This window comes from Mesorhizobium sp. P2_C7, assembly GCF_056404515.1.
The window spans coordinates 400,121-457,791 of record NZ_JBFUDW010000002.1 but is presented as its reverse complement, the minus strand read 5'-3'; the positions used below and the strand labels follow the sequence as shown (position 1 = coordinate 457,791).

Sequence of the window (57,671 nt, the reverse complement as noted above, 5' to 3'; positions counted from 1 at the left end):
GCATTGCGCCAGGAATTTGTGATGCATGAAATTCCACTGGAACATGCGCGGATGCGGCACGACCTCGAAGACGACATCGGTCTCCTGATGCTGCGGCTGCAGGCCGAACACCGCGGCAAAGGTGAAATCGGCCTTGATGCCAGCCGTCTCGATGCGCGAGCGTGCATCGCGCATGGCGTTGCCGCCGGCGACGCTGTCGTCGATCACCAGCACCTTGCGCATTTCGGAGACCTTGCGGTCGAGTGCCGCCCGGCGCTTTGTGATGCCCGACGTGTAGATCCGCCCGGCCAGGAAGCTGTCCAGATCGGTCATCGGAATGTTCGCCGCCAGGCTCACCAGCGTTGCCGCGAGAACACCGCTTCTGGGAACGCCGACGACCAGGTCGATGTCGCGCGGCAGCCGGTGCAGGCCCCTGACAATGGCGTCGTTCATGTCGGAAATCGATCGGTAGTGCATAGGGTCAGACCTGGTCCTGGAGTGAATGTCCGTACCTGTCGAGGTCGAGGTCGCGCAAACTATTGCGCCTCGCGTGGTGCTGCTGCGGGCAGCCTTGCCGGCAGCATCTTCAAGGCCTCGCGCAGGGCTTCGCGGCCGGATGCGAATGCCAACGCGACGACGATGGTGATCAGATAGGCGAGAACGGCGCCGCTGGCCAAGCCAATGACATGCTGCTGCGGCAGCACCGGCTTCATGAACCAGATGGCGGCCAGCGCCAGATGGGCGCCAAGCACGAACGGCATTGCCGCACGCAGCACGTGGTGCGCCTGCAGCGGACCGCTCTTGCCGACATACAGCCACAGGAACGGCGTCCTCAGATACTCGCTGATCGCATAGGCAATCGCCACGCCCAGCGCGCCATAGGGCAGGCCGAGCGCGAAGGCCAGCACCGACGTCACGGCCGTTATGATGCCCCAGCGCATGAAATCGCCCGAGCGGCCCTGGCTGACGAAAAGCCATCCCGCCGGATTGTTGAGCGGCTGCAGCAGCCCGGCAAAGCCGAGCGCCAGGAAAATGTCGGCGCTCGCGCGCCATTGCTCGCCGAGCACGAAGGGGATCAGCACGTCCGACATCGCGGTGGCGAAGGCGACGCCGGGAAGCGCCACCAGCAGGATCAGCGGCATGACGCGCAGATAGGCGCTGCGGTAGCGGTCCGGCTCGTCCTTCAGCCTGGACAGCGCCGGAACCATCACCTTCGACAACGGATTGGTGATCTGGCTCAGCGGAAACAAAAGTAGCTTGTAGGCGCGGTCATAAAGGCCGAGCTGGCCTTCGCCCCAGTATTTGCCGATCAGCACATTGTCGAGGTTGCGGGCAAAGAAATTGGCGAAGTTGAAGCCGGTGATGCCGGCGCCGAAATGGATCAATTCGCTGATTCCGGCGACCTTGCGCGGCAGGCCGGGACGCCAGCGCGAGCTTGCCCAGTAGCAGAGCGTCGGCAGCACGGCACCGGTCAGCGTACCGGCAAAAAGTGCCCAATAGGAGCGGTCGATGAAAGTCCAGGCGATCGATACGGCGAGCCCCACGACGGCGCTGGCGACGTCGATGACGGCCAGCCGGCCGAACTGCATGCGCCGCGTCAAAAGCGCCAGGTGCTGCGCGCCCAGCCCATAGGCCATGATCTGCAGCCCGAACGCCGCTACCAGGCCGGCCACGCGCGGCTCGCCGTAGAAAGCGGCGACCAGAGGGGCGGCACCTGCGAGCACGCAGGCCAGAATCGCGCTGACGGCCACATTGATCCAGAAGAGGTAGTTCACTTCCTCATGCCGGATGCCGCTCTTCTGGATTGTCGCCTGGGTCAGGCCGAAATCCTGGAACAGCGCGATGAAGGCCAGCACCGGCGCGCACATCGCCACGACGCCGAAATCCTGCGGCGACAAAAGCCGCGACAGCACGATGACGGATATGATCTGTGTCGCGACGCGCACCGATTGCGCCATGGCCGTGACAACCGCGCCGCGCCCAACGGACTTGCGCAGGGAGCCTTCCGGCGGATCGAATGCATTGGCTTCCAAATTCAGGATTCCTGACTTTTGTGCGGATTTCCGACCCCGAAAAATCCACCACCGCCGCCAACGACAAACTACGGCAATAATTTTGCAGTGCAACAGAAAAGGTGGATCGTCGCGCCAAAAATGTTGCGATGCAGCAAGAGCTGTACTAGGTTCTCCTTGGGTGGGCCAACAGCGGTCGAGTTTTCATGCTGCATGTCTTGTACCTTGTGCACGACGTCTCCGATCCGGCCGTGCGCCGGAGGATCATAATGCTCAGGGCAGGTGGGGCCGAGGTCACGTTGGCCGGCTTCCGTCGCACCACAAATCCGATTGCGGATATCGAGGGATTGCGGCCGATCGACCTTGGCGCGACGCGTGACGGGCGATTCGGCCAGCGGCTCGCGGCGGTCGCAAAGGCGGCGTTCTCGATTGGCTCCAGGCTTGGCGACACGCCCAGGCCCAATCTCATCATCGCGCGCAATCTGGAAATGCTGGCGCTTGCCCGTCGCGCCAGATCCGCCTTCGGTGCATCGGTTCCGATCGTATACGAGTGCCTCGACATTCATCGCCTTGTGCTTCGCAAAGATGTCCTGGGCAAGGCGTTGCGCGCCGTCGAACGCTTCCTGGCCAGGGACGTGAAGCTGCTGGTGACCAGTTCGCCTGCCTTCATCGCCAATTATTTCAAGCCGTTCGGCCAGGTCGCGGCGCCGATCGAACTGGTCGAGAACAAGTATTTCGAGGCAGCCGCGATTTTGCCCGGCAGCCCTGAAGCGCCCGTTAGCCCTGAGGCGGTTGAGAGTCCCGTCGGACCGCCATGGCGAATCGGCTGGTTCGGCGCGCTGCGCTGCCGCCGCTCGCTCGAACTGCTGGCCGATTTCTCCCGCCGGATGGAGGGACGCGTCGAGATCGTGCTGCGCGGCCGTCCGGCTCTGTCCGAATTCCCGGATTTCCATGCCTTCGTCGAATCAGAGCCGTGGCTCTCGTTTGGCGGGCCCTATCGCAACCCGGAGGACATGGCGTCGATCTATGGCGATGTCCATTTTTCCTGGGCGATCGATTTCTTCGAAGCGGGACAGAACTCCGAATGGCTCCTGCCCAACCGCCTCTACGAAGGCTGCCGCTTCGGCGCGGTGCCGATCTCGATGGGGGACACCGAAACCGGGCGGTTCCTCAGCAAACAGGATATCGGCATTCTCTTGCCGGAGGCTTCGCCCGAGGCGCTCGAAGCGACGCTTGGCAAGATGGATGAGCATCGTTTCGCCGGGTTGAAGGCGCATGTTCTTGCCCGCAACCCGAGGACCTGGAGCTACGACCGCAGCGATTGCCGGGCGCTTGTCGAGCGGCTGCGCGGCCTGACCGCCGTATCGGGTTCGTTTGCAGCCGAGGCGTTGGCATAGGATGGCTGAACATGGACAGAGGCTGATGACGCAGACTAAAAAAACTTCATCCAGCCTGATCGTTATTCCGTGCCTGAACGAAGCGGCCCATATTGGTGTACTGCTCGATCAACTGCGCCCCGCCGCGGCAAGGCTTGGCGCCAGGATCATCGTCGCCGACGGCGGCAGCACCGACGGCACGCTGGCTATCGTCAAGGACATCGCAAGCAAGGATCCGCGCGTTATCCTGCTTCACAACGAACGGCGCATCCAGAGCGCGGCGATAAACCTCGCCGTCGGTACCTTCGGCGAAGGAGCCGACTATCTCATCCGCATCGATGCGCATGGCGGCTATCCCGACGACTATTGCGACCGGCTGGTCGAGGAGGCATTGGCCACCGGAGCGGATTCGGTTGTCGTTTCGATGCTGACCAGCGGCAGCAGCACCGTGCAGAAGGCCGCCGCGGCTGCACAGAATTCCAAGCTCGGCACCGGCGGCTCCAAGCACCGGCACCGTTCCGCGGGAGAGTGGGTCGACCACGGCCATCACGCGCTGATCAGGATATCGGCGTTCGGTTCTGTCGGCGGCTATGACGAGACGTTCAGCCACAACGAGGATGCCGAGCTCGACTACAGGCTGAGGCAAGCCGGCTACAAGATCTGGATGAGCGGCAAGACGCACATGATCTACTACCCGCGTACCTCGCTCAGCGGCCTCTATTTCCAGTATCTCGGCTATGGTCGCGGCCGCGCCAAGAATGTGCTGAAGCACCGCGTCATCCCGAAGGTCCGGCAGATGGTGCCGCTCCTGGTGTTTCCGGTCGTGCTGCTGGCGGCGCTCTCATTCGTGCACTGGCTGGCGGCGGTGCCGCTGCTCCTGTGGGCCTCGGTGTGCCAGGGTTACGGCCTGTGGACGGCCATTCGCCAGCGCAATGCCGACATCGCGCTGGCCGGCGTCTCGGCGATGGTCATGCACCTTGGCTGGTCGATCGGCTTCTGGCTGCAGCTTCTTGGCCTCGGGTCGCGGCGCGGGGTGGCGTGATGGCCAAGCAGCTCAGCATCGACATCGGCGTCTGCACGTTCCGGCGGCCGGAACTGGCCGACACGCTGCGCTCGCTCGACGCCATGCAGATGCCGGCCGGGTTCGATATCAGCATCATCGTCGCCGACAACGACGACACGCCGACCGCCCGCGACCTGGTGACGGCGCTGTCGCGGGAATTGACGGTGCCGGTCCGCTATCAGCATTGCCCGGCGCGCAACATTTCGATCGCCCGCAACGCTTGCCTCGACGCCAGCACAGCCGATTTCGTCGCTTTCATCGACGATGACGAGACGGCCACGCCGCGCTGGCTCGCCGAACTGGCCGCGGTGGCGCAAGCGAGCGGAGCTGCCGCCGTGCTCGGCCCGGTCCGGGCGCGTTATCGCGCGGATGCGCCGGACTGGATGCAGCGCGGCGATTTCCATTCGACCTTGCCCGTCTGGGTTCGCGGCGAGATCCAGACCGGCTACACCTGCAACGTTCTGCTCCGCATGGGATCGGACAGCCTGCGTGGCCGCCGCTTCAGCTTGGCACGCGGCCAGACCGGCGGTGAGGACACCGAGTTCTTCGACCAGATGCACAAAGCGGGCGGCCGCATCGCCTTTTCGCCCGACGCCTGGGTCGACGAGGTGGTGCCGCGCTCGAGGGCGGCGTTCGACTGGCTCGGCCGCCGCCGCTTCCGCGTCGGACAGACGCACGGGCATCTTCTGGGACGCAACGCGCGCGGCATCGGCCTGGTCAAGCAGGTCGGCTTGGCGTCGGCAAAGGCCATCTATTGCTTCGCCTCTGCGCTTCCGGTCGTCATTAGCCCGGTTCGAAGGAACCGCAGCGTGCTGCGCGGCATTATGCATGTCGGTGTCGTCAGCGGCCTTGTCGGCATCCGCGAAATCCGCCTCTACGGCCAGCCTTCGCCGCAGGAAGGGGGCAAGCGTGCAGCCTGACGTCAGCTTTGTCATCGCCGCCTACAACGCCGAGGCGACCCTCGACCGGGCGATCGCGAGCGCTATCGCGCAGAAAAACGTCAGCGTCGAAATCATCGTCGTCGACGACAAGTCGCGCGACGCGACGCTCGACGTGGCGCGGGCCTATCCGCAAGATATCGTTCGCGTCGTCGCCCTGGCCAGCAATCGCGGCCCCGGCGGCGCCAGGAATGCCGGCCTCGACGTCGCCCGCGGCAGATGGATCGCGGTTCTCGATTCCGACGACGCCGTTTTTCCCGACCGCATCGCGGCCATGATCGCCCGCGCCGAAAAGGCGGGCGCCGAGATCGCCGTCGACAATTTGCAGGTCATTCGCGAGGACGGTGTCGTCGAGGACGCGATGTTTCCAACGCGCTATCTGGAGGATTTGAGCGAAATCTCGCTGGCCAGCTACATCGCCGGCAACGTCGTTTTCGAATCGAAGTTCAATCTCGGCTACCTCAAGCCGATCTTCCAGCGCGCGTTCCTGAACGAAAACGAGCTTCGCTATGATGAAAAACTGAGCATCGGCGAAGATTACATCTTGCTCGCCAACGCCTTGGCCAAGGGCGGCAAATGCGTGGTCGAGCCGACGATCGGCTACGCCTATCATATTCGCAGCGGCTCCATCTCCCGTGTGCTCGAGCTTCACCACGTCGAAGCGATGCGCAAGGCAGATGCCGTGTTCGCTCAAACCCATTCGATGGACGAGGCCGCGCAAGTCGCGTTCGCCCGGCGCAGCCGCAGCCTGCGCAAGGCCGCATCGTTCCTGTCTATGGTTCAGCACATCAAGGCGCGGTCCCCGCTCAAGGCGATCCGGACTGCGCTCAGCGACCCGGCGGCGGTCAGGCATATGGGCATGCCGATCGCCGTGCGGTTGCGAAGAGTAGCGGCGCAGTTAGCCGTTGGGGTGGGGAGGTGAAGATGCAGGCACATGAAGGGATTTTTCGTGGCTTGTGAATGGACTGAAGTCGATCTCCTCAGAAGGAATTTGCGATGAAGAAAATCAGGAAGGCCGTGATACCGGTGGCAGGACTTGGAACAAGGTTCCTGCCGGCGACCAAGTCGATGCCGAAGGAAATGCTCCCCGTCGTCGACAGGCCTGTCGTGCAATATGCGGTGGACGAGGCCTTCGAGGCGGGCATCGAGCACATTGTGTTCGTCACCGGCCGCAACAAGGCGGTCATCGAGGACTATTTCGACCTGCATCCGGAATTGATCGGAACCCTGGAGCAGACAGGCAAGAAGACCCAGTTGGAGGCGCTCGAAAGCATGCTGCCGGTGGCCGGCGCCACCTCCTTCATCCGCCAGCAGTCGCCGCAAGGCCTCGGCCATGCCGTCTGGTGCGCGCGCGAAGTCATCGGCAACGAGCCCTTCGCCTTGCTGTTGCCGGACATGGTGTCGTTCGGTGGCCGCGGATGCCTGGCCGAGATCGTCGATCTCTATGCTGAAACCGGCGGCAACGTCATCGCCGTCGAGCGCTGCGATCCGACCGAGACCAACAAATACGGCATCGTCGGCCGTGGCGCCGATATCGGCGGCGGCTTCGAGGTGACGGCCATGGTCGAAAAGCCCGCGCCTGCCAACGCGCCGTCGAACTTCTACATCAACGGCCGCTACATCCTGCAGCCCGAGATTTTCGCGCTTCTGGGCAACCAACAGCGCGGCGCCGGCAACGAAATCCAGTTGACGGACGCCATGGTCCGGCTGTCGCGGGACCAGGCGTTCTTCGCCCAACCTTTCAAGGGCCGCATGTTCGACTGCGGTTCGAAGGAAGGGTTCATCCAGGCCAACATCGCCTTCGCGCTGGCGCGCGACGACATGAAGGGCCCGATTTTCGAGATGCTTCAGGAGTTCGTCCGGTCGCATGAACGCCAGGAAGAAGCCGCATAATGCCCATGTTTCGGGAGCATTTACAGATGGCTGGCGACGCGGGGCGATAGCTCCCGCGCCGCCTGGCACGAAGTTTGCGTTTTATTGCGCAATGCTCCCGATCTTCGCGGCTGTGCAAGCCACGGCATGATCCCGAAAGATGACCACCGGTTTTCGGAAAAAATCATGCTCAAACGCTGAGATAGATCCCCATCCCGATCGTCGGGATGGAACAGGCTCTGGAATTGGACCGAAGATGAATTATGCCAACTTTCCTCTCGACAAGAGGATGCCATTGCCGAATTCGGGCGCAGGAGACGGCGAAGACTTCATCGACATCGAGCGGCTGCTTGGCATGGCCGCACGGCAAGCCAAGGTGGTTGCCGTGTGCGCCGTCATCGGTCTCTTTCTGGGCCTGCTGTATCTGCAGACCACGCCGCCCCAATATCAGTCGGTCTCAAGCGTGCTGATCGACGAGGGCTTGAACAAGATCGTCGACGACATCTCAGCGGCGTCGACAACCATGCAGACCGATTCCGCCATCCTGAGCCAGATCGAAATCCTGACCTCGACGCGGCTTGCCGCCGTGGTCGTCGACAAGCTGAAGCTCGACCAGAACGATGCCTTCCTAAATCCGCCCGTATCGGCTCTGGCAAGGGGCGTCGGTCTGATCCGGGGCCTGATCCAGTATGTTCGCCCCAGCCCCGTCATGCCGGGCGTCGGTGACATCAGCAAGCTCGACCCCGCCGCCCGCGATGCGCTGATCGCCACGTCCCGTCGCGACTACGCGATCCTCAAGCTGCAGAACGAGGTGCGGGCGGAGCGCACGGGGCGAAGCTACGTCATCGCCCTCGGCTATCAGTCGACGGATCCGGCGCTCGCCCATGCGATCACCAAAGCCTATGCCGATGCCTATCTCGCCGATCAGCTCGATGCCAGCTTCGACGCCACCGAGCGGGCGGCGGTCTGGCTGCAGGGCCGGTTGACGGAATTGCGCGAGAGCTCGCAGGCGGCATCGCTCGCGGTCGAGAAATTCAGGGCCGAACATGGCCTGGCCGCCAACAGCGATGGCCAGTTGATGAGCGACAAGCAACTGTCCGATCTCAACGCCCAGCTCATCGTCGCGCAGGCTGACACCGCACGCGCCAGTGCCCGCTACCAGCAGTACAAGGCGATTGTCGAAAGCGGCTCCGACAACGCTTTCAAGGATGCCGCCATATCAAGCGACCAGCCGAGCAGCTCGGTCATCGCGGCGCTCAAGACCCGTTACCTCACAGTCTCCAAGCGGCTGCAGGACGTCGAGGCGAATTTTGGCGCCCAGCATCCGCAGGCGTTGGCGCTTGCCAAGGAGAAGGCCGACATATCGACGCAGATCTTCGGCGAACTGAAGCAGCTGACCGAAAGCTATCGCAACGAATATGAAGTGGCGCTGGCGCGCGAGACCGCGCTCAGGGCCAATGTCGCGGCTGCGCAAGGCAAGAGTTCCGTCGACAACCAGACGCAAGTCAAGCTGCGGGAACTCGATCAGCAGGCGACTGCGCTCACCACGCTTTATCAGACATTCCTCGGCCGCTACGAGGAAGCCGCGCAGCAGCAATCCTTCCCGGTCGGCAAGATCCGCATCATCTCCGACGCCTCGATGCCGCTCACTGCGTCAAGCCCACGCACGATCATCGTGATTGGACTTTCGCTGGTGCTTGGCACGCTGATGGGCGCCGGCTTCGGCGGCCTGAATGAATTCAACGAACGTTTCTTCAGGACCGGCGAGGAAGTGCGCGACCGTGTCGGGCTGAAATTCCTCGGCTATCTGCCGACGATCGGCGGCAAGCTGAGCAAGGAAGAAAAGCCGGGCGATACCCAGGTGGATGACAAGACCGCCAGATCGCTGTCGTCCGCCGAAAGGCGGGCGCGCATGCGGGTGAGCATCGATTCGCCTGCGTCGATGTTCTCCGAAACGCTGCGCAGCGCCAAGATCGCCTTCGACGTCGTGATGGAAGGGCAAGGCAGCCGCGTTATCGGCATCGTCTCGGTGCTTCCCGGCGAGGGTAAGTCGACGGTCGCGGCAAATCTCGCCGGATTGCTTGCCGCCAACGGCGCCAAGACGCTGCTCATCGACGGCGACCTGCGCAACCCCGGCCTCAGCCGTGGTCTCGGCATGGAAGCCGAGCAAGGTTTGATGGAAGCCGTGGTCAACGGCCAGGCGTGGCAGTCCGTTGGCAAGATCGACCGGCAGACGAAGCTGGCCATCATCCCGGCCGTGTCGCGCGGTCACTTCTCGCACACCAGCGAACTTCTCTCCTCGGCCGGGATGCGGCGCTTCATCGATAACGCCAAGGAGACCTTCGAATACATCGTCGTCGATCTGCCGCCGCTCGGACCGGTGGTCGATGCCAAAGCATTCGCGCCGCTGGTCGACGGGTTTGTGCTCGTCACCGAATGGGGGCGCACGCCCCGCGCGATGGTGAGGTCTATGCTGGAATCCGAACCCTATGTTGCCAACAAGATCATCGGGGCAGTGCTGAACAAGGTCGATCTGAAGAAGCTGGCCAAATACGGATCGTTCGGCGGCTCCGAGAAATTCTTCGACAAATACTCGACCTACTATCTGGAAAAGTCGGAAGTGCGCAGCAAGGCAAAGGCAACGGTCTGACGGTGTTCGAGTAGGCCCTTTCGAAAGAGCATTGCGTTGAAACAGGGCCGGTCGACGCGCCCTGAATCTTCGCTTTATGCATGCCCCAAACGCCGCGCTCTTTGGGTGATGCATTAGGAGCGGATCAGCCTCTAGAGCACATGAATCAGCCTACTTCGCGGGTCGGGCGATTCCTGTGGCAGTCGGCCGTCGGCTCTGGAAGGCCGCAGTGCCGAGCCGGGCCTAGGAGACCCGCGGATGATCAGTCGCGACTACGCGGCCTTGAGCCGATAGCGGAAAACGGTGTGGTCGAGCAGCAGCCGGATGCGTGGTTCGGCCCCGGTCGCCACCAGCCAGCTTGCCGCGATCATCGTCGCGCCGACGATCACCATCGAGAAGAGATGCGGCAGACCCGCGCGGACCAGGACGCCGAGCAGGGCCGCGCCGACGACGTCATGGAGGAGGTAGAGCGGATAGGTCATCAGGCCGATCCGGCGCCAGCCGCTCCAGGAGAGGTCGAGCCGAAGCGACCACGCCATCAGTCCGACCCCGGCAAGGAAGATGAGGATCGGCGGCGCGAACGGCATCTCTCGCCCGACCTTCAGGATGTGAACGTCGACCGAACTGGCGATCTGCAGCACGCCGCCGCCCAGAAACAGGGCGCAGAAGGCAAGGCGAGCCGTCGTCACCGCCTTGAAGCGCATCAGCCACAACATGACGCCGGTCGCGAAGAAAACGCCGTGATGCACCAGCAAAAGGTCGAGCGTTCGTGTCTCGGCAAGGTCGGCCCAGCCGAGTGGGTAATAGAGGCACCAGAAAAGCGTGCTGACCAGTCCGATGGCGACGGCCACCATTTCCATCTGATGGAAGCGGCCAAGCCGCAGCAAGGTCCAGACGATGGCATAGAAGGCGATCTCGATTCCGAGCGTCCAGTAGACGCTGTCCACCCAGGGTGCGTAGGGAACGAACAGGCCGGTGCGAACCAGCCTGTCGACGGCATCGGTTGGCCAGCTCAGGCCGACGATCAAAAGCACGACCGCGGTGACGGGTGCGCAGATCCAGACCGCCGGCGCCAGTCGTTTCACCCTTGCTTCGAAAAACCGCAGCGGCGTCGATCTCTCGGCGCTGAAGGCGATGACGAAGCCGCTGATGACGAAGAATATCTGCACGCCGACCCAGCCGGATTCGACCCAGGCGCCTATCTCCGGCTGCGCGGGAATGCCGCCCGTGGCGCGTGCCGAAACGCCGTCCGGAAACGCCCACACCCAGAAGCCGTAGTGATAGACCATGACCATGACGGCAGCGAGGAACCGCAGGATGTCGACGCCGCCAAATGTGATTTTCTTCTGCTGAGCCATACCGCCTCGCCGGATGGCCCCCCGATCAAGGGTGTAAGGTGGATTGCTGCATTGCACAACAAAAGATTGCGGCGCCGACCTCGCCGATTTTCCTAAGCCACGATCCCTCGCTCCCTCAAGGCGACGGTTATCTCATCGAGGATCAGCGGATCGTCGATGGTTGCCGGCATCGTCCATTCTTCCTTGTCGGCGATCTTCTGCATGGTGCCGCGCAAGATCTTGCCCGAACGTGTCTTGGGCAGCCGCTTGATCGTCACCACCGTCTTGAAGGCGGCGACCGGGCCGATGCGTTCGCGCACCAGGCCGACCACTTCGCTTTCGATGGCGCCGGTTTCGCGCGAAACGCCGGCATTCAGAACCACGAAGCCAAGCGGCACCTGGCCCTTCATGGTATCGGCGATGCCGATGACGGCGCATTCGGCGACGTCGGGATGGGCGGAAAGCACTTCCTCCATGGCGCCGGTCGACAACCGGTGGCCGGCGACATTGATGATATCGTCGGTGCGGGCCATGACGTAGAGATAGCCATCCCCGTCGACCATGCCGGCATCCGCCGTCTTGTAGAAGCCGGGGAACTCGTCGAGATAGGCTTGGCGGAACCGTTGATCGGCGTGCCACAACGTTGGCAGGCAGCCGGCCGGCAGCGGCAGCTTGACCACCACATTGCCCAGCGTGCCGCGCGGCACTTCGTGGCCGGCATCGTCGAGCACCCGAATGTCGTAGCCGGGCATCGGCACGCCGGGCGAGCCATACTTCACCGGCAGGAGGCCGAGGCCGGCGGGGTTGATCGTCATCGGCGAGCCGGTCTCGGTCTGCCACCAATGGTCGACCACCGGCACGTTGAGCTTCTGCTCCGCCCATTTGATGGTTTCGGGGTCGGCGCGCTCGCCGGCAAGGAACAGCGTGCGGAATTTCGACAGGTCGTATTTCGGAATGAATTCGCCCTTCGGATCCTGTCCCTTGATGGCCCGAAAAGCGGTCGGCGCGGTGAACAGCGCGACCACGCCATGCTCCGCTATCACCCGCCAGTAGGTGCCGGCATCGGGCGTGCCGATCGGCTTGCCTTCGAACAGCACGCTGGTGCAGCCATGCAGCAGCGGCCCATAGACGATATAGGAATGGCCGACCACCCAGCCGACGTCCGACGCTGCCCAGAACACCTCGCCCGGCTTGACGCCGAACTCGTTTTCCATCGTCCATTTCAGCGCGACCATGTGGCCGCCATTGTCGCGCACGATGCCCTTGGGCTGGCCGGTCGTGCCCGATGTGTAGATGATGTAGAGCGGGTCGGTGGCAAGCACCGGAACGCAGTCGACATTGGCGCCGGCTGCCCGTTCGCGGGCGACGGCATCGGCATAGTCGATGTCGAAATGCTCCTTCAATTCGCAGGGCAACTGGTCGCGCTGCAGGATCAGGCAGCCGTCCGGCTTGTGGCGGGAAATCTCGATCGCTCTGTCGAGCAGCGGCTTGTAGGCAACGACGCGGCCCGGCTCCAGCCCGCAAGAGGCCGAGATGATCAGCTTCGGCTTGGCGTCGTCGATGCGGGTGGCAAGCTCATGCGAGGCAAAGCCGCCGAAGACGACCGAATGCACGGCGCCAATGCGGGCGCAGGCCAGCATGGCGAAGGCAGCCTCCGGCACCATCGGCATGTAGATGATGACGCGGTCGCCCTTGCCGATGCCGCGGTTCTTCAGCACCGAGGTCAGCGCGACCACCTCGCGCTTCAGTTCGGCATAGGTGAATTTCTTGATCGTTCCGGTGATGGCGCTGTCATGGATCAGCGCGATCTGCTCGGCGCGTCCGCCCGCGACGTGGCGGTCGACGGCATTGTAGCAGGTGTTGCAGGTGGCGCCGGTAAACCAGCGGCCGTAGACGCCGGCCGTGGCATCGAACACCGTGTCATAGGGTGAATACCAGTCGATGGCATCGGCCGCCTCCGCCCAGAACCTTTCCGGATCGCGTTTCCAGCCGTCATAGACCTCGTGATAGCGTGAAGTCATCCGACACCTCCCCAGGAATGTTTTTCTTCACACCAGATAGCGCGCTCTAACCTTGGCCGCAAATGTGCGCCATTGTGCGGCCGGCATCGATCTGGCGCTTGGGGGCAAGCTGCGATGAAATTGCGATATCGGATTGGAGCGGCCGTGCTGGCGGCACTGTCATTGACGGTCGCGTCCGCCGCCTGGGCTGGCGATGCGGCGGCACGGCGCATCATCGGTTTTTCGCCCGACGGCAACTATTTCGCCTTCGAGCAATACGGAACGCTCGACGCCGGCGCCTCCAACTCCGGCTATTCGCAGGTCGACATCATCGACACCCGTACCGACGCCTTCGTTGGCGGCAAGCCGATCCTCGTCGTCGACGAGTCCGAGGAGGCGACACTGACCCTCGAGCAGGCAAGGGCACAGGCAGCCGCCAAGGCGGCGCCCATCCTTGCCAAATACGCCGTCGCATCGCGCGGCGAGCAGACGGCTTCCGACAAGTTCACCTTTCCCGATGAGATGGTTGCCTACAACGACATTTCCCGCCTCGAGCAGGTGTCGCAGAAATGGCTTTCGCCGCTCTATGACCAACTCGACATTTCGACCATCCAGCTCGACCAGATCCTGGCCAGCAGCACCACAGACTGTTCAGCGAATTTCGACGCCACACAGCAAGGCGACATATCGGGCAAGGCGCTCGGCTTCCGGCTGACGCTGCAAGGGCAGGACGGCAAGCCCTTCAAGGTCTTGCACGAGGACAAGACCGTGCCGGGGTCGAGGAATTGCCCGACCTCCTACAGCCTGTCGGAATCCTACGAATTCACTCCGGCCGGCAAGCCGGCCGTCATTGTGGTGCTGGTGCAGCGCTTCAGCCAGGGCTTCGAGGGCCGCGACCGCCGCTTCATTGCGGTGACCGGCCAGCCGCGCTGACAAAGTCGATTGCTCTAGATCGGCAAAGCCACAAGCATGAGGCCGATGCCACCGAAGATCAAAATGGCTGTCGCCAGGGCTTTTCTGTGACGTTCGAAGCTCGTCGGAGCCCGCTCCCAATTGTAACGCATACGCTATCTCCCGAAGGCCCGAGGAGTCTTTACCTTACTTAGGGGAAGAAAAGCAACGGTCTGGCGCGGACGGGTCGGGCGCCCCCGCATCGCGAAGAAGACTATTTCTGGGACGATACCTGCTGGAAGCCGGCGGCGGGCGTGTTCTGCCGCCGGCTGGCAGGAAGTCTACATGCCCCAGCGCAGTGCCGCCGTATGCACCGGCGCATCCCAGAACGCGGTCGTTTCCGCGTCGAGCATGGTCAGCGTGATCGAGCAGCCGGCCATGTCCAGTGAGGTGACATAGGAGCCGACCAGCGAACGGGTCACCGTCACGCCATGCTTGTCGAAAATCCGCCGCGCGCTGTTGTACATGAGGTAGAGCTCCATCAGCGGCGTGCCGCCAAAACCGTTGACGAACAGCAGCGCCGGGCCCTTGGCTCCGTCGCCGAGATCGCCAAGGATCGCGGCACAAATTTCCTCGGCAATGGCATCGGCGCTTTTCAAGGTGTCGCGTCGCCGTCCGGGCTCGCCGTGGATGCCGACGCCGAACTCCATCTCGCCGTCGCCGATGTCGAAAGTCGGCTTGCCGGCGGCCGGCACGGTGCAACTGGTCAGCGCCACGCCCATCGAGCGGGTAGCAGCATTGACGCGTTCGCCCAATGCCTTCAGCGGCGCCAGCGCCAGGCCATGCTCGGCCGCCGCGCCGACGATCTTTTCGACCACCAGCGTGCCGGCGACGCCGCGCCGGCCGGTCGTGTAGGACGAATTCTCGACGGCGACATCGTCATTGGTGACGATTTGCACGACGCCTTCCGACATTTCAGCCGCCATCTCGAAGTTCATCACATCGCCCTCATAATTCTTGACGATGAACAGGCAGCCGGCGCTGGTGTCGACGGCCTCCGCCGCCGCCAGCATCTGGTCCGGCGTCGGCGAGGTGAACACCTGGCCGGGGCAGGCGGCGTCGAGCATGCCGTGACCGACAAAGCCGCCATGCAGCGGCTCGTGGCCGGAGCCGCCGCCGGAGATCAGCGCTACTTTGCCCGGCCGCAAGGTCTTGCGGCGGACGAATTTATGTTCCTCGCCAAGCACCAGGATGTCGGCATGGGCGACAACGAAGCCGTCGAGGCTTTCGGTCAGCACCGTGTCCGGCGAATTCATAAATTTCTTCACGGCCGTCTCCTCCCGAAATGGGCCTTGTTGAACCGCTCTGGCGGATCAACCACCCTTGCCGGTGATGCTGGTGATCTTCTGGATAAAATCATTCACTGCCCGATCGAGTGCAGCGTTCTGCTTGTCGTCGCCGAAATCGGGCACAATGAGTGAAACATGCCGTGTCTTGCGCATGCCTGCCGCGACAGACATTTTTCCCGGATGTGCCTGATGGTAGGCAGCAAGAAACTGATCACGCTCGGCCGGGCTGAAATGGCAGACGGAAAAGATCGAAGGCAAATGCTTTGACGGAATCGGGATCGAATAGGCCGGGCTGGAAATCTGCGTGACGAAACTGCGGTGCTTGCCAAGCGCATCGGCAAGCCGCTGGCGCATGCCGGACGGTCGCTGGTCGATGACATGCGACAGGATCGTCTTATAGGCGCGGATCGCCTCTTCGGAACCGGCTTCAGGTATCTTGTCGATCATGCCGGCCGCGCCTGGATAGAAACGTCCGCGATCGCCGCCTTGGCCAAGGCGAGTTGCGCCGGAGCGACGGACAGATCGCGCAGGCCGGCCTCGAGCAGCGACTGGATCGCAGCGGGGTCACCGCCGGCGTCGCCGCACAGGCTGACCGGGATTTCCTCGCGCAGGCCAAACGCGGTCACCGCAGCGATCAGCCGCAGCACGGCTGGATGGCGGACCGAATTGAGGTGCGCCACCAGAGCGTTGTCGCGGGCAGCCGCCATGACATATTGGGTCAGGTCGTTGGAGCCGATCGAGAAGAAGGCGGCCTCGGTAAAGGCCTCAGGCGCGATCGCCACCGACGGCACCTCGACCATGATGCCGAGCGGTGGCATCTTTTGCGCGATGCCGCGCGCGGCGAGCTCTGCCTGCTCTTCGGCGAACATCGCCGCTGCCTGTCTGTATTCCTCCACAATGGCGATCATCGGGAACATCACTTTCAGACTGCCATGGACGGCGGCGCGCAGCAGTGCCCGGATTTGTACACGAAACACTTCCGGCCGCGCCAGCGACAGCCTGATGCCGCGCAGGCCGAGGAACGGATTGCCTTCCTCGACGGTAAAGCCGGGCACTGGCTTGTCGCCGCCGGCATCGACGGTGCGGATCGTCACCGGCTTGTCGCCGGCCCAGTCCAGCACCTTGCGATAGGCGCGATACTGCGTTTCCTCATCGGGCAACGTCTTGCCGAACAGGAATTCGGTGCGCATCAGGCCGACACCGTCGCAGGTGGCGATGTCGATGCCGTCGACGTCGGACGGGTCGGCGATGTTGACCTGCACCCGCACCGCTATCCCGGTCCTGGTCACCGCCGGCCGCGCCAGAAAAATCCCGGCCCGGTCGCGGCGCGCCGAGAACAACGACGACGATTGGCGAAAGGCGTCGATCTCGGCCTTGGAAGGCGACAGCACGATGCCGCCATGTTCGGCATCGAGCAGTGCTATGCCGGCAAGATTGGCGGGCGCGTTGCCAAGCCCCACCACCCCAAGCCCAACAACCATGGGTACGCCGCGCGAGCGCGCCAGCATGGCGACATGGCTCGCCGTGCTGCCCGCCTTCAGCGCGATGCCGCCACCGCCACTCCAGTCGGTTTCGAGAAAACGCGTCGGCGCGATGTCCTCGCCGTAGAGGATGGCGCCGGATGGTGCTTGAACCCCGCCATCCTCAGTCAGCGCGCGCAGCACCTGGTCCCTGATGTCGCGGATGTCGGCCGCACGGGCGCGGAAATAGTCTTGATCTGAGGTCTCGTAGCCGGCGATTTCCACATCTAGCGCCTCTCGCCATGCCGCATCGGCGGGGTGTCCAGAGGCAATCGCAGCAAAAGCCGGGCCGCTCAACGCGTCGTCCTCCAGCATCGCGATCTGAAATTCGAGGATGTCGGCGGCGTCACCGTCAGCGATCTTGATCAATCCAGCGAGACGGCCCGTCGCGACATCGATTGCGGTCTCGAGCGCGGCCTTTTCGTCGGCGGCATTTTCCTTGCAGGCGTAGGCAATTGCAATCTGGTCGAGGTCGAACAGCGGCCCCTCGGCATACCCGGCCGAGGCCGAAATGCCTTGCAGCCTAAGCGGTTCGGACATGGTCCGCGCCTTCGTCGAAATCGCGCCGCACCAGTTCGACCAGTGCGTCGACGGCATCATTGGCGCCATCGCCGCTGGCGCGAATGTGCAGCACCGTGCCCTTCGGCGCCTTGGTGGCCATCACCTTGACGATGCTCTTGGCGTCGAACCATGGCCCGTTGGCGGCCAGTGCTATTTCCACCTCGGCGGCGAAGGTCTTGGCCAGCTTGGTGAACTTCACCGAAGGACGCGCATGCAGACCCACCTCGTGGGTGATCAGGACGGTCGCTTCGGCGGCTGCGGACATGTCTTTTAAAGTTCCCCTTCGTTCACGACGGCGACAATTCGTGCGCCGTCGCCACCACTTCGCGCAGCGAGGCGCCGCCGGACGCCTCGGTCGCCGCCATCACCGCGCCTTCGACGATCGGCGCGTTGCAGACGATGATCTTCTGCGCACGCGGCTCGCCAATCATCTCCACCGCCATTTCGCTGTTGGTCTCGGCACCGCCGAGATCGACCAGGATGGCGACGCCGGCTTCCGACCAGGCCCTGTCGATGGCGCTCATGATCGCCTCGACATTGGTGCCGAGCCCGCCATGGCCGTTTCCGCCGCACCATGCAAGCGGCACTTCGTCGCCCACCATCTGCCGCACCATGTCGGCCGTGCCCTCGGCGACGAGCGGCGAATGCGAAACGATGACGATGCCGACATTGCTCATGCGCTTTCCCCGACGGTTTCGGCCACTGTCCGCACCAGAAGCGCGGTTGAACGCGCGCCGGCATCCATATGGCCGATCGAGCGGTCGCCAAGGAACGAGGCGCGGCCACGCAGGGCCTTCATCGGCACGGTTGCTTCGGCGGCCGCGTCGGCGCTGTCGGCGATCTCCGCCGCCGTCTTTCCCTGAAGCAGCGCCTCATGCACAGGCTGCAGCACGTCGAGCATCGTCTTCTGCCCGACCTGCGATTTGCCCCGCGCCGCCACGGCTTCGATGGCCTTGCCGAAAGCCAGGGTCAGACTGGCGCGGTCGGGCGCGGCAGAAATTTCCTTGCCGAGCGCCATGAACAAGGTGCCGAACAGCGGACCCGAAGCGCCGCCGACCGTCATCACCAGCTTGGTGCCGATCGCCTTGAGTGCCTCGGGTAGCGGTTTGGCGGCAAACGCCTCGGCCTCGCTGCGTACGGCCTCGAAACCGCGCTTCATGTTCAGCCCGTGGTCGCCGTCGCCGATCGCCTGGTCCAGCGCCGTCAACTCCTCGGCGTGAGCGGCAATCGTATCCGCGGCCGCCACGATCAGCCTGGAAAGGTTCAACGCCGCCATGTCAGCCAAATTCTTGGTTCCCACCCTGCCGGCAGTAGCGAAAGAATTTTCATTCGACAACTGTAGCATGCGTCAGGCCGCTGCAAGCAGCGCGGCCGCGGCCGCAAAGGCCTCGGCCACCGCATAGGCGCCGGGGTCGACCACGCCCTGCAGCTTGCTGCCGACATAGGCGGACCGCCCGGCTTTCGCCCGGTCCATGGCGGACGTGGCCTCGGCACCGCGTCGAGCCGCTGTTGCCGCGTCCTCCAGGCCGCGGGCGTCGAGCGCTTTCAGGGCAGGCTCGAGGGCATCGATCATGGTGCGGTCGCCGACCTCCGCGCCGCCATAGAACGTCATCCGTTCGAGACCGGCAAGCAGCGCCTTGGCCACGCTGGCGCCGCCGTCCAGGGCCTGCGCCGCCGCGGTGAAGAAGATCGACAGCAGCACCCCGCTGGAGCCGCCCATGGACGCGCTCAGAATGTCGCCCACCGCGCCAAGGGTGGCCGCAGGATCGGCAAGCGGCAGCGTATCAAGCCGCTCGAGCACGCTGCGCGCGCCTGTCGCCACCGTCGAACCGGTGTCGCCGTCTCCCGCCTTGGCGTCCAGCCCGTTCAAAGTGCCTTCGAGCGCGATCAGCTTTTCGCAGATGCTGACGACAAGGCGCCGGGTGCGGGCATCCTGGCTGGGTTTGCGCGCCGCGCCTTCAGCAGCTGGTTTCGCGATGGGCACGACAGAGGGCGATACAACAGGCTTTGCCGGCATCCAGGCGTGCGGACCAACCGGCGCCAGCAGGGCTTTCTCGCGTACGGCGTCGAGCCGGATCAGCGACAGCGAGAGGCCGTTCATGTTGAGCGCCGTCATCAACGGTCCTGGGCCGATCGTGAGCTTGATGGATTTGGCCAGCGGCGAAGCAAGCACCGCATTGGCGACCAGCGACATTTCGAGCGGCGGTACCGAACCGAGATTGTTGATCAGCAGGGCATGGCTGGCCGCAGGATCGAGCCGTGCCGCAAGCCGCTCCGCCATGATCGCGACCAGTCTGTCCGCGCTTTGCACGGCGATCCGCTCCACGCCCGGCTCGCCATGGATGCCGAGGCCGAGCTCGCCATCGTTTTCGCCAAATCTGTCTTCGTGCGGCTGGCCAGGGATCGAGCAGGACGACAGCGACATGCCGAGCGACACGATGTCCTTCGCCGCGGCTCGCGCGGCCGCCGCGATATCAGCCAGATCGTGGCCAGCTTCCGACAGATGGCCTGATATCTTGTGCACGAACAAGGTGCCGGCAACGCCGCGCGGCTGGGCGATGTCGGGGAGCGCGATATCGTCGGCGACGATCACCATCTCGACGCGAAAACCTTCGGCGCGCGCCTTCTCGGCTGCCAGGCCGAAATTGAGGCGGTCGCCGGTGTAGTTCTTGACGATCAGCAGGCAGCCGGCCGGGCCGGTGACCGCGCGAATGGCCGCCAGCACCGCCTCGACGCTTGGCGAGGCAAAGATCTCGCCCGAGACAGCGGCCGTCAGCATGCCCTTGCCGACGAAGCCGGCATGTGACGGCTCGTGCCCGGCGCCGCCGCCGGAGACGACGCTGACGTTGGTCTTGTCCCAGTCGGCGCGCAGGACGACCTTGATCTCGGGATAGCCGTCGAGCCGCGCGAGGTCGCCTGCGCCAATGGTCCGCAAGAGGCCGTCCAGCGCCTCGGTGACGATCGTTTCCCTGCGATTGAAAAAGTGCTTCATCGAATTCGTCCAGTCACTTGTCTGCAGTCATCAATCAGAAGCCGGTGTTGACCCCTTGGCAGGGAAACACCGAAAACCGTTCATATCAGCCTTTGTCCGTCGGCACCAAAATAGAGCGGCGACCGGTAGCGGATCACCACCCTGTCGCCTTGCCCCAGATCCGTTTCGGGATCGGTCAGCGTCACCAGCTTCCTGGCCCCCACCGTCACATGCAGGTGGTTCTGGTCGCCAAGATGCTCGACCCAGTCGACGACGCCGTCGGCATGGCCATTCGCGGCCTTCTCGATCGACAGATGTTCGGTGCGTGCACCGATCGTCTTGGTGCCGGCCGGTGCGCCGCCATCGGGCAGCAGCCCGGTTGGCAATAGATTGATCGCCGGCTGGCCGAGCCTGGCCGCGACATGCAGGTTTGCCGGCTCCGAATAGATCGTACGGGGCGAGCCGATCTGCACCAGCACGCCATCGGCAAGGATGCCGATGCGGTCGGCCATCGTCATCGCCTCGATCTGGTCATGCGTGACATAGAGCATGGTGGCGCCGAGTTCGGCCTGGATGCGTTTCAGTTCGAGCCTGAGATCCGCCCGCAACTTGGCATCGAGCGACGACAGCGGCTCGTCCATCAGATAGATGGAAGGCTTGCGCACCAGCGCACGGCCGATGGCGACGCGCTGCATTTCGCCGCCCGACAGCTTGGTCGAGCGATTGGCGAGCTTGTGGTGGATGCGCACCATTTTCGCCACTTCCTCGACCCGGCGGCGAATCTGCTCTTCCGGCATCCTTCGTGCCGGCGAGCGCAGCGGGAAGGCAAGGTTGTCGAACACCGACAAATGGGGATAGAGCGAGTATTGCTGGAACACGAAGGCGGTGTCGCGCTCGGCCGGCGACAGCGTCGTGGCATTGTGGCCACCGATTTCGATCGTGCCGGCATCCGGCCGCTCCAGCCCGGCGATCAGCCGCAGCGTCGTCGTCTTGCCGGCGCCGGTCGGCCCGAGCAGCACGACGAACTCACCATCGGCGATGGAGAGGTCGAGACCGTTGACGGCGACATGGTCGCCAAAACTCTTGCTCACATTCTTGATGTGCACGTCAGCCATGCTGTGCCCTCCGCTCCGAGGCGGCATCGTGGATCGCGGTTCTCACCGCGCGGCCCGATCCTTTCTCGAACAGTGACAGCCGCGCGCTGCTCAGCGTCAGGCCGACATGGTCGCCGGTCGAGAGCCGGATTTCGGCCGGCACCCGGGCCTTGATGATGCCGTCCGCCGTCTCCACCGCGACGATCTGTGTGGTGCCGAGATATTCGGTGCCGTAGATTGCGCCACGCAGCTTGGAGTTGTCGTCGAAGCGGATATGTTCCGGACGGATGCCGAGCGCCATGTCGGCCGGCGCGATATCCTCGCGCACTTCCGGCACCGCGACCTTCGCGCCCTGAACGACGATTTCCTTCACGCCCTTTGCCAGTCCACCGCCGAAGCCCAGGAAATTCATCGGCGGCGAGCCGATGAAGTCGGCGACGAACATGGTCGCTGGCCGGTCATAGATCTCGCGCGGCGTGCCGAACTGTTCGATGACGCCATGGTTCATCACCGCGATCTTGTCGGCCATCGACATCGCTTCCATCTGGTCGTGCGTGACATAGACGGTGGTGGCGTGGATGCGGTTGTGCAGTTCGCGCAACTCATGGACCATCAAATCGCGGAACTCGGTATCAAGGGTCCCGAGCGGTTCGTCCATCAGGAAGCACTTTGGCCGCCGCACGATGGCGCGGCCGAGCGCCACCCGCTGGCGGTCGCCGCCGGCGAGGCCTGAGACGGATTTGTTGAGCAGATGGTCGATGCGCAGAAGCTTGGCCGTCTCTTCGACGCGCTGGCGAATCTCGGCTGACGGCATGCCTTGCGCCAGCAGCGGGAAGCCGATGTTCTTGCGCACGTTCATGTGCGGGTAGAGCGCGAACAGCTGGAAGACGAAGGCGATGTCGCGCTCGCGCGCCCGCAGCATGGTGACGTCGTCTCCGCCAAGCAGGATCTGCCCGCCTGTCGGCAGTTCGAGCCCGGCGATCATGCGCAGCGTCGTCGTCTTGCCGCAGCCCGACGGTCCGAGCATGACGAAGAACTCGCCATCCTCGACAACGAAGTTGGAATCCTGCACGGCGACGAAATCGCCGAAGGCCTTTCTCAGGTGCTGAACGCGAATTTCGGCCATGGCTATTCCGGGAACTTCGAGACGATGATGAACATCACGGTGCCGGCGAGCATGGTGATGAAGGAATAGGTGTAGAGCGACAGCGCGAAGGGCTGGAACAGCATCAGGAAGCCGAGGGCGATCAGCACCGTGGCGATGTTTTCCATCAGCCCGCGCCTGGCCCAGACCGGCCAGCGCGATTTGCGTTTCTGAGGGCTGGTCAAGCTCATTTGCGCACCGCGCCGAAGGTGATGCCGCGCAGCAATTGCTTGCGAAGCAGGATGGTGAAGACCAGGATCGGCACCAGGAAGATCGTCGTGCCGGCCGCCACCGCCGGCCAGTCCTGGCCGCCTTCGCCGATGATGGTCGGGATGAAGGGCGGCGCGGTCTGCGCCGTGCCCGAGGTCAAAAGCGCAGCGAAGGCATATTCGTTCCAGGCGAAGATCAGGCAGAAGATGGCGGTGGCGGCAATGCCGGTGGTCGCTTGCGGCAGCACGGTGCGCCAGAAGGCCTGCAGCCGCGTGTAGCCGTCGATCATCGCCGCCTCCTCGTATTCGCGCGGGATCTCGTCGATGAAGCCCTTCAAGAGCCAGACCGCCAGCGAGACATTGACCGCTGTATAGAGCAGGATCATGCCGAGCGCGGTGTCGGACAGGCCAAGCTCGCGGTACATCAGGTAGATGGGAATGGCGACGGCGATCGGCGGCATCATGCGCGTCGACAGGATGAAGAACAGGAGGTCGTCGGCGAGCGGCACCTTGAAGCGCGAGAAACCATAGGCCGACAGCGTGCCAAGGAAGACGGCGCAGAAGGTCGAGCCAAAGGCGATGATCAGCGAATTGACGAAGCGCGGCAGGAAGTTGGACGGGCCGGCGATCACCATGTTGCGCTTGCGCGTGGTCTCGTCGCAGAAGCCCGTCGCCGGACCCAGCGAGTTGATGTATTCCGGCGTCTGCCGGGTGCGAGTCGTGAACAGGTTGCAGTAGCCCTCAAGGCTCGGCTGGAAAAGCAGTTTCGGCGGATAGGCAATCGAGTCCGGCGGCGTCTTGAAGCTGGTGGCGAAGATCCACAGCAGCGGCACGATCGAGATCAGCGCGTAGGCGATGATGATCGCGCCGGCGATGCGCTTCGAATTTGCCGAAGGTGCGACGACCGAGTGGGCAGTGGTCAGGCTCATCTCTGCTTCACCTTGTTGAGCGCCTTGACGTAGATGTTGGCGAGACCGAACACCGCGACGAACAGGATGATGGCGAAGGCCGAGGAATAGCCCGTCCGCCAGCTCTCGAAAGCCTGGCGTTTCAGCGTGATCGAGGCGACCTCGGTGGTCGAGCCCGGCCCGCCGCCGGTGAGCAGATTGACCATGTCGAACATCTTGAAGTTCTCGATGCCGCGAAACAGCACCGCAAGCATGATGAAGGGCAACGCCATCGGCAGTGTGATCGACCAGAACTGCCGCCAGTTGGAGGCGCGGTCGACCTCGGCCGCCTCATAGATGTATTCGGGGATCGAGCGCAGTCCGGCGAGGCAGATCAACATCACGTAGGGCGTCCACATCCAGGTGTCGACGATGATGATCGACCATGGCGCCAGCGACACGTTGGAGAGCATCTGGATATTTGTTGGCGGGATACCGGTGATGAAGGAAATGGCATAGGCGAACAGGCCGATCTGTGGCTCGTAGAGGAAGCGCCAGAAATTGCCGACCACCGCCGGCGACAGCATCATCGGAACCAGGATGAGGGTCGTCCAGAACGCGTGGCCACGGAACTTCCTGTCGATGAGCCAGGCCAGCGTGAAGCCGATCAGCGTCTGCAGCAGGATGGTCCAGAACACGAAATGCGCCGTCGTCTGCATGGCGATCCAGATGTCCTTGTCGGCGAGGATGCGCTGGTAGTTGGCAAAGCCGAGGTTCTTCACCACCTCGTTCGGCCGGTTGGCGCGGAAGTTGGTGAACGACAGATAGATCGCCCAGAACAGCGGGAAGATGTTGATGGCAAGCAGCAACAGGATCGTCGGCGAGATGAACAGCCAGGCGAGGCCCTTGTCGCTAATGCCCCGGACCTTGCGGGCCAACGGTTCCGGGGTCGCCCGGGCAACGTTCTCCGCAGTCCGATTGAGCATGGTCAGTCCTGCTTCGGTCACTTGGGTCGTCTCTGTCATGGAATTTATCTGAACTGCGTCCCGTGCCAAGGTGGCACGGGACGCCTGGGCCTAGCTCGGGAGGAGCCTGTTACATCTTGCCGTCGTCCTGGAAGACCTGCGTCCAGTCCTTGACCAGGCCGTCGAGGGCATCCTTGGCCGAACCCTGGCCAGCAACGACATAATCATGGAAGCGCTTTTGCGACGCCTGCAGCAGCGGCGCGTAGCTGGGCTCAGCCCAGAAGTCCTTCACGATCGCCATCGAGTCCAGGAAGGTCTGCGCATAGGGTTGGCTGGCCGGGAACTTCGGGTCCTTGACCACCGCGTTGAGGCATGAATAACCGCCGAGCGACCACCATTTGGCCTGCACATCCTTGTTGGCGAACCACTTGATGTATTTCAGTGCCGATTCCTGCTTGTCGGAATAGGACACCACGGAGATGCCCTGGCCGCCGAGCTGCGCGAACTGGTCGCCGTCAGGTCCCTTGGGGTTGACGAAGTAACCAATCTTGTCGCCACCGACATTCTCGTCCTTCTGCAGGCCCGGCCACGTGAAGGCGAAGTTCATGTGCATCGCCACCTGGCCGGATTTGAAGGCATCGACGCCTTCGCCCATGTAGCTGTTCGAGGCGCCCGGAGGGGTGCAGCAATCATAGAGCGCCTTGTAGAACTCCAGCCCCTTCACCGACTTGTCGGAATTGACGAAGCCTTCCATTTCGTAGGGCTTCTTCGGGTTCTCGTACTGGAAGCCGTAGCTGTAGAGCACGTCCATCGCGCCCATGGTGATGCCTTCCGAGCCGCGCTCGGTGTAGATCGAGGCGCCATAGACGGTCTTGCCGTCGATCTGCCGCTTCTGGAAGAACTCGGCGATCTGCTTCAGCTGGTCGAAGGTGGTCGGCGGGCCGAGATCCCAGCCGTACTTTTCCTTGAACTCCTTCTGCAGCTCCGGTTTGGAGAACCAGTCCTTGCGATAAGTCCAGCCGACGACGTCGCCCATGGCCGGCAGCGCCCAGTAGTTCGGCGTGTTCTTCGGCCATTCCGAATAGCCGACGACGGTTGCCGGCACGAAGTCGTCCATGCTGATCTTCTCCTTGTCGAAGAAGTCGTTCAGCTTGACGTAGTGGCCGTTCTCGGCAGCGCCGCCGATCCACTGGCTGTCGCCGATGATCAGGTCGCACAGCTTGCCGTGCGAGTTCAGCTCGTTGAGGAAACGGTCGGCATAGTTGGTCCACGGCACGAATTCGAATTTCATGCCGATGCCGGTTTCCTTGGTAAAATCCTTGGACAGTTCGACAAGTGCGTTCGCCGGGTCCCAGGCGGCCCAGCACAGCGTCAGGTCTTCAGCGTGCGCGACATTCGAGACGGCTGTCGACGCTGTAATCGCCGAGGCCAGTCCCAACGCCAGTTTCAAGCTCGATTTCATGCCTTCCTCCCATTTGCGAAACGCGTCCGGATGACGGTTTCAAGAGCTCCAAACCCCTCTCCTCAGGGGCCCAAACATGGCGGCGCGGCAGCGCTACAGATGTTTAGTAATTTGTTTAGTGATGCAATTTTTACTAAACAACGCAAGCGAATTCGTTGCTGCGCCGCAGCATGCTCGCGGCGATGTCTGAAAACGTTGGGAAAAGCGTGGATCGCGGGTCCGATTGTGGAAGCCGCGCGGGCCGGGCCCCGCCAGAATCGAAGGTCGTCCCGGCTCTCAGTCGACCCGTTTGGTGCTCACCATGACCGGCCGGATCGCCGGTGCCGGCGGCAGCAGCGCCCGGATGTCGGCGAACGGAAACACAGGCTCGAAGCGGAAGGCCTCGGCCAATGAACCCTTCGCGCCGTTGCACTGGCCTGAACGAAAAAGGTTCTGCGTTCGCGCGCCGTCGACGAAGCGCTCGGGATCCTGCGACTGATGCATGCGGATCGCCTTGGCCTTGACGTCGGCATGCGCGGAAATATCGACATAATGCGTCGGCGAAAAACCGGTGCCGCCGAGCGTGTCGGCGTGCAGCACCGGCACCGCGAAAGAAGCCGCGATGCGCACGCCGTCCGACAGCGCGCGGTGGTCGCCATGATAGTCGTTCGGCGCATGGGTGATCGCCAGGTCCGGGCCGATCTCGCCGATCAGCGCTTTCAGAGCCTCGATCAGCGCCGCATCGGCGACCAGCGCGCCATCCGGGAAGTCGAGAAAACGCGGCGTGGCCCCAAGCAGGCCTGCCGCTCGGCTCGCCTCCTTGCGCCGCGCCCGGGCAAGCGCGCCGGGATCGCCCTTGCCGCCTTTGGCCCCATCCGTGGCTATGGCAAAAATGAGTTCTGCGCCTTGCGCGGCATAGGCGGCCATCGTACCGAACATGAAGATCTCGATGTCGTCCGGATGCGCACCGAGCGCCAATATCTTCAAGCCACTCTCTCCCCGGAAATGAAAAAACGTGACGAACGGAATCCTGCTCGCCCTGATCGCCTATGCAAGCTATTCGGGCAGCGATGCCGTTGTCAAAAGCCTCGGCGGACAGTTCACGGTCTTCGAGATCGGATTTTTCACGACGCTGTTTGCCGGCTTCTTTCTCTTCTTCACACGGCCGGCGGGCGAGCGCTGGCGTGATTTCTGGCGCACCAGGCGGCCATGGGCGGTGCAGGCACGCGCCTGGGCGGGCATCGCGTCCGGCGTGCTCAGCGTCTACGCTTTCACCACCATTCCGCTGGCGGAAGTCTATGCGCTGGTCTTTCTGGCGCCGCTCTGCGTCACCATCCTCTCCACCATCGTCCTCAAGGAAAAGGTCGGTCCATGGCGATGGCTGGCGGTGGTCGCCGGTTTTGCCGGTGTCATGCTGGTGGTGCGACCGGGGTTTCGCGAGCTCAATCTCGGCCATCTTGCCGCCTTCGGCGTTGCCTTCCTCGCCGCCGCCAGCGTCATCCTGATGCGCTCGCTGGCACAGCAGGAAAAGCGCACGACCATGCTGGGTGTGCTGATCGGCTACGGCCTGTTGTTCAACGGCGTTGGGGCCGCCGCCACCTCGTTCACCGTTCCGGACGGCAAGCAGCTGGTGTGGCTGGTGATGGCGGGTGCCTTCACTGCTTGCGGGCAGTTGCTGCAGCTGCTGGCCGTCAAATATGCGCCCGCCAACCGGATCGCACCGACGCATTATTCGCAGATCGTCTGGGCGGTCATCCTCGGTGCGCTGTTCTTCCAGGAATACCCCGACTGGCTGTCGCTGGTCGGCCTCGCGGTCGTCGGCGGGTCCGGCCTGCTAACCATGGTGCGCGAGGAAGCGCGGCTCGGCACCGTGCGCTGGAACCCGTTTTCGCGCACCCGGCTTTGAACCTGTCCCGGTTGCACGGCGACCGCGACCGCTGATATGCGGACGCGATGACGACAAAACCCTTGCCGGAGCTTCCCGTATCCGCCGTGCTGCCGGCGCTGAGTGAAGCGCTGGCCGAACGCAACAGCGCCGTGCTGGTGGCGCCGCCCGGCGCCGGCAAGACGACGCTGGTGCCGCTGGCGCTGCTCGGTGCGCCTTGGCTGGGGGCCGGCAAGATCGTTCTGCTCGAACCGCGCCGGCTCGCGGCCCGCGCCGCCGCCCGCCGCATGGCAGAACTCGTCGGCGAGGAGCCCGGCGCCACCGTCGGCTACGCCATGCGCATGGAGAACCGCACCTCGGCCAAGACCAGGATACTGGTCGTCACCGAAGGCGTGCTGGCCCGCATGATCCTCGATGACCCCGAATTGCCCGGCGTCTCGGCTGTGATCTTCGACGAATTCCACGAGCGATCGCTCGATGGCGATTTCGGCCTTGCGCTGGCGCTCGACGTGCAAGGCGCGCTGCGGCCGGATCTGCGGGTGCTGGTGATGTCGGCGACGCTCGATGGCGCCCGTGTCGCGAAACTGCTGTCCGACGCATCGGTGATCGAGAGCGAGGGCCGCGCCTTCCCCGTCGACATCCGCTACGACGAGCGTCCGGCGGGCACCACCATCGAGGACGCCATGGCCAGGGCGATCCGCGCCGCGCTTGCCGACGAGAGCGGCAGCGTGCTCGCCTTCCTGCCCGGCCAGCGCGAGATCGAGCGCACTGCCGAGCGGCTGGCCGGCAAGGTTGGCGCCGACACCGATATCGTGCCGCTCTACGGCATGCTCGACGGCAAGGCGCAGGACGCTGCGATCAAGCCGGCGCCTGCCGGCCGCCGCAAGGTGGTGCTGGCCACCTCAATCGCCGAAACCTCCATCACCATCGACGGCGTGCGCGTGGTCATCGATTCCGGCCTGTCGCGCTTGCCGCGCTACGAACCGGCCAGCGGCCTCACCCGGCTGGAAACCGTGCGTGTCAGCAAGGCCTCCGCCGACCAGCGCGCCGGCCGTGCCGGGCGCACGCAGCCCGGCGTCGCCGTCCGGCTGTGGCGCGCCGAGCAGACGGCGGCACTCCCCGCCTTCACGCCACCGGAAATCCTCGAGGCCGACCTTTCCAGCCTGTTGCTCGACTGCGCCGCCTTCGGTGTCGCCGATCCCATCAGTCTCGCCTTCCTCGATCCGCCGCCCGCTCCGGCGCTCAACGAGGCAAGGCTGCTGCTGCGCGCGCTGGATGCCGTCGACGAGGCCGGGCGCCTGACGGACGCGGGCATGGCGATGCGCAAGCTCGCTCTGCCGGTGCGGTTGGCGCATATGGTCGCCGAGGCCGCCAGGAGCGGCCATGCCGACGAGGCGGCCATGCTTGCCGTGCTGCTGACGGAACGCGGACTTGGCGGCGACGGCGCCGATCTGGAGCGACGGCTGATGCGCTTTCGCTCCGAGCGATCGCCGCGTGCAACGGCGGCGCGCCAGCTTGCCGAGCGGCTGGCGAGACAGTCCGGCGGGGCGAAGAACGGCGGGACTGTTTCCGCCGGTACACTTCTGATCCACGCCTGGCCCGATCGCGTCGCCAAGGCGCGCGGCGAGCGCGGCCGTTTCGTGCTGGCCAACGGTTCCGGCGCCATGCTCGACGCTGCCGACCCGCTGGCCGGCGAGCCGTTTCTGGTCGTCGCCGACCTGCAGGGCAAGGCGCAGAATGCGCGCATCACGGCGGCTGCGGCAATCGGCGAGGACGATGTCCGCACAGCACTTGCCGACAGGATCGAAACGCGCAGGCAAACCAGCTTCGACCGTGACAAGCGCGCCGTGCGTGTGCGCGAGACCGTGCGCCTTGGCGCCATCACCCTTTCCGAGCGCATGCTGCCGCCGCCAACCGGCGCTGACGCCGATCGCGCCATCCTTGACGCCTTGCGCGAGCATGGGCTGTCGCTGCTGACCTGGGGCAAGGAGGCGCAAACGCTGCGCCAGCGGCTCTCCTGGCTGCACCGCGGCCTCGGCGCGCCGTGGCCTGACATGTCGGACGCCGCCCTCATCGAGCGCCTCGATGACTGGCTGCTGCCGTTCCTGTCCGGCGCGGCATCCTTTGCCGCCATCGATCCGGGCGTCGTCGCGGCGGGGCTGGCGACGCTCGTGCCGCATGACTTGCAGCGCAGGATCGACACGCTGGCGCCGACCCATTTCGACGCCCCGTCCGGCAACCATGTGCCGATCCGCTATGACGGCGAATGGCCGGTGCTGGCTGTGCGCGTGCAGGAGTTGTTCGGCCTCGACCGCCATCCTGCCATCGCCAATGGCACGGTGCCGCTGACGCTCGAGCTCCTGTCGCCGGCGCACCGGCCGATCCAGACGACGCGCGACCTGCCCGGCTTCTGGCGCGGCTCCTGGGCCGATGTGCGCGCCGACATGCGCGGCCGCTACCCCAAGCATGTCTGGCCGGAAAATCCGCTGCTCGCCGCCGCTACCGCCCGCGCCAAGCCCAGAGGCACCTAGCGCTTCCTGTCCCGCGGCTGTAATCCATGGCCATGATCAATGTTTTGCGTTCGCCCGATTTCCAGCAGAGCCAGAGACTGCGCCTCAACACGCTGATCAGGTTGCGCTGGCTTGCAATCGTCGGTCAGAGCGTGACGGTGCTCGTCGTCGCCTATGGCCTGAAGTTTCCGCTGCCGGTCAGCCTCTGCTTCGCCCTGATCGCCTGTTCGGCCTGGATGAACCTGCTTCTCGCCTTTCGCTTTCCGGCGGCGCACCGGCTCAGCCCGCTCGCGGCCTTTGGCATCCTCATCTTCGACAGCCTGCAGCTTGCCGGCCTGCTTTACATGACAGGTGGCCTCACCAACCCGTTCTCGCTGCTGATGACCGTGCCCGTCGTCATTTCGGCCACCTCGCTGCCCCTGCGCCTGACCGCAATCCTCGGCGGACTGGTGATGACGGCGGCGACCTTGCTGGTCTTCGTCCATCTGCCGCTGCCCTGGCATGAAGGCGCACCGTTGGAGATGCCGTTCATCTACGTCGCCGGCATCTGGATGGCGGTGCTGTCCTCGATCGCCTTCACCGCCATATACGCCTTCCGGGTGGCCGCCGAGGCGCGGCTTCTGGCCAATGCGCTTGCCGCCACCGAACTGGTGCTGCAGCGCGAGCAGCACCTGTCGGCGCTGGACGGGCTGGCGGCGGCCGCCGCGCACGAGCTTGGCACGCCGCTCGCCACCATCACCCTTGTCGTCAAGGAGATGGAAAAGGCGCTCGGCAACGATCCCAAATACGGCGAGGACGTCAAGCTGCTGCGCTCGCAGAGCGAGCGCTGCCGCGAGATCCTCAAGCGCCTGACCAGCCTGTCGTCCGAGGGCGAGGCGCATCTTTCCCGGCTGCCGCTGACCTCGCTGGTCGAGGAGGTCACCGCGCCGCACCGCGACTTCGGCATCTCGATCAAGCTTCGGCCTGGCGAGCGCATCGGCCCCGAACCGGTCGGGCGCCGCAATCCGGGCGTCATTTACGGCCTTGGCAACCTGGTCGAGAACGCCGTCGATTTCGCCCGCAAGAGCGTCACGGTGAGCTGGAGCTGGGACGACACCACTGTGGCCTTCTCGATCATCGATGACGGGCCGGGCTTTCCCGCCGAGATCATCGACCGTATCGGCGAGCCCTATATGTCGACGCGCCAGGGCACGGAAGCCGGCGGCGGCCTGGGGCTGGGCCTGTTCATCGCCAAGACGTTGCTCGAACGCTCGGGCGCGACGCTCGATTTCCGCAATTCGAGCGGCTTGGGCGAGGGCGCCGTGGTACAGATATCGTGGCCGCGTGGTGTGTTCCTCAATCCGGAAATCACCTCGGCCAGCATGTTCGACACCGCCTGAGAGCCTTGCAAGGGCTCGAAAAATTGGACAATGAGGCTCAGGAACTATATCTGCGTGGAATTAAGGCAGCAGGAATTTTGAGACCATGACAGGCGACGAAAACATTGGCGCAATGGTTGAAGGCGAGGACACCTCGCTGCTCATCGTCGATGACGACAAGCCGTTCCTCACGCGCCTGGCTCGCGCCATGGAAACCAGGGGCTTCGTTGTCGAGACGGCCGAGAGCGTCGAGGAGGCGGTCGGCAAGGCGCGCGCCAACCCGCCCGCCTATGCCGTGGTCGACATGCGGCTCGGCGACGGCAACGGTCTCGACGTGGTTGCCGCCATCCGTGAGAAGCGGGATGATTCCCGCACCATCATCCTGACCGGCTACGGCAACATCGCCACCGCGGTGACGGCAGTGAAGCTCGGCGCCGTCGATTACCTCTCCAAGCCGGCCGACGCCGACGACATCTTCGCTGCACTCACCCGCACGGCCGGCGAGCGTGCGGCACCTCCGGAAAACCCGATGTCGGCCGATCGCGTCCGCTGGGAGCATATCCAGCGCGTCTATGAGATGTGCGAGCGCAACGTCTCCGAGACCGCGCGCCGGCTCAACATGCATCGCCGCACCTTGCAGCGGATCCTGGCCAAGCGCGCGCCGCGCTGAGATTGCCGCAATACGCAGGGCAAATTGCTTCGGATCAATGACGGTTTCCAACTCGTGGCCGAGACCACCAATTGTCGAAGTAAGCCCCGCCCCTCATTGCCCTTCCGGGCATTTCTCCCCGTATAGTGAAGGGGAGAAAGGGGCCGGCCGCAAAGCCGGTGCCTTTCTTGCAACGCTGATAGATTGGCGAAACCATTGATGACAGCGTCCCTCTCCCCGTCACTATACGGGGAGAGGATGCCGGCAGGCAGGTGAGGGGCGGCGCCAGCGCTCGGAAAATGACGCCGGCCAATAGGCGGCACGACGGAGGCGACATGCAGGACTTGAAGCAGCGGCCGGTTTCCGTCTTCCGCGAATTTCTCGATAGCGAGGCGGCCGGCGGCATCGTCCTGATGGTGGCCGCCGCACTGGCCCTGATCGTTGCCAACTCGCCGCTCTCCGAAACCTATTTCTCCGCTCTCCACGCCTATCTCGGCCCGCTCAGCGTCTCGCACTGGGTCAATGACGGGCTGATGGCGGTGTTCTTCCTGCTTGTCGGGCTGGAGATCAAGCGCGAGGTGCTGGACGGCCAGCTCTCGACCTGGCCGCGCCGCGTCCTGCCCGGCATCGCCGCAGCCGGCGGCATGGTGGTTCCAGCACTCGTCTACGTCGCGATCAACCGCAACGATGCGGCAGCCCTGTCCGGCTGGGCGATCCCGACCGCCACCGACATCGCCTTCGCGCTCGGCGTGCTGTCGCTGCTTGGCAGCCGTGTGCCGGCCTCGCTGAAAGTCTTCCTCACCGCGCTTGCCATCATCGATGATCTCGGCGCCGTCATCATCATCGCCGTCTTCTACAGCAGCGGCCTGTCATCAGCTTATCTTGGTGCCGCCTTCGCCGTCATTGCCGTGCTCGTCGTGCTCAACCGCATGCGGGTGATGACGCTGCTGCCCTATCTCGTGCTCGGTGCAATCCTGTGGGTGCTGGTGCTGAAATCGGGCGTCCATGCCACGCTTGCCGGCGTGGCGCTGGCGTTGACCATTCCGCTCGAACGCTCCGCCGGGATCCGGCACGATCTCGACCATTCGCCGCTGCACCGGCTCGAGCACGGCCTGCACAGGATCGTGCCCTTTGTCGTCATCCCGATCTTCGGCTTTGCCAATGCCGGCGTTTCGCTCGCCGGGCTGAGCTTTGGCGCGCTGGTCGAGCCGTTGACGCTGGGTGTCGCCGCCGGCCTCGTCGTCGGCAAGCTGGTCGGCGTCTTCGGCTCCTCGGCACTTGCCATCCGCTTCGGCCTTGCAGACTTGCCGGCCCATGCCGGCTGGTCGCACTTGATCGGCATCTCGCTGCTGTGCGGCATCGGCTTCACCATGAGCCTTTTCATCGGCCTGCTTGCTTTCGCCAGCGACGCGGCACTCCAGGACGCGGTCAAGGTCGGCATCCTCGCCGGCTCCTTCATCGCCGCCCTCCTTGGCGCCGCCGTGTTGTTGATGGCGCCGGCGGCGAGTGGGGTGGAAGAGAGCGACGAGTAGAGGCGGTCGGTTTCGCTTCGAGGCTGCGCTTTTCTGTCAGTCTTGGCGCTGCCCCTCATCTGCCTGCCGGCATCTTCTCCCCGTTCACGGGGAGAAGGGGGCTGGCCGCGGCGCGGCGCTCTTTCTTGCAACGTTGGGGGTTAGCGAAATCGTCGGCGAAAGCGTCCTTCTCCCCGTCACTATACGGGGAGAAGATGCCGGCAGGCAGATGAGGGGCATCGCCAACGTTGGCAGTACTTGGTCCTGTGGCCCGTTCGCCGCTACTCGCTCTCCCCCTCCAGCGCCGGCACCGACACGCCGGCAAGCTCGGCCGCCAGCAGGCGCGAGGCGCCGGCTCGCGCGATCCGCAGCATCAGCGCCTTGCGCGTCGCCGCCGCCATGCGGTGCTCCGGCGCATCGCGCAGGATTTCGGCGCCGTAGCCGTCTGAGAGGATGAAGCCGCACTCCTCGGGAAAGATCTCCGAGGGCACGCCGGGATGAGTGGCGAAGAAGAAGCGGTCGGAGTGCAGCCGGTAGTCGGGCCATTTGCGGTCGACCCGGAAATCCTCGATCGAGGACTTGATCTCGATGATCCAGATGTCGCCCTGCCGGGTCAGCGCGACGAGGTCGGCACGGCGGCCGGTGGCCAGCGACAGTTCGGGCAGCACATGCGCGCCCATCTCCATCAACAACCGCTGCACGCCGCGCCGCACCAGCATGGCGCGCTCGGACTGGCGACCGTCGATAAGCGGGTTTTGCAGAATCGGCGAGATGATTGGCATGGCGGCACCATGCCAGATTTTGTTCACGGTTTGAACCTGTTTTATGGAGGCGATTATTTGGTTGACAAACCTAATGCGCTTTAGGGGCGAATAGGCTCCCAAACATGGCGATCTGGATAAGGGTTGCTGCCCAAGAAATACCAATCGGCCAAGTCATCTAACCGGCGATAAGCGATATCGTAACAAATAGCGGCGAGCGGGCGGGGAAACTCGGGGTGGGTCGTCCAGTTCCGGACAAACCCTGGCACATACCAAAACCCTTCAGCCACCCAGCGCTCCAACGTCTGACTTCCATCGTGAGCCCGACAATAGTCTTCCATGGCCTTGGACAGCCGGTCGAACGCTTGAACGTCCCAGATCATGTTGGGACGGATGGTAATTAGAAACGACCCGTCTCCCGCTTCGAACTCATTCCTAAGGACTTGGAGGTCCATCTAGTCGCCAGCCTTGGGTTTCATGCCGTCCTTCTGCGGCGGCGACTTTGCCACCTTCTTTAACACGCGGTCTGTGCGACCGCTACAAACTCGCCTTCCACAAGGCGGGCCGCTCGCGCTATGCATGCAGTTCCTACTGGGGAGGGAGCTGTGGTTACTGAGAATGCAAGTTTGACGGTCGAGCAGACCAGGCTCAATAGGATGCTCACGCGGGGCGTCGTATTTTCCGTTGTTTGGCTCGCCGGTTTCGGGTCTTCTTATGCGCTTTACCAGGGGCTTCTGGCGCGACGGATGATAAAAATGAATCCCATGCTTCGGGGGAATGGCCGCGCCTGGTGGTGCATCATTGTGGGAGGGCTTGGGGCCGCAGCCTTATGTGCGATGGTTGGCGCTGGCATCTTCAACGCCATGACACAACCCTAGGTCAGACTGTAACACCGCCTGCCGATCCTGTGTTGGGTCGATTTCTTTTGGATCTACGATAAATGTCGGCCTAGCCAATTCGCCCGGCCCTATGGGAGTGGCCGGTACGGTCGGGGTGCTTGGTGTTGGGGTAGGCCGCACCGGCCACTGCGGGATCAGGCTTTTGGGATCGTCCCCCGCACTGCCCAAGCTATAGGCACATTAGCGATATCTCAACTAAGACTGAAGTCCCAGACACGCCCTGCCCAGCCGTAGGGCCGTCGCTGCCCACGATACGCGTGCATTGATCGGCCCGGGGGTGTACCCTTCAGGACTGCGCTGCCAGCCGCATACTGGCTTTCTCCCGAGGAGGCATTCCCATGACCGCGTACAAAGTCGGTTATCTCATTGGCAGCCTCGCCAAGGGCTCAATTAACCGGAAACTGGCCAAGGCGCTCGTGAACTTGGCGCCAGCCGAACTCTCGATGGTCGAAATCCCGTTCAAGGACCTGCCGCTGTACAGCTACGACTACGACGCTGATTTCCCTCCGCCGGCAAAGGCATTCAAGGAAGCGCTCGCAGGGATCGAAGCCGTGTTGTTCGTCACGCCCGAATACAACCGCTCAATCCCAGGTGGGCTCAAGAACGCGATCGACTGGGCGAGCCGACCCTACGGCCATAACTCGTTCACCCGAAAACCGTCGGCGGTCATCGGCACCTCGCCGGGTTCGATCGGCACCGCGCTGGCGCAGCAAAGCCTTCGCGGCGTTCTTGGCTTCTGCAACTCCCCGCAGATGAACTCGATCGAGGCTTACATCCAGTTCAAACCCGGCCTGATCACCGATGAAGGGGAGGTCACCGACGCCGGGACCGAGGAGTTCCTGCGCGACTACATGCTGCAATTCCATGGCTTCATCACTCGGGTCTATACCGCCCTGGCCACATAAGCAGGACACCTCGCGGCCGGAAGCCCAAGGCCGCGAATCCAGAGATTGGAAAATGCCCTCCTTTCCATGCCGATACCGGTCCGGTAGCTTATCTGGATGGACGTTCTGGATTGGTTGGCCCCGCTGGTATGAAGCACAACCGCTAGGCTAGGGGCGTCCAATGAGCGAGAACGCCGATCTTATGATCTAACCCGGATGCACCCAAAAGAAGTCAGGCATCGGTCCTTGAAAGCCTGAACTTGTGGAGCCTATCGTCGCTTCCATGGGGACGGGTGACGCGACATCGAACAGCAGCGAAGGCGAACAGCTGTGGGCCTTGGACCTTGACGCTCTGCGCGAGGCCTTTGGAAAGTCTGTTCAGGAACATAAGATCACAGCGGACGATTGGGCGGAACACGCCAATCAGTTCCTCGAAAAACAAAGAGATCGTCCGCGCGAACCGACTTGATACGCCGTGTGGCCGGAGCGATCTTGGGAATGCCCAGCCGCCCGTCTCCATCAAAAGCCGTTGCACGCCGCGCCGCACCAGCATGGCGCGCTCGGACGACTGACAGGCCGACTCTGTGGGCCAATTGAGAAGCAGGCTTCAATCATCCAGCCAGTATGCTCGAAAACAGCCGAATTGGGGCGCGATCCCACGCCGCCGTTTGGCGTCGAATTCCATCTCGGACAGTGCCTGGGGTGAGCTGTTCCCGGTGACGTCTGGCACGATGGTGTACCCTTCCGCGACCAACTGCAGGCACATTTCCTGGTAGTGCCTTTTGAAGCCGTTCTTGATCTTGTTCCGCGGATACCGCCGCCCGTGCATGCATTCCTGGCTCAGGATGTCGGAATACCGCAGGGCGCTGGCCATTCTTACTTTTTCTTCGAAGATCGGCTTGTAAGGCTTGTCCTTCGACCAGCATCGTCCTGCCGACGCGACCAGCGCCGCGGCCACAAGGCCTGCCAGGAACTTCCCCACTCAAGTCCCTTCCGACCAAAGGAGATGTGCATTAGCCCCGGTTAATATTACGGCAAATCCTACTGGTTTCCAAATGATGCTCCCGCTGGACGCATAGCGCCTATGCGGCCGTCGTAGCATCCTTGGCGCTGGGCAGCGCAGCCCCGGCCATGTCATCCAGGATCGGGCAGTCCGGCCGGTCGTCGCCGTGGCAGGCGTGGATCAGCGTCTGCAGGGTCGAGCGCATCGACTGCAATTCGCGCACCTTTTCCTCGATCGCCCTGACATGGGCGGCGGCGATCTCGCGCACGTCGTGGCTGGCGCGGCTCCGATCCTTGTATAGCGCCATCAACTGGCGGCAATCGTCGATGGAAAAGCCGAGGTTGCGCGCGCGGCGCAGAAAGGCCAGCCGGTGGATGTCGTCACCGGAATAGTCGCGGTAGCCGTTAGCGGCACGTGCAGGGGCGATCAGGCCGATCTCTTCATAGTAGCGGATGGTTTTGGCCGGCAGGCCTGAATGGTGGGCGGCGTCACCGACATTCATGACGATTTTCCTTGATTTTCAAGGGCCTTACGGATGGGGCCATTGATTTTGCTTCACAATCCTGTGAGGCCTGTTGCCGAAATGCCATAGTAATGCGCCTACCAGCACGTAAGCCCCTGCATATAGGCATCGGGTGCTTGGCAAGCAAAGAAAATGCCAGCATGAATGATCGTGAAGCGGCCGACTCGTGCTGCTGACGTTGGGGCGGGGCACCGGATCATCTTATGCGCATGAAGTCGTTTGCAATCGTCGCCGCATTGGCGCTTTCCACTGCTATCGCCGGTTGCAGCAGCATCGGCATGCGGATTTTCTCCAACGACTACGGTGCGGTCACCGACGCCGGTTACCAGCTGCCGCGCATCCCGATCGAGAAGGTGCCGATGAGGTATCATCGGCAGGAGGTGGACTACGACACCAAGGAAAAGCCGGGCACCATCATCGTCGATACGCAGAACAAGTTCCTCTACTTCGTCGAGGGTGATGGCCTGGCGATGCGCTACGGCATCGGCGTGGGTCGCGAAGGCTTCGAATGGCACGGCACCGCCCACATCGCGCTGAAGCGCGAATGGCCGACCTGGACGCCGCCTTCGCAGATGATCCACCGCCAGCCGGAACTGGCCAAGTTTGCCGGCGGCATGGAGCCGGGCCTGAAGAACCCGCTCGGCGCCCGCGCCATGTACCTGTTCAACAAGGGCGGCGACATGGGCTATCGCCTGCATGGCAGCCCGGAGTGGAATTCGATCGGCAAGGCAATGTCGTCAGGCTGCATCCGCCTGATGAACCAGGACATTATCGACCTTTACGACCGCACCTCGGTGGGCGCCAAGGTCATTGTTCTTTAGGCCATGATCCCGAAAACCGGTACCGGTTTTCGGCAAAATCATGGTCAGATACAGACGCCATTCATGCGCGGACCGTCTAGGCAACAACGGACGTCCCAAACAGAAAACCGGGCAATTCGGCCCGGTTTTTTGTTTTTTGCGCCTGTTTTTTGCGTTTTATCGAATCTGCTTTGCCGGCAAAGCGTCCGGCGGACGATCAGGAAACCTGCTCGACCTGCTGCACTTCCGGCACGAAGTGGCGCAGGAGATTCTGGATACCGTGCTTCAGCGTCGCCGTCGATGACGGGCAGCCTGCACAGGCGCCCTTCATGTGCAGGAACACCGTGCCGTTCTCGAAGCCGCGGAAGGTGATGTCGCCGCCGTCCTGGGCGACCGCAGGGCGCACCCGCGTGTCGAGCAGTTCCTTGATGGTGATGACGAGTTCCTCGTCGGCCTTGTCGTAGAACTCACCCGTCAGGCTGGTCTCGGCGGCAGGGCCGGCCTTGGCCATGACCGGCGCGCCGGACATGAAATGCTCCATGATGGCGCCGAGAATCGCCGGCTTCAGATGCTGCCAGTCGGGGCCGTCCTTGGTCACGGTGATGAAATCGTAGCCGAAGAAAACACCGGTGACGCCGGGGATCTCGAACAGCCGGCCAGCCAGCGGCGAGGCGGTGGCGGCGCTGTCGGCATCGCGGAAATCGGCGGTGCCTTCCAGAAGCACTTCCTTGCCGGGCAAGAATTTCAGCGTCGCCGGATTTGGCGTCGATTCGGTCTGGATGAACATGGCCGTCTCCGTGCCCGTTTCGGGCAACCAGTTTGGAATAGTTCTAAATAGGCTCTATTGCCTGGACATTCAAGCGAAACGCATCGCCGGAACGGCTGGCTGGCGGAATGTTTTTGCGACCTGCGATGCGCTTTGAGGTGCGATTCAGGTCTGGCCGTTCGCAGACCGGCATCACCCGATTATCGATACATCTCAGGCGAGGCTGTCGATCTCCTCGTCCGACAGGTTCTGCGGCACCACGGTCACCGGGATCGGGAAGGCGGCACCCTTGCCGGCCACGGCGCCAACCAGCGGTCCGGGACCTTCCTTGCCGGCGCCGGCGGCCAGCACCAGGATGGCGATGTCCTGGTCTTCCTCGATCAGCTTGTGGATCTCTTCGGTCGGCTTGCCTTCGCGAACCACCATCTCCGGCTCCATGCCGAGCTTCTGGCGCACCTTGTTGGCATAACCGTCAAGCGCGGCGCGCGCCGTGGCGTTGGCCTCCTCGCGCATGATCTTCTCGACACCCAGCCAGTGCTGGAAATCGTCCGGCTCGATCACATAGAGCAGCACCAGCATGCCGTTGGTACTCTGCGCCCGCTTCGAGGCGTAGGCGACGGCGCGCTCGCATTCCGGCGTGTCGTCGATGATCGCCAGGAACTTGCGGCGATGGCCGGCTTCGCGGCTGAGGCGTTTGGAGACCATGTCTACGTACTCGGTGTCATTGCGGCCGCAATCTGCCACTGCCGCAGACCGGCGGCAAGCCGCCGGCCTTATGCCAGTGTGGTGCAGTGCACCCGATGTTGGGATTAGCTCTGCAGCAGCCCGATGATGTCGCGCACGGTTTTCATCGTCGCTTCGGCCAGCACGCCGGCGCGCTCGCCGCCATCCCTTAGCACCGCGTCGACATAGGCGCGGTCATCGGAAATGCGGCGCATCTCGCTGGCGATCGGCGCCAGCTTCTCCACCGCAAGGTCGGCCAGAGCCGGCTTGAACACCGAAAACTGCTGGCCGGCGAACTCTTTCAGCACGTCTGCCTTCGACATATCGGCAAGACCAGCATAGATGCCGACCAGGTTTTCCGCCTCCGGCCGGCTGGCCAGACCGTCCAGCTCGCTCGGCAACGCTTCCGGGTCGGTCTTGGCCTTGCGGATCTTCTTCGAGATGGCATCGGCATCGTCGGTCAGGTTGATGCGCGACAGATCCGACGGATCCGACTTCGACATCTTCTTCGAGCCGTCGCGCAGTGACATGATGCGCGCCGCCGGCCCGCCGATCACTGGCTCGGTCAGCGGGAAATAGCCGTTGACGGTCTCCTCGCCGACCTGCATCTCGACGCCGACGCCAAGGGCTGCGATGCGGTCGGAAAAGTCGTTGTTGAATTTCTGCGCGATGTCGCGGGTCAGCTCCAGGTGCTGCTTCTGGTCCTCGCCCACCGGGACGTGGGTGGCGCGATAGAGCAGAATGTCGGCAGCCATCAGGCTCGGATAGGCAAGCAGGCCCAGCGAAGCGTTCTCGCGGTCCTTGCCGGCCTTGTCCTTGAACTGCGTCATGCGGTTCATCCAGCCGATGCGCGCCACGCAATTGAAGATCCAGGCGAGCTCCGCATGCTGCATGACCCGCGACTGGTTGAAGACGATGTGCTTCTTCGGGTCGATGCCCGAGGCCAGGAACGCCGCGGTGATCGACCGCGTCTGGTCGGCGAGGTCGTCATAGACGAGCTGTGCGGTCAGCGAGTGCAGGTCGACGACGCAATAGATGCAGTCGGAGGTCTCCTGCAGGGCGACGAATTTCTTGATGGCGCCGAGATAGTTGCCGAGATGCAGATTGCCGGTCGGCTGGACGCCGGAAAAGACGAGTGGCTTGAAGGCGGTCATGGTTGTTCCCTTGGCTTGTGGAGGGCCGTTTCGCGCGCGGCGAAAGTCTTGCGACGGCGCGCTTATGGACGAACACGACGATCCGATCAAGACCGGTTTTGCCGTCGAGTTGTCCGGCCCTACTCGTCCGGGGCGGTCTTTGGGGCCGGAGGCGCCGCTTTCCCCGATCCCCGCTTGACGTTGCGCCGGATCATGCCGAAATCGGCGCCGCCGGTGGCGAAGGCGGTGATGAAGTAGAGCAGCGCCCCGCCGGCGACGAGCGCCAGAAGCGTCGTCGCCTTGACGACCAGCGGCGCACCCCGGCCGAGCCTGAGGGCGAACCAGTGTTCGGCAAAATAAAGTGCCGCCCCCATCACGATCGCCGACAGCACCAGCCGCGGAATGCGTTTCATCAGCGGCACGTCGCGGCCCCAATGGCCACGCCGGATCAAGACGCCGAGCAGCATCAGCGCGTTGACCCAGCCGGCGACGGCCGAGGCGACGGCGATGCCGGGCGCGCCCATTTTCGGAAACAGCGTCAGCGCCGTGGTGACGTTCACCGCCACCGAGATGGCGGCGAACATCATCGGCGTGCGGGTGTCCTCGCGGGCGAAATAGCCGGGGGTGAACGCCTTGATCAGCACGAAGGCCGGCAGGCCGAGGCCGAAGATCGCCAGGATCGCCGCTACCGTCGGCGTCGAGTTGTTGGCGGCAAAGGCGCCGCGCTCATAGACCAGCCGCACGATCGGCTCCGACATCACCCACAGCGCCGCGGCCGCCGGCAAGGTGAGGAACAGCGTGAACTCGACCGAGCGGTTCTGCAGATTGGCCGCCTCGATCAGGTTGCCCGACTTCAGCGCCCGCGACAGTTCGGGCAACAGCACGATCGCGACCGCGACGCCGACCACGCCGAGCGGCAACTGGTAGATGCGGTCGGCATAGGCGAGCGAGGACACCGCGCTGTTCTGCGCCGAGGCGATCGCCGTGCCGATAAGCTGGTTGATCTGGGTGATGCCGCCGGTGATCGCCGCCGGCAGCGCCAGGATCAGCAGCCGCTTGACCGCGGGCGTCATTTTCGGACGGCGGAAGCCGATCGAGATGCCGGCATGGCGCACCGCCACCCAGACGATCGCCAGTTGCACCAGTCCGGCGGCCAGCACACCCCAGGACAGCCCGTAGCCGACGGTGAGCGCGTCGGAGCCCTTGTACCAGGCATAGGCGAGCACGCCGATCAGGATGACGTTGAGGAACACCGGCGCCACCGCCGCTGCGAAATAGCGGCGCAGTGAATTCAGCATGCCCGCCATCATGGCGCCCAGCGACATGCAGATCAGGTAGGGGAACATGATCGTCGCCAACGTCACCGTGGTGTCGAATTTTCCCGGTATGCCGGCAAAACCCGGCGCCACCAGGTAGCGTACGATCAGCGGCATCGACAATTCCATGACGATGGTCAGCGCCAGCAGCGCTGTGAACAAGACGCCGAACACTTCTTCCGAGAAGCGCTTGGCGCCTTCGGTGCCGTGTGTCTCGATCTCCTTGGCGAACAGCGGCACGAACGCGGCGTTGAAAGCGCCCTCGGCGAACAGCCGGCGAAAGGTGTTGGGAAACTGGAAGGCGGCGTTGAAGGCGTCGGCGACCGGTCCGGTGCCCAGCGCTGCCGCCATCAGCATCTCACGCCCGAAGCCGAGCGCGCGACTCATCAGCGTGCCGGAAGCGACCGTTGCGAATTTCTTGACGAGGCTCATGCTTTTGGGAACTGCCTGCGGAATTGGGACAAAGTGATGGTCGCTGTCACTCGGCGGCGGCCTTGGCCTTGCCGCCACGCTCGGGCGCGACGCCTTCAAGAGCCGCCATCAGCCGGTTGCGGATGGTGGCGATGCGGGTCGGGTTGTCGATCTTCTGGCCGGTGAGGTCGGTGACGTAGAAGGTGTCGATGACCTTTTCGCCGAAGGTGGTGATGTGGGCCGATGCGATGTCGAGCGACAGATCGGATAGCGTTCCGGTGATCTCCGACAGCAGGCCCGGCCGATCCAGCCCCTCGACCTCGATGACCGAAAAACGGTTCGACAGTGCGTTGCGAATTTCGGCGCGCGGCGGGATCTTGAACACCTTGGCGCCGCGCCGCGGCTTGGTCCGCTTCTCGATCATTTCCGGCAGCCAGCTCTTGCCCGACAGCACGTCCTCGATCAGCCGGCCGACGCGCTCGGCACGCCGGCGCTCGTCCTCGTCGCGGTCGAATTCCCTCGAGATCAGGATGGTGTCGAGGGCGCGGCCGTCCGACGTGGTGAAGATCTGCGCGTCGACGATGTTGCCGCCGGCTCCGGCGCAGGCCCCGGCGATGACCGAGAGCAGGCGGGGATGGTCCTGCGCCAGCACGGTGATTTCGGTCACCGCCTCGAACTGGTGGGTCTTGACCATGGTGGCGAGCTTGTTGCCCGAAGCGTCCGCTTCGCGGATGAACTCGGCATGGCGCAGCTGATCGGCGAGATCGACGGTCAACAGGTAATTCTCGTAGTGCAGGGCGACATAGCGCTTGCGGGCCTTGTCCGGCCAGTTGGCGAGCGCCTCAGCCAGACGCTCGCGCGCCGCCGCCGTCCGCTGCGCGCGCGACACTTCCGAAAAGCCGCCGGTCAAAAGCAATTCGGTCTCGTAGTAGAGCGTGCGCAGCAGCTGGCCCTTCCAACCGTTCCACACGCCGGGTCCGACGCCCCTGATGTCGCAGACGGTGAGAATCAAAAGCAGCTTCAGCCGCTCGACCGATTGCACGATCGCGGCGAAATCCTCGATGGTCTTGCGGTCGTTGAGGTCTCGGGTCTGCGCCGTCATCGACATTACGAGGTGGTTCTCGACCAGCCAGGCCACCGTTTCGGTATCGGCTGGTGACAGCCCCATATGCGGGCAGATGCGCCGGGCGATCCTGGCCCCGGCCTCGGAATGATCCTCCGGCCTGCCTTTGGCGATGTCGTGCAGCAGCACGGCGACATAGAGCGCCTCGCGGCTCTTCTTCAGGCCCGGCATCAGCGTGTGGGAGAGGGGATGGACCTTCTCGCCGTCGCCGCGCTCGATCTCGGCCAGCACGCCGATGCAGCGGATCAGGTGCTCGTCCACCGTATAGTGGTGGTACATTGAGAACTGCATCATGGCGACGATCTTGCCGAAATCCGGGATCAGCTTGCCGAGCAGCCCGGCCTCGTTGATGCGCCGCAGATTGAGTTCGGCATTGCGGTCCGAGGTCAGGATGTCGAGGAACAGCCGGTTGGCCTCCTCGTCGCGCCGCAGCGACTTGTTGACCAGGCCGAGCGAGCGCGTCAGCAGCTTCAGCGCATCGGGATGGAACTCCAGACCGTGCTTGTCGGCGAACCAGAACAACCGCAAGAGATTGACCGGATCGCGCTCGAACACCTGGTCGTCGGCGATGTTGATGCGGTGGTTGTCGACGATGAAATCGGAGGTGCCGGCAAGCTTGCGCTTGCGTCGCGAGAAGGTGAGGAAGATGCGGTTGAAGCCTGGCACGTGCTTGGCCTGCTCTTCCTCGAGCGCGGCGCAGAAGATGCGGGTCAGGTCGCCGACATCCTTGGCGACGAGGAAGTAGTGCTTCATGAAGCGCTCGACCGCCGACAGGCCGGGATGGCTGGTGTAGCCGAGCCGCTCGGCAATCTCGCGCTGGATGTCGAAATGCAGCCGTTCCTCGGCCTTGCCAGTGAGGAAATGCATGTGGCAGCGCACCGCCCAAAGGAAATCCTCGGCCTTCTGGAACTCGCGATATTCGCCCTCGGTGAAGACGCCCTTGTCGACCAGTTCCTCGCCGGTGCGCACGCGGTAGAAATACTTGCCGATCCAGAACAGCGTCTGCAGGTCGCGCAGGCCGCCCTTGCCGTCCTTGACGTTGGGCTCGACGAGATAGCGGCTTTCGCCGGCCTTGGCATGCCGGTCGTCGCGTTCGGCAAGCTTGGCCTGGACATATTCGGGGCCGGTCGTGCGCACCACCTCATGGTCGAAGCGCAGCATCAGCTCGTCATAAAGCTTGAGCTCGCCCCACAGGAAACGCGCCTCGAGGATCGAGGTTCGGATGGTGACGTCGGTGCGCGACAGGCGCAGGCATTCGTCGATGTTGCGCGTGGCGTGGCCAACCTTCAAGCCCAGATCCCACAGCATGTAGAGCATGTACTCTACGGTCTGCTCGCCCCATGGCGTCTGCTTGTAGGGCAGCAGGAACAGGAGGTCGATGTCGGAGCCAGGCGCCAGCGTGCCGCGGCCATAGCCGCCGACGGCGACGACGGCCATGCGCTCGGCCGAGGACGGATTCTTGACCCGGTAGACATGCGTGACGGCGAAATCGTAAAGCGCGCGGATGATCTCGTCCATGAGGTGCGATAGCCGCGCCGCACAGGCACGGCCGCCGCCGTCGTCCCTCAGCATGCGTTCGGCAATGGCGCGTCCGTCCGCCAACCGCCCCTTGAGAAGCTGAAGCACGCCGCTGCGCGCGGCCTGTCCGGAGCCGTCCCCGGCGGTGGTCGCGGTCAGCGCCGTCATCTCGCGGCGCAAGGCTTCGCCATCGATCAGTTCGTCGAGCTTCAGGGAGATTTTCGCCATAGGTACCGGTTGGCCTCGCCTTTTCGGCGGCGTCTATAGCGCCTTTTCGCGGTTGTGGGTATGGGCAGGACGGACACGTTCGCCGTGGCGATAGAACGCTATGAGCCTGTTTCTCTGCTTCAGCAGGCAGAGGTCGACGATCCTGCTCAGCAATTTCCTGGCCTCAGCCCCGATTCTCATCGTCAGCGTCTTGGTCGTGCGCGACCCGGATTGGACACCGGCAAGCCACTGGTCCCGCCGTTCCTCAAGAAGCAGGCTCGGCAGTGCGGCGGTCCGCAAGAAGCGTTCCTGCGCGCACAGGGCTGGAATCAGCTGATAGATCGCCTTGCCGGGTGAGGGGGCGAATCTTGGATTGAAGATGACCTGGTCGACGGGACTGCTGAGCTCCGGGGTGCCGTCGATGAGATCGCGCGCCGCCTGCCGCGACAGTATGTAGCCGGCCGCGCCGACGTGAGATCCGTGCAGTCTGGACATGGAAAAGCCGTGCCCGGCCGGAGAGCGCCGCCATGCGAGCCGGGTCTTCTTGAAGAACGTCTCCAGCTTGACGATCTCGGCATCAGCCGGGATCCAACTGGCGTCGGCAAGCATCGCGCCGGCATTTTCCGAAAAGACGACATCGTCTTCAAAAACGACGCCGTAGGCATCGTCGCCATCGGCGATCTTTGCCCAGCAGGCCTTGTGGCTGAGGAAACAGGCGATCTCGGTGTTGGTCAAATGCAACTGCGTCAGCGGATTGAGCCGCATTGGTGTTTGCGGGAGGTCGGATCGGCCCTGGGCGTCGACCGCCGCGACGCGTTCGAAGTCAATGCCGATGTGGGCAAACTCCTTCGTCATATGCGCGAGCCGGTCCTGGGACCGGTCGAGGTTTATGACCAGGCACTTCATTGGAAATGGAATCGGTGCATTTGGATGCGTTTGGATTGTCAATCGGCGGCTCCATAGCACAAGAAGCCGCCGCGCATCCGACTTTCTTTGATGGTGGCCCGGCGCCGGCGACGACACACGGAAAAAGAAAATTTTGCCCTTGACCTTCCAGTTACTGGAAGCACTACCTCCGCATCGAGACGAGGCATCGAGGCATTTTGAATGACGCATTCAGACCACCATCATCACGCGCATGACGGCTGCTGCACAGCGAAAGCTGCAGCCGGGGAGGCGGCCGTGGTGCGGGATCCTGTCTGCGGCATGACCGTCGACCCTGCGACGGCCAAGCACTCTGTCCGTCATCAAGGTCGGGACTTCTACTTCTGCTCTGCCGGCTGCAAGGCGAAATTCGAGGCGGAACCGCAGAAATATCTTGGCGACAGGGCCGCACCGCCGCCGATGCCCAAGGGCACGCAATACACCTGCCCGATGCATCCCGAAATCATCCGCGACAAGCCCGGCTCCTGCCCGATATGCGGCATGGCGCTGGAGCCGATGGGCGTGCCCACTGGTGATGAAGGACCAAATCCCGAGCTGGTCGATTTCACCAGGCGATTCTGGGTCAGTGCCGTGCTGTCGCTGCCGCTGCTGTTCATCGCCATGGCGCCGATGCTCGGCCTGACGTTCGAGGTATTTGTCGACGACCGCACGATGGTCTGGCTGGAACTGGCATTGGCCAGCCCCGTCGTGTTGTGGGCGGCGCTGCCCTTCTTCCATCGCGGCTGGGATTCGCTCGTTAACCGCAGCCCCAACATGTGGACGCTGATCTCGCTCGGCGTCGGCGCGGCCTATCTCTACAGCGTCGCAGCCACGCTGTTCCCGGACATTTTTCCGCATCAGTTCCGTGGCCATGGCGGTGCGGTGCCGGTCTATTTCGAGGCCGCCGCCGTCATCGTCGCGCTGGTCTTCCTCGGCCAGGTGCTGGAGTTGCGAGCCCGTGAAAAGACCGGGTCGGCAATCCGCGCTTTGCTTGATCTCGCGCCGAAGACCGCGCGGCTGATCGGTGCCGACGGTTCCGAAGGCGACGTGCCGCTCGACGCGGTCAAGGTGGGTGACCGCCTGCGCATCCGTCCCGGTGACGCCGTGCCGGTCGACGGCACCGTGTTGGAAGGCCGTTCCTCCCTCGACGAATCGATGATCACAGGCGAACCGTTGCCCGTCGAAAAGGCCGAGGGCGATACCCTGACCGCCGGCACGCTCAACAAAAACGGCTCTCTGATCCTGCGTGCCGAGCGGATCGGCGCCGAGACCACGCTGGCACGCATCGTCGAACTGGTCGCCAAGGCGCAGCGCTCGCGCGCCCCGATCCAGGGGCTGGCCGATCGCGTTTCCTTCTACTTTGTCCCGGCTGTGGTGCTGGTCGCGATCGCCGCCTTCGTGTCCTGGGCTGTCCTTGGCCCCGAACCCAGCCTGATCTTCGCCATCGTCTCGGCGGTGTCGGTGCTGATCATCGCTTGCCCCTGCGCGCTCGGCCTCGCCACGCCGATGTCGATCATGACCGCCACCGGGCGCGGCGCCCATGCCGGCGTGCTGATCAAGGAAGCCGCCGCGCTCGAACGCTTCGCTTCCGTCGACACACTGATCGTCGACAAGACGGGCACGCTGACCGAAGGCCGGCCGAAACTGACCGATGTCGTTGCCGCAAACGGCTTTTCCGAAGACGAATTGCTGGCCCTTGCCGCCGGCCTCGAAAAGGGCTCGGAGCATCCGCTGGCCGAAGCCATCGTCGAAGGCGCCGGTACGCGCGACCTGGAGATCGCCGATGCCAGCGGCTTCGAGGCCGTCACCGGCAAGGGCGTTTCCGGCACCGTGTCGGGAAAGAAGGTCGCGCTCGGCAATGCGGCGATGATGACCGATCTCGGCATCGACACCGCGTCGGTCTCCGCCAGGGCCGAAACGCTGCAGACCGAAGGCAGGACCGTGATGTTCGTTGCCGTCGGCGACAAACTGGCCGGTATCGTCGCTGTCGCCGACCCCGTCAAGGCGACCACCGCCGAAGCGATCCGGGCCCTGCATGACAGCGGCCTGAGGATCGTCATGGCGACCGGCGACAATGAGCGCACGGCAAAAGCGATCGCCAGGAGCCTCGGCATCGATGAGGTTCGCGCCGGACTGCTGCCGGAACAGAAGGCAGCCCTGGTCGAAGAGCTGCGTGCCAGGAGCAAAGGCGTCGCCATGGCCGGCGACGGCGTCAACGACGCCCCCGCCCTTGCCGCCGCCGATGTCGGCATCGCCATGGGCACCGGCGCCGATGTCGCCGTCGAAAGCGCCGGCATTACTTTGGTCAAGGGCGACCTCAACGGCATCGTGCGGGCGCGTACGCTCGCCCAGGCGACGATCCGCAACATCCGCCAGAACCTGTTCTTCGCCTTCCTCTACAACGTGCTCGGCGTACCCGTCGCCGCCGGTGTGCTCTATCCGCTCACTGGCACGCTTTTGTCGCCGATGCTGGCGGCGGCGGCGATGAGCCTGTCCTCGGTGTCGGTGATATCCAACGCATTGCGGCTGAGAGCGTTGAAACTCTGAGCAAAGCCCCCAAATACAAAACCCACTCAACAGGAGACCATGAATGACCTTGGCTAAAAAACTCGTCCTTTTGCTGATGGCTGCCGGAATGCTGCTTGCCGTCTTCCTCGAAAGCGTTCCGGCGCAGAGCGAAGAGATGAAACACGACATGGGCGCCATGTCGACGGGTGCGACCGGCCCATCGAGCGAAGGCTACAAGGCGGCGATGGACAAGATGCATGCCGACATGATGGCGTTGCAATACACCGGCAATGCCGATGCCGATTTCGTCCGTGGCATGATCCCGCACCATCAGGGCGCCATCGACATGGCCAAGGTCGAGCTTGCCAACGGCAAGGACCCGGAGATCCGCAAGCTGGCCGAGGGGGTCATCGCCGCGCAGGAAGCCGAGATCAAGCAGATGCAGGGCTGGCTCGCAGCCCATCCGGTGGAGTAAGCCTTTCGCGAAGCCAGGATTCGGCGAGAACTCTCTCTGGATTTCCCGCCGAGCCTGTGATGCGATCCGGCCCTCAACTGGAGCCTGCTATGCCATCGACGATCAGAACAACCACGCTGCCTTCCGGCGAAGCCGTTCAGGTGCTTGGTCAGGGCACGTGGAAAATGGGCGAGGATTTCAGCCGCCGCGCCGATGAGGTCAACGCTCTCAAGCTCGGCCTCGACCTTGGCATGACGCTGATCGACACCGCCGAAATGTATGCCAGCGGCGGTGCGGAGGAGGTGGTCGCGGAGGCCATCGCCGGGCGCCGCGACGAAACCTTCCTGGTTTCGAAAGTGCTGCCGTCAAACGCTTCGCGCGCCGGCGTGCAGCGCGCCTGCGAGAACAGCCTGAAGCGCCTGCGCACCGACCGCATCGATCTCTATCTGCTGCATTGGCCTGGCAGCGTGCCGCTGGCTGAAACCGTAGTGGCCTTCGAGGCGCTGAAAGAGGCCGGCAAGATCCGCCACTGGGGCGTCAGCAACTTCGACACCGACGAGATGGAAGAACTGGTCGGCTTGTCCGACGGCGGCAACGTCCAGACCAATCAGGTGCTCTACAATCTGGTTCGGCGCGGCCCCGAATTCGATCTGGCGCCCTGGAGCCGCCAGCGCGGCATCCCCTTGATGGCCTACTCACCGGTCGAGCAGGGCGCGCTGGCACGCAATACGAGGCTTGGCGCCGTCGCGGCCCGCCACAATGCCACCCCGGCGCAGATTGCCCTGGCCTGGGTGATGCACAAGGATGGCGTCATCGCCATTCCGAAGGCCAGCAGCCAGCAGCATGTCCGCCAGAATTTTGCAGCGCTCGACATCGAACTGACGACGCAGGACATCGCCGAACTCGACCATGCCTTCCCGCCGCCGACCCGGAAGCGCGGTCTGGAGATGATTTGACTACTTTCCCACCAGCCCCTTCAGCCGATACAGCGCCTCAAGCGCCTCGCGTGGCGTCATCTCGTCGGGGTTGATGTTGCCGAGTGCGGCGCCCAGAGCGTCGCTCTTGACCGGCTTCGGCGCTTCGCGCTTCACCGCCACCGAAAACAGTGGCAGGTCGTCGACCAGACGGTTGGTCTTGCCCGAAACCTCGCCCTCTTCCAGCTGGTGCAGCACTTCCTTGGCCCGGTCGACCACCGCTTCCGGCAATCCGGCCAGCCGTGCCACCTGCACGCCATAGGAGCGGTCGGCGGCACCCTTGCCGACCTCATGCAGGAAGACGACGTCGTTTTCCCATTCCTTGACCCGCATGGTGACGTTGTGCAGCCGCGCCAGCTTGCCGGCCAGCGAGGTCATTTCGTGGAAATGGGTGGCGAAGATCGCCCGGCAGCGGTTCTTCTCGTGCAGGTATTCCACCGCCGCCCAGGCGATTGACAAGCCGTCGAAAGTGGCCGTGCCGCGGCCGATCTCGTCGAGGATCACCAGCGCACGCTCGCCGGCCTGGTTGAGGATCGCCGCCGTCTCGACCATCTCGACCATGAAGGTCGAGCGGCCGCGCGCCAGATCGTCCGAGGCGCCGACACGCGAGAACAGCCGGTCGACGACGCCGATATGGGCCGATGCCGCCGGCACGAACGAGCCGGTTTGCGCCAGGATGGCGATCAGCGCGTTCTGCCGCAGGAACGTCGACTTTCCGCCCATGTTGGGGCCGGTCAAAAGCCAGATCGCGCCATTCTTGGCGCTGCCCTCGGGCGACAGGTCGCAATCATTGGCGACGAACGGCCCTTCGCCGGAGCGCCGCAGCGCCTGCTCGACCACCGGATGCCGGCCGCCCGAAATTTCGAAGGCAAGGCTCGAATCCACCACCGGCCGGCACCAGGCTTCGCTCTCGGACAACAGTGCGAGCGCCGCCGACACGTCGAGCACGGCCAGCGCATCGGCGCCGGCGCGGATCTTTTCGGCCTCGCCGACCGCTTCCGCCGTCAGCGCCTCGAAGGCTGCAAGCTCGATGCCGAGCGCCCGGTCGGCGGCATTGGCGATCTTGGTCTCCAGTTCGGCGAGTTCGGTCGTCGTGAAGCGCATGGCGTTGGCCATGGTCTGGCGATGGATGAAGCGCGCCTTGGCGCCGTCGCTGCCGGTCATCACCGCATGATGGTTGGCGGTCACCTCGATGTAATAGCCAAGCACATTGTTGTGCCGGATCTTCAGCGAGCGGATGCCGGTCTCGTCGATCAGCGAGCGCTCCAGCCCGGCGATGACCTTTCGCGATTCGTCGCGCAACGCCCGCATCTCGTCGAGCTCGGCATGGTAGCCGCCGCGAACGAAGCCGCCGTCACGCTTGAGCAGCGGCAGTTCATCGCCAAGCGCCTGCGTCAGGTGCTGGGAAAGCGCCCTGGGCAGCGCCTGGATGGCGCCCAGCGCCGCCGTGAGTTCCTGAGGCAGGGCGGTCTCACCGAAGATCCCAACGATTGCACCGGCTGCTTCGAAACCGGCGCGCAGTGCGCCGAGGTCGCGCGGGCCGCCACGGTTCAGCGCCAGCCGGGACAGAGCGCGTGGCATGTCGGCGACGCTCTTCAGGCTTGCCCGCACCGCCTGGCAGAGCCGCGTTTCGGCGCGGAAGAAGGACACCGAGTCCAGCCTGGCGCCGATCGCCGCCGGATCCGTCAACGGCGCCATCAGCCGGTCGGCCAGCAGCCTTGCGCCGCCGCCGGTCACCGTGCGGTCGATCGCCTTGAACAACGAACCTTCGCGGCTGCCGGACAGCGTGCGCAGCAGTTCCAGATTGCCGCGCGTCGCCGGATCGATGAACAGCGTCGAGCCCTGCTCCTCGCGCTCCGGCCGCGACAGCGGCGGACGCTCGGCCTTCTGCGTCTTCTCGACATAGGCGATGGCGCCCGAGATCGCCGACAATTCGGCGCGCGAAAACGCCCCAAAACTGTCCGGCGTCGCCACGTCGAAGAAGCGGGCGATGCGCCCTGTGGCCGAGGCCGAATCGAACAGCGAGGGCGGCTGCGGGTTGGCGACGCGGCCGAGCACGTCGAACACCGGTTTCAGTTCGGCATCGTAGAACACCGGCTCGGCAACGATCAGCTCGCGCGGATCGACGCGGAAGATGTCGGCGAGCAGCCGGTCGGCGGTGGTCTCGGCGACGCGGAAAGCCCCGGTCGAAATGTCGATCCAGGCCAAGGCAAAGGAGTGGTCCGCCCCACCTTTCACCCGTCCCAACGCCATCAGGAAGCTCGATTCCGACGGCGCCAGCAATTTGTCCTCGGTGATGGTGCCCGGCGTCACCAGCCGCACCACGTCGCGGCGCACCACCGATTTGCCGCCGCGTTTCTTGGCTTCGGCCGGATCCTCGATCTGCTCGCAGACGGCGACGCGAAAACCCTGGCCGATCAGCTTCTGCAGATAGTCGTCGGCGGCATGCACCGGCACGCCGCACATCGGGATGTCGTGGCCCTGGTGCTTGCCGCGCTTGGTCAGGACGATGCCCAGCGCCCGGCTTGCCTTCTCGGCGTCGTCGAAGAACAGCTCGTAGAAATCGCCCATGCGGTAGAACAGCAGCGAATCCGGGTTCGCCGCCTTGATCTCGATGAACTGCTCCATCATCGGCGTGACGGCGGCAGCGGCTGTCGGCAGGGGCGCCATCGCCTCGGGGGCGTCCGGCTCGTTCGGGCTATGCATGTTCATGCGCGGCACGCTAGCAGATGTGGTCGCGCGGTTTAATGCCGGCGCCTCGAAAAACAGGGGACGACTGACACGGCCAGATGCCCGCAATCGCCAGCACCAGCCGCGATTCCCGAACACTGATGGTTTACACGCGGCGGTGCGTGGTCTTAATTCGGAACCTCACAAAGCACCCGCCTCAAGGAGGTGCTGCACCGGCGAGGAAATCAAAAGCATCATGGCCAAAAAAACCGAGAACAACGGTCCGTCCGTCAGTGCGCAGGAAGCGCTCGAATTCCACGCCATGGGCCGCCCCGGCAAGCTGGAGGTTGTCGCCACCAAGCCGATGGCGACGCAGCGCGATTTGAGCCTCGCCTATTCGCCAGGCGTCGCGGTACCTGTTCTGGCCATCGCCGAGGACCCCAGCCGCGCCTTCGACTACACGACGCGCGGCAACATGGTCGCCGTCATCTCCAACGGCACCGCCATCCTTGGCCTCGGCAATCTCGGCGCGCTGGCCTCCAAGCCGGTCATGGAAGGCAAGGCGGTGCTGTTCAAGCGCTTCGCCGATGTCGATTCCATCGACCTCGAGGTCGACACCGAGGACGCCGACGAGTTCATCAACTGCGTGCGCTTCCTCGGCCCCTCCTTCGGCGGCATCAACCTTGAAGACATCAAGGCGCCGGAGTGTTTCATCATCGAGCAGCGCCTGCGCGAACTGATGGACATCCCGGTCTTCCATGACGACCAGCACGGCACCGCCATCATCTCGGCCGCCGGCCTGATCAACGCGCTGGAGATCACCGGCCGCGACATGAAGACGACGAAGATGGTCTGCAACGGCGCTGGCGCCGCCGGCATCGCCTGCATCGAGTTGATGAAGGCGATGGGCTTCGCGCCCGAAAACATCATCCTGTGCGACACCAAGGGCGTCGTCTTCCAGGGCCGTACCGAAGGCATGAACCAGTGGAAGTCTGGACATGCGGTGAAGACCGAGGCGCGCAGCCTCGCCGAGGCGCTCGACGGTGCCGACGTCTTCCTCGGCCTCTCCGCCAAAGGCGCGCTGACCACCGCCATGGTGCAGTCGATGGCCAAGAACCCGATCATCTTCGCCATGGCCAATCCCGACCCGGAAATCACGCCAGAAGAAGTCGCCGAGATCCGCACCGACGCCATCATGGCGACCGGGCGTTCGGACTATCCGAACCAGGTCAACAATGTGCTAGGCTTTCCCTACATCTTCCGTGGCGCGCTGGATGTGCGGGCCACCACCATCAACGACGACATGAAGATCGCCGCCGCCCAGGCACTGGCAGCGCTGGCGCGCCAGGATGTGCCCGACGACGTCGCTGCAGCCTATCAGGGCAACCGGCCGAAATTCGGCCCCAACTATATCATCCCGGTGCCGTTCGACCCGCGCCTGATCTCGGCCATCCCGATCGCGGTCGCCAAGGCGGCGATGGATTCCGGCGTCGCCCGCAAGCCGATCCTCGATCTCGACCGCTACGCGCAGGAGCTGTCCGCCCGCCGCGACCCGATCGCCTCGACCTTGCAGCGCATCTACGACCGCGTGCGCCGCCAGCCCAAGCGCATCGTCTTCGCCGAGGGCGAGGAGGAGCAGGTGATGCGCGCCGCCGTCTCCTATGTGAACCAGCGGCTCGGCACCGCCATCCTGCTCGGCCGCGACGACGTCATCAAGGAGAACGCCAAGCACGCCGGCATCGACCTCAACAAGCAAGGCATCGAGATCATCAATGCCCGGCTGTCGCGCCGCAACGGCATCTACACCGACTACCTCTACGAGCGCATGCAGCGGAAGGGCTTCCTGTTCCGCGACTGCCAGCGGCTGATCAACAACGACCGCAACCACTTCGCCGCCTGCATGGTGGCGCTGGGCGATGCCGACGGCATCGTCACCGGTGTGACCCGCAACTATTCGACGGCGCTCGACGACATCCGCCGCGTCATCGACGCCAAGCCCGGCCACCGCGTCATCGGCGTGTCGATCGTGCTGGCGCGAGGCAGGACCGTGCTGGTCGCCGACACCGCCGTGCACGACATGCCGAACGCCGAGCAGATCGCCGACATCGCCGAGGAGGCGGCAGGCTTTGCCCGCCGCATGGGCTACGAGCCCAGGCTCGCCATGCTCGCCTATTCGACCTTCGGGCATCCGCAGGGCGAACGCTCCGAGCGCGTCCAGGAAGCCGTGCGCATCCTCGACAAGCGCCGGGTCGATTTCGAATATGACGGCGAGATGGCCGCCGACGTCGCGCTCAATGCGCGGGCCATGTCGCAGTATCCGTTCATCCGCCTCACCGGCCCGGCCAATGTCCTGATCATGCCGGCGTTCCACTCGGCCTCGATCTCGACCAAGATGCTGCAGGAACTCGGTGGCTCGACGGTGATCGGCCCGCTGCTCGTCGGCCTCAACAAGCCGGTGCAGATCGTTTCGCTCAACGCAAAGGATTCAGACATCGTCAACATGGCGGCGATCGCGGCGTATACAGCGGGGGCTTGAGCGGCGGACGAAAGCCCCGTGAACGCCTTTCGAGTGATGCTAGGCCCAGGCCCTGGTCGAGGGCCGCACCACTCCACCTGAATGTGTGCAATCGCAGGAATCCCGCGATTCAAGCCGAATTTATGGGAAAATCGCTGCGATCCATAAGATATTGATAATATCCGGTTGTTATACCAGAGAGCTGTCATCGATGTGCCAGAGGGGCATTTTGGACAGACCGGGGTGGTGACAATCATGGATTTGCAGCCGTGAAGCACGATACGATTCCCGCATCCGTGGTCGGCGAGCGAGCCTATCACGACGAGCGCCTGGATGCGCTGCTCAGCATCACCGGCCGCATGGACGGCTACCTCTACCGCTGCCGCAACGATGCGTCCTACACCATGCTCTACATCAGCGACGGCGTTCTCACCGTCAGCGGCTATCCGCCAACGGATTTCGTGCACAACGCCGTGCGCGACTACGTTTCGGCCATCCATCCGGACGACCTCGCCTCGGTCTATGCCGCCGTCGACGCCGCGCTCGAAGCGCGCTGCAACTGGAATGTCGACTACCGCATCGTGCCGAGGGCCGGCGAACCGCTTTGGGTCCGCGAGATCGGCGGCGGTGTCTGGGACGACGCCGGCGAACTCGAATTCCTCGAAGGCTTCGTCGTCGACATCAGTGACCGCAAGGTTGTCGAGGACCTCAATTCCCAGCTGCTGCTGGATCTGAAGACCGCCAACGAGGAGCTGTCCGCGCAAAAGCGCGAGATCGAACTGGCCAAGCAGCAGAGCGACCATTCCGCCAACCACGATCTGTTGACGGACCTGCCCAACCGGCGTGCCTTCCACAACGAGCTCAAATCGGTGGTCGCCCGCTGCGGCGCCACCGGTGAGGCCGCCGGTCTTTTGTTCATCGACCTCGACCGCTTCAAGGAAGTCAATGACACGCTCGGCCATGAGGCCGGCGATGCGCTGCTGCAGCGCGTATCGAGCCAGCTTCGCTCGATCCTTCGCAGCGCCGATTTCGTTGCCCGGCTTGGCGGTGACGAGTTCGCCTTCCTGTTCTCGGGCGCCGCCGATCTGGCACAGCACAAGGCCGTGCGCGTTGCCGAACGCATCCTGGAAAGGCTGCAGATCAAGGTTCCCACGCCGAATGGCGCCATCCAGGTCGGCTGCACCGTCGGCGTGGCCATGTATCCGGCGGAAGCCGCCGATTCCGAAGCACTGGTCGCGCTCGCCGACCGGCTGATGTACATCGGAAAAAAGAGCGGCCGCAACCGGTTGGTCACCGCCACGGAAATGGCACCGCAACAGCCATCGTCCGCGCCTCGTCCCTCAATCCGCAGGACTGCCTAGGCACGTCTATCAAGGGCGTGCACCGAAGCGGTCAAGCCGGCGCGAAC

Annotated in this window: 48 protein-coding genes (2 of these 48 running past the window's edge); 19 read left to right on the top strand and 29 right to left on the bottom strand. The window is 64.0% G+C overall.

Annotation, left to right across the window (positions count from 1 at the left end; translation table 11 throughout):
• Positions 1-456, bottom strand: partial view of a phosphoribosyltransferase gene (locus tag AC1D2G_RS07130; protein WP_477412910.1) — the 5' portion only. 567 nt of this gene lie to the left of the window's left edge; only the first 456 of its 1,023 coding nucleotides appear in the window; it begins with the start codon at positions 454-456; its stop codon lies off the left edge, out of view.
• 59 nt (positions 457-515) lie between these two features.
• Entirely contained in the window at positions 516-2,012 is a 1,497-nt protein-coding gene (locus AC1D2G_RS07125) for a lipopolysaccharide biosynthesis protein (RefSeq protein ID WP_477412908.1), read from the bottom strand.
• A 185-nt stretch (positions 2,013-2,197) separates the two neighbouring features.
• Between AC1D2G_RS07125 and AC1D2G_RS07120 the strand changes: the two genes are divergently transcribed.
• The 6 genes from AC1D2G_RS07120 to AC1D2G_RS07095 all read left to right on the top strand — a co-directional run bounded on the left by AC1D2G_RS07120 (position 2,198) and on the right by AC1D2G_RS07095 (position 9,890).
• On the top strand, positions 2,198-3,388 hold the full coding sequence (locus AC1D2G_RS07120; protein ID WP_477412906.1) for a glycosyltransferase: 1,191 nt from the start codon (positions 2,198-2,200) through the stop codon (positions 3,386-3,388).
• A gap of 25 nt (positions 3,389-3,413) precedes the next feature.
• Positions 3,414-4,409, top strand: coding sequence for a glycosyltransferase family 2 protein (locus AC1D2G_RS07115; protein ID WP_477393605.1), 996 nt, complete (start codon positions 3,414-3,416; stop codon positions 4,407-4,409).
• The gene (locus AC1D2G_RS07110; RefSeq protein ID WP_477412904.1) at positions 4,409-5,350 is read left to right on the top strand and encodes a glycosyltransferase family 2 protein; all 942 of its coding nucleotides are present in this window, start codon (positions 4,409-4,411) and stop codon (positions 5,348-5,350) included. Before AC1D2G_RS07115 ends, AC1D2G_RS07110 begins: the two co-directional genes overlap by 1 nt.
• Positions 5,340-6,290, top strand: coding sequence for a glycosyltransferase family 2 protein (locus AC1D2G_RS07105; protein ID WP_477412902.1), 951 nt, complete (start codon positions 5,340-5,342; stop codon positions 6,288-6,290). Before AC1D2G_RS07110 ends, AC1D2G_RS07105 begins: the two co-directional genes overlap by 11 nt.
• A 74-nt stretch (positions 6,291-6,364) precedes the next feature.
• Entirely contained in the window at positions 6,365-7,261 is an 897-nt protein-coding gene (locus AC1D2G_RS07100) for a UTP--glucose-1-phosphate uridylyltransferase (RefSeq protein ID WP_095082814.1), read from the top strand.
• Positions 7,262-7,496: 235 nt separating this feature from the next.
• Positions 7,497-9,890 carry a polysaccharide biosynthesis tyrosine autokinase gene (locus AC1D2G_RS07095; protein ID WP_477412900.1) on the top strand — a complete coding sequence of 798 codons (2,394 nt, stop codon included), beginning with the start codon at positions 7,497-7,499 and terminating at the stop codon, positions 9,888-9,890.
• 251 nt (positions 9,891-10,141) lie between these two features.
• Here AC1D2G_RS07095 and AC1D2G_RS07090 read toward each other — a convergent pair whose 3' ends face one another.
• The gene (locus AC1D2G_RS07090; protein ID WP_477412898.1) at positions 10,142-11,227 is read right to left on the bottom strand and encodes an acyltransferase family protein; all 1,086 of its coding nucleotides are present in this window, start codon (positions 11,225-11,227) and stop codon (positions 10,142-10,144) included.
• Positions 11,228-11,319: 92 nt separating this feature from the next.
• Positions 11,320-13,227: a propionyl-CoA synthetase gene (locus tag AC1D2G_RS07085; RefSeq protein ID WP_477412896.1), complete on the bottom strand. Its 1,908-nt coding sequence runs from the start codon at positions 13,225-13,227 to the stop codon at positions 11,320-11,322.
• Positions 13,228-13,341: 114 nt separating this feature from the next.
• On the opposite strand from AC1D2G_RS07085, the gene AC1D2G_RS07080 reads away from it, so the two are divergent.
• Positions 13,342-14,139 (top strand): DUF2259 domain-containing protein, encoded by a 798-nt coding sequence (locus tag AC1D2G_RS07080; RefSeq protein WP_477412894.1) that lies wholly within the window; start codon positions 13,342-13,344, stop codon positions 14,137-14,139.
• A gap of 299 nt (positions 14,140-14,438) precedes the next feature.
• Here the strand turns inward: AC1D2G_RS07080 and dhaK are convergent, their stop codons facing one another.
• The 14 genes from dhaK to AC1D2G_RS07010 form a co-directional block, all read right to left on the bottom strand.
• Positions 14,439-15,425, bottom strand: coding sequence for a dihydroxyacetone kinase subunit DhaK (gene dhaK / locus AC1D2G_RS07075; RefSeq protein WP_477412893.1), 987 nt, complete (start codon positions 15,423-15,425; stop codon positions 14,439-14,441).
• A 45-nt stretch (positions 15,426-15,470) separates the two neighbouring features.
• Positions 15,471-15,893 (bottom strand): hypothetical protein, encoded by a 423-nt coding sequence (locus tag AC1D2G_RS07070; RefSeq protein WP_457150028.1) that lies wholly within the window; start codon positions 15,891-15,893, stop codon positions 15,471-15,473.
• Positions 15,890-17,506, bottom strand: coding sequence for a phosphoenolpyruvate--protein phosphotransferase (gene ptsP, locus AC1D2G_RS07065; protein WP_477412891.1), 1,617 nt, complete (start codon positions 17,504-17,506; stop codon positions 15,890-15,892). The genes AC1D2G_RS07070 and ptsP overlap by 4 nt, the downstream gene beginning before the upstream one ends.
• Positions 17,490-17,792, bottom strand: a complete 303-nt coding sequence (locus AC1D2G_RS07060) for an HPr family phosphocarrier protein (protein ID WP_477281789.1) — start codon at positions 17,790-17,792, stop codon at positions 17,490-17,492. Before AC1D2G_RS07060 ends, ptsP begins: the two co-directional genes overlap by 17 nt.
• Positions 17,793-17,814: 22 nt before the next feature.
• A complete protein-coding gene (gene dhaM, locus AC1D2G_RS07055) occupies positions 17,815-18,204 on the bottom strand; it encodes a dihydroxyacetone kinase phosphoryl donor subunit DhaM (RefSeq protein WP_184873275.1) in 390 nt (129 codons plus the stop codon).
• Positions 18,201-18,803, bottom strand: coding sequence for a dihydroxyacetone kinase subunit DhaL (dhaL, locus tag AC1D2G_RS07050; protein WP_477302918.1), 603 nt, complete (start codon positions 18,801-18,803; stop codon positions 18,201-18,203). The genes dhaM and dhaL overlap by 4 nt, the downstream gene beginning before the upstream one ends.
• A 72-nt stretch (positions 18,804-18,875) precedes the next feature.
• Positions 18,876-20,519, bottom strand: a complete 1,644-nt coding sequence (locus AC1D2G_RS07045; protein ID WP_477412889.1) for a dihydroxyacetone kinase subunit DhaK — start codon at positions 20,517-20,519, stop codon at positions 18,876-18,878.
• A gap of 80 nt (positions 20,520-20,599) precedes the next feature.
• Positions 20,600-21,613 (bottom strand): ABC transporter ATP-binding protein, encoded by a 1,014-nt coding sequence (locus tag AC1D2G_RS07040; protein WP_457150032.1) that lies wholly within the window; start codon positions 21,611-21,613, stop codon positions 20,600-20,602.
• Positions 21,606-22,718 (bottom strand): ABC transporter ATP-binding protein, encoded by a 1,113-nt coding sequence (locus AC1D2G_RS07035; protein WP_477412887.1) that lies wholly within the window; start codon positions 22,716-22,718, stop codon positions 21,606-21,608. Before AC1D2G_RS07035 ends, AC1D2G_RS07040 begins: the two co-directional genes overlap by 8 nt.
• A gap of 2 nt (positions 22,719-22,720) precedes the next feature.
• On the bottom strand, positions 22,721-22,927 hold the full coding sequence (locus tag AC1D2G_RS07030) for a hypothetical protein (protein ID WP_457150034.1): 207 nt from the start codon (positions 22,925-22,927) through the stop codon (positions 22,721-22,723).
• On the bottom strand, positions 22,924-23,874 hold the full coding sequence (locus AC1D2G_RS07025; protein ID WP_095082780.1) for a carbohydrate ABC transporter permease: 951 nt from the start codon (positions 23,872-23,874) through the stop codon (positions 22,924-22,926). Before AC1D2G_RS07025 ends, AC1D2G_RS07030 begins: the two co-directional genes overlap by 4 nt.
• Complete coding sequence (locus AC1D2G_RS07020) at positions 23,871-24,818, bottom strand: carbohydrate ABC transporter permease (protein WP_477413062.1); 948 nt, start codon at positions 24,816-24,818, stop codon at positions 23,871-23,873. Before AC1D2G_RS07020 ends, AC1D2G_RS07025 begins: the two co-directional genes overlap by 4 nt.
• Positions 24,819-24,927: 109 nt before the next feature.
• Positions 24,928-26,259, bottom strand: a complete 1,332-nt coding sequence (locus AC1D2G_RS07015) for an ABC transporter substrate-binding protein (RefSeq protein ID WP_184873281.1) — start codon at positions 26,257-26,259, stop codon at positions 24,928-24,930.
• A gap of 276 nt (positions 26,260-26,535) precedes the next feature.
• Entirely contained in the window at positions 26,536-27,225 is a 690-nt protein-coding gene (locus tag AC1D2G_RS07010; protein WP_477412885.1) for a PIG-L deacetylase family protein, read from the bottom strand.
• Between the two features lie 28 nt (positions 27,226-27,253).
• Between AC1D2G_RS07010 and AC1D2G_RS07005 the strand changes: the two genes are divergently transcribed.
• From AC1D2G_RS07005 to nhaA, 5 genes are all read left to right on the top strand, one after another.
• The gene (locus AC1D2G_RS07005; protein WP_477412883.1) at positions 27,254-28,144 is read left to right on the top strand and encodes a DMT family transporter; all 891 of its coding nucleotides are present in this window, start codon (positions 27,254-27,256) and stop codon (positions 28,142-28,144) included.
• Positions 28,145-28,191: 47 nt separating this feature from the next.
• The gene (gene hrpB, locus AC1D2G_RS07000) at positions 28,192-30,654 is read left to right on the top strand and encodes an ATP-dependent helicase HrpB (RefSeq protein ID WP_477412881.1); all 2,463 of its coding nucleotides are present in this window, start codon (positions 28,192-28,194) and stop codon (positions 30,652-30,654) included.
• Between the two features lie 26 nt (positions 30,655-30,680).
• Positions 30,681-32,012: an ActS/PrrB/RegB family redox-sensitive histidine kinase gene (locus AC1D2G_RS06995; protein WP_477412879.1), complete on the top strand. Its 1,332-nt coding sequence runs from the start codon at positions 30,681-30,683 to the stop codon at positions 32,010-32,012.
• A gap of 85 nt (positions 32,013-32,097) precedes the next feature.
• Positions 32,098-32,661, top strand: coding sequence for an ActR/PrrA/RegA family redox response regulator transcription factor (locus AC1D2G_RS06990; protein WP_095082767.1), 564 nt, complete (start codon positions 32,098-32,100; stop codon positions 32,659-32,661).
• 314 nt (positions 32,662-32,975) lie between these two features.
• Entirely contained in the window at positions 32,976-34,172 is a 1,197-nt protein-coding gene (gene nhaA, locus AC1D2G_RS06985) for a Na+/H+ antiporter NhaA (protein ID WP_477412877.1), read from the top strand.
• A gap of 260 nt (positions 34,173-34,432) precedes the next feature.
• Here nhaA and AC1D2G_RS06980 read toward each other — a convergent pair whose 3' ends face one another.
• Positions 34,433-34,933 carry an MmcB family DNA repair protein gene (locus AC1D2G_RS06980; protein WP_184873363.1) on the bottom strand — a complete coding sequence of 167 codons (501 nt, stop codon included), beginning with the start codon at positions 34,931-34,933 and terminating at the stop codon, positions 34,433-34,435.
• Positions 34,934-36,149: 1,216 nt separating this feature from the next.
• Between AC1D2G_RS06980 and AC1D2G_RS06975 the strand changes: the two genes are divergently transcribed.
• The gene (locus tag AC1D2G_RS06975; protein ID WP_477412875.1) at positions 36,150-36,716 is read left to right on the top strand and encodes an NADPH-dependent FMN reductase; all 567 of its coding nucleotides are present in this window, start codon (positions 36,150-36,152) and stop codon (positions 36,714-36,716) included.
• 586 nt (positions 36,717-37,302) lie between these two features.
• Here the strand turns inward: AC1D2G_RS06975 and AC1D2G_RS06970 are convergent.
• Entirely contained in the window at positions 37,303-37,677 is a 375-nt protein-coding gene (locus AC1D2G_RS06970; protein ID WP_477412873.1) for a hypothetical protein, read from the bottom strand.
• A gap of 100 nt (positions 37,678-37,777) precedes the next feature.
• Positions 37,778-38,200 carry a Cu(I)-responsive transcriptional regulator gene (gene cueR, locus AC1D2G_RS06965; protein WP_477393567.1) on the bottom strand — a complete coding sequence of 141 codons (423 nt, stop codon included), beginning with the start codon at positions 38,198-38,200 and terminating at the stop codon, positions 37,778-37,780.
• 224 nt (positions 38,201-38,424) lie between these two features.
• On the opposite strand from cueR, the gene AC1D2G_RS06960 reads away from it, so the two are divergent.
• On the top strand, positions 38,425-39,042 hold the full coding sequence (locus AC1D2G_RS06960) for a L,D-transpeptidase (RefSeq protein ID WP_095082750.1): 618 nt from the start codon (positions 38,425-38,427) through the stop codon (positions 39,040-39,042).
• Between the two features lie 196 nt (positions 39,043-39,238).
• On the opposite strand, the gene AC1D2G_RS06955 is transcribed toward AC1D2G_RS06960, so the two are convergent.
• The 6 genes from AC1D2G_RS06955 to AC1D2G_RS06930 all read right to left on the bottom strand — a co-directional run bounded on the left by AC1D2G_RS06955 (position 39,239) and on the right by AC1D2G_RS06930 (position 47,334).
• Positions 39,239-39,808, bottom strand: a complete 570-nt coding sequence (locus tag AC1D2G_RS06955; protein WP_477218388.1) for a NifU family protein — start codon at positions 39,806-39,808, stop codon at positions 39,239-39,241.
• 192 nt (positions 39,809-40,000) lie between these two features.
• Positions 40,001-40,492, bottom strand: a complete 492-nt coding sequence (locus AC1D2G_RS06950; RefSeq protein WP_095082749.1) for a universal stress protein — start codon at positions 40,490-40,492, stop codon at positions 40,001-40,003.
• Positions 40,493-40,596: 104 nt separating this feature from the next.
• Positions 40,597-41,664 (bottom strand): tryptophan--tRNA ligase, encoded by a 1,068-nt coding sequence (trpS, locus tag AC1D2G_RS06945; protein ID WP_477225234.1) that lies wholly within the window; start codon positions 41,662-41,664, stop codon positions 40,597-40,599.
• A gap of 119 nt (positions 41,665-41,783) precedes the next feature.
• Positions 41,784-43,391, bottom strand: coding sequence for a murein biosynthesis integral membrane protein MurJ (gene murJ / locus AC1D2G_RS06940; protein ID WP_477412871.1), 1,608 nt, complete (start codon positions 43,389-43,391; stop codon positions 41,784-41,786).
• 46 nt (positions 43,392-43,437) lie between these two features.
• A complete protein-coding gene (locus AC1D2G_RS06935; protein WP_477412869.1) occupies positions 43,438-46,239 on the bottom strand; it encodes a [protein-PII] uridylyltransferase in 2,802 nt (933 codons plus the stop codon).
• 33 nt (positions 46,240-46,272) lie between these two features.
• Positions 46,273-47,334: a glycosyltransferase family 25 protein gene (locus AC1D2G_RS06930; RefSeq protein ID WP_477412867.1), complete on the bottom strand. Its 1,062-nt coding sequence runs from the start codon at positions 47,332-47,334 to the stop codon at positions 46,273-46,275.
• On the opposite strand from AC1D2G_RS06930, the gene AC1D2G_RS06925 reads away from it, so the two are divergent.
• From AC1D2G_RS06925 to AC1D2G_RS06915, 3 genes are all read left to right on the top strand, one after another.
• Positions 47,326-49,689, top strand: coding sequence for a heavy metal translocating P-type ATPase (locus tag AC1D2G_RS06925; RefSeq protein WP_477412865.1), 2,364 nt, complete (start codon positions 47,326-47,328; stop codon positions 49,687-49,689). The genes AC1D2G_RS06930 and AC1D2G_RS06925 overlap by 9 nt on opposite strands.
• Positions 49,690-49,732: 43 nt before the next feature.
• Complete coding sequence (gene copM / locus AC1D2G_RS06920; protein ID WP_477412863.1) at positions 49,733-50,125, top strand: CopM family metallochaperone; 393 nt, start codon at positions 49,733-49,735, stop codon at positions 50,123-50,125.
• Between the two features lie 89 nt (positions 50,126-50,214).
• Positions 50,215-51,060, top strand: a complete 846-nt coding sequence (locus AC1D2G_RS06915; RefSeq protein ID WP_477412861.1) for an aldo/keto reductase — start codon at positions 50,215-50,217, stop codon at positions 51,058-51,060.
• Here AC1D2G_RS06915 and mutS read toward each other — a convergent pair whose 3' ends face one another.
• Complete coding sequence (gene mutS, locus AC1D2G_RS06910; RefSeq protein WP_477412859.1) at positions 51,061-53,790, bottom strand: DNA mismatch repair protein MutS; 2,730 nt, start codon at positions 53,788-53,790, stop codon at positions 51,061-51,063.
• Between the two features lie 214 nt (positions 53,791-54,004).
• Between mutS and AC1D2G_RS06905 the strand changes: the two genes are divergently transcribed.
• A complete protein-coding gene (locus tag AC1D2G_RS06905; RefSeq protein WP_477225242.1) occupies positions 54,005-56,284 on the top strand; it encodes an NADP-dependent malic enzyme in 2,280 nt (759 codons plus the stop codon).
• Positions 56,285-56,532: 248 nt separating this feature from the next.
• Positions 56,533-57,624: a GGDEF domain-containing protein gene (locus tag AC1D2G_RS06900; RefSeq protein ID WP_477412857.1), complete on the top strand. Its 1,092-nt coding sequence runs from the start codon at positions 56,533-56,535 to the stop codon at positions 57,622-57,624.
• 31 nt (positions 57,625-57,655) lie between these two features.
• Here the strand turns inward: AC1D2G_RS06900 and AC1D2G_RS06895 are convergent, their stop codons facing one another.
• Positions 57,656-57,671, bottom strand: the 3' end of a protein-coding gene (locus AC1D2G_RS06895; protein WP_477412855.1) for an antitoxin Xre/MbcA/ParS-like domain-containing protein. It continues 698 nt past the right edge of the window; the window shows 16 of its 714 coding nt (coding positions 699-714); its start codon lies beyond the right edge, outside the window; its stop codon occupies positions 57,656-57,658.

Coding starts and splice junctions, on each gene's coding strand:
- AC1D2G_RS07120 (WP_477412906.1), top strand. CDS start 2,198: ATGCTGCATGTCTTGTACCTTGTGCACGACGTCTCCGATCCGGCCGTG.
- AC1D2G_RS07115 (WP_477393605.1), top strand. CDS start 3,414: ATGACGCAGACTAAAAAAACTTCATCCAGCCTGATCGTTATTCCGTGC.
- AC1D2G_RS07110 (WP_477412904.1), top strand. CDS start 4,409: ATGGCCAAGCAGCTCAGCATCGACATCGGCGTCTGCACGTTCCGGCGG.
- AC1D2G_RS07100 (WP_095082814.1), top strand. CDS start 6,365: ATGAAGAAAATCAGGAAGGCCGTGATACCGGTGGCAGGACTTGGAACA.
- AC1D2G_RS07095 (WP_477412900.1), top strand. CDS start 7,497: ATGAATTATGCCAACTTTCCTCTCGACAAGAGGATGCCATTGCCGAAT.
- AC1D2G_RS07090 (WP_477412898.1), bottom strand. CDS start 11,227: ATGGCTCAGCAGAAGAAAATCACATTTGGCGGCGTCGACATCCTGCGG.
- AC1D2G_RS07085 (WP_477412896.1), bottom strand. CDS start 13,227: ATGACTTCACGCTATCACGAGGTCTATGACGGCTGGAAACGCGATCCG.
- AC1D2G_RS07080 (WP_477412894.1), top strand. CDS start 13,342: ATGAAATTGCGATATCGGATTGGAGCGGCCGTGCTGGCGGCACTGTCA.
- AC1D2G_RS07070 (WP_457150028.1), bottom strand. CDS start 15,893: ATGATCGACAAGATACCTGAAGCCGGTTCCGAAGAGGCGATCCGCGCC.
- ptsP (WP_477412891.1), bottom strand. CDS start 17,506: ATGTCCGAACCGCTTAGGCTGCAAGGCATTTCGGCCTCGGCCGGGTAT.
- AC1D2G_RS07060 (WP_477281789.1), bottom strand. CDS start 17,792: ATGTCCGCAGCCGCCGAAGCGACCGTCCTGATCACCCACGAGGTGGGT.
- dhaM (WP_184873275.1), bottom strand. CDS start 18,204: ATGAGCAATGTCGGCATCGTCATCGTTTCGCATTCGCCGCTCGTCGCC.
- dhaL (WP_477302918.1), bottom strand. CDS start 18,803: ATGGCGGCGTTGAACCTTTCCAGGCTGATCGTGGCGGCCGCGGATACG.
- AC1D2G_RS07045 (WP_477412889.1), bottom strand. CDS start 20,519: ATGAAGCACTTTTTCAATCGCAGGGAAACGATCGTCACCGAGGCGCTG.
- AC1D2G_RS07040 (WP_457150032.1), bottom strand. CDS start 21,613: ATGGCTGACGTGCACATCAAGAATGTGAGCAAGAGTTTTGGCGACCAT.
- AC1D2G_RS07035 (WP_477412887.1), bottom strand. CDS start 22,718: ATGGCCGAAATTCGCGTTCAGCACCTGAGAAAGGCCTTCGGCGATTTC.
- AC1D2G_RS07030 (WP_457150034.1), bottom strand. CDS start 22,927: ATGAGCTTGACCAGCCCTCAGAAACGCAAATCGCGCTGGCCGGTCTGG.
- AC1D2G_RS07025 (WP_095082780.1), bottom strand. CDS start 23,874: ATGAGCCTGACCACTGCCCACTCGGTCGTCGCACCTTCGGCAAATTCG.
- AC1D2G_RS07020 (WP_477413062.1), bottom strand. CDS start 24,818: ATGCTCAATCGGACTGCGGAGAACGTTGCCCGGGCGACCCCGGAACCG.
- AC1D2G_RS07015 (WP_184873281.1), bottom strand. CDS start 26,259: ATGAAATCGAGCTTGAAACTGGCGTTGGGACTGGCCTCGGCGATTACA.
- hrpB (WP_477412881.1), top strand. CDS start 28,192: ATGACGACAAAACCCTTGCCGGAGCTTCCCGTATCCGCCGTGCTGCCG.
- AC1D2G_RS06995 (WP_477412879.1), top strand. CDS start 30,681: ATGGCCATGATCAATGTTTTGCGTTCGCCCGATTTCCAGCAGAGCCAG.
- AC1D2G_RS06990 (WP_095082767.1), top strand. CDS start 32,098: ATGACAGGCGACGAAAACATTGGCGCAATGGTTGAAGGCGAGGACACC.
- nhaA (WP_477412877.1), top strand. CDS start 32,976: ATGCAGGACTTGAAGCAGCGGCCGGTTTCCGTCTTCCGCGAATTTCTC.
- AC1D2G_RS06980 (WP_184873363.1), bottom strand. CDS start 34,933: ATGCCAATCATCTCGCCGATTCTGCAAAACCCGCTTATCGACGGTCGC.
- AC1D2G_RS06975 (WP_477412875.1), top strand. CDS start 36,150: ATGACCGCGTACAAAGTCGGTTATCTCATTGGCAGCCTCGCCAAGGGC.
- cueR (WP_477393567.1), bottom strand. CDS start 38,200: ATGAATGTCGGTGACGCCGCCCACCATTCAGGCCTGCCGGCCAAAACC.
- AC1D2G_RS06960 (WP_095082750.1), top strand. CDS start 38,425: ATGCGCATGAAGTCGTTTGCAATCGTCGCCGCATTGGCGCTTTCCACT.
- AC1D2G_RS06955 (WP_477218388.1), bottom strand. CDS start 39,808: ATGTTCATCCAGACCGAATCGACGCCAAATCCGGCGACGCTGAAATTC.
- AC1D2G_RS06950 (WP_095082749.1), bottom strand. CDS start 40,492: ATGGTCTCCAAACGCCTCAGCCGCGAAGCCGGCCATCGCCGCAAGTTC.
- trpS (WP_477225234.1), bottom strand. CDS start 41,664: ATGACCGCCTTCAAGCCACTCGTCTTTTCCGGCGTCCAGCCGACCGGC.
- murJ (WP_477412871.1), bottom strand. CDS start 43,391: ATGAGCCTCGTCAAGAAATTCGCAACGGTCGCTTCCGGCACGCTGATG.
- AC1D2G_RS06935 (WP_477412869.1), bottom strand. CDS start 46,239: ATGGCGAAAATCTCCCTGAAGCTCGACGAACTGATCGATGGCGAAGCC.
- AC1D2G_RS06925 (WP_477412865.1), top strand. CDS start 47,326: ATGACGCATTCAGACCACCATCATCACGCGCATGACGGCTGCTGCACA.
- AC1D2G_RS06930 (WP_477412867.1), bottom strand. CDS start 47,334: ATGCGTCATTCAAAATGCCTCGATGCCTCGTCTCGATGCGGAGGTAGT.
- copM (WP_477412863.1), top strand. CDS start 49,733: ATGACCTTGGCTAAAAAACTCGTCCTTTTGCTGATGGCTGCCGGAATG.
- AC1D2G_RS06915 (WP_477412861.1), top strand. CDS start 50,215: ATGCCATCGACGATCAGAACAACCACGCTGCCTTCCGGCGAAGCCGTT.
- mutS (WP_477412859.1), bottom strand. CDS start 53,790: ATGAACATGCATAGCCCGAACGAGCCGGACGCCCCCGAGGCGATGGCG.
- AC1D2G_RS06905 (WP_477225242.1), top strand. CDS start 54,005: ATGGCCAAAAAAACCGAGAACAACGGTCCGTCCGTCAGTGCGCAGGAA.